This is a genomic window from Mycobacterium sp. E787, from assembly GCF_001668725.1.
In the GTDB taxonomy this organism is placed as follows: Bacteria; Actinomycetota; Actinomycetes; order Mycobacteriales; family Mycobacteriaceae; genus Mycobacterium.
Genome location: NZ_LZKL01000106.1, coordinates 1 through 56589, shown reverse-complemented (window position 1 = coordinate 56589; position 56589 = coordinate 1). Strand labels below are relative to the sequence as shown.

At 67.4% G+C, this 56589-nt stretch carries 54 protein-coding genes, 1 tRNA gene and 3 rRNA genes (1 of these 58 only partly in view); 37 read left to right on the top strand and 21 right to left on the bottom strand.

The genetic code is table 11. From position 1 onward, the window contains the following. The 3 genes in view from A5705_RS21125 to A5705_RS21115 are tightly spaced (each overlapping or abutting the next) and all read right to left on the bottom strand, a layout consistent with a single transcriptional unit that may run on beyond the window. Positions 1 to 1590 carry the 5' portion of an ABC transporter ATP-binding protein gene (locus A5705_RS21125; RefSeq protein WP_068279772.1) on the bottom strand. 249 nt of this gene lie to the left of the window's left edge, so the window shows 1590 of its 1839 coding nt (coding positions 1-1590); the start codon lies at positions 1588 to 1590; its stop codon lies beyond the left edge, outside the window. Beyond that, positions 1587 to 2510, bottom strand: coding sequence for an ABC transporter permease (locus tag A5705_RS21120; RefSeq protein WP_068279768.1), 924 nt, complete (start codon positions 2508 to 2510; stop codon positions 1587 to 1589). Before A5705_RS21120 ends, A5705_RS21125 begins: the two co-directional genes overlap by 4 nt. After that, the gene (locus A5705_RS21115) at positions 2507 to 3481 is read right to left on the bottom strand and encodes an ABC transporter permease (RefSeq protein WP_068279765.1); all 975 of its coding nucleotides are present in this window, start codon (positions 3479 to 3481) and stop codon (positions 2507 to 2509) included. Before A5705_RS21115 ends, A5705_RS21120 begins: the two co-directional genes overlap by 4 nt. A gap of 126 nt (positions 3482 to 3607) precedes the next feature. Between A5705_RS21115 and A5705_RS21110 the strand changes: the two genes are divergently transcribed. Beyond that, positions 3608 to 4099 (top strand): carbonic anhydrase, encoded by a 492-nt coding sequence (locus tag A5705_RS21110; protein ID WP_068279762.1) that lies wholly within the window; start codon positions 3608 to 3610, stop codon positions 4097 to 4099. An 86-nt stretch (positions 4100 to 4185) separates the two neighbouring features. Here the strand turns inward: A5705_RS21110 and A5705_RS21105 are convergent, their stop codons facing one another. Continuing rightward, complete coding sequence (locus A5705_RS21105) at positions 4186 to 4605, bottom strand: PaaI family thioesterase (RefSeq protein WP_068279759.1); 420 nt, start codon at positions 4603 to 4605, stop codon at positions 4186 to 4188. 144 nt (positions 4606 to 4749) lie between these two features. Here A5705_RS21105 and cysD point away from each other — a divergent pair, with 144 nt between their 5' ends. The 3 genes from cysD to A5705_RS21090 are packed head-to-tail and all read left to right on the top strand — an operon-like array spanning position 4750 to position 8035. Beyond that, complete coding sequence (gene cysD, locus A5705_RS21100; protein WP_067882965.1) at positions 4750 to 5679, top strand: sulfate adenylyltransferase subunit CysD; 930 nt, start codon at positions 4750 to 4752, stop codon at positions 5677 to 5679. Further along, a complete protein-coding gene (gene cysC, locus A5705_RS21095; RefSeq protein ID WP_068279756.1) occupies positions 5679 to 7520 on the top strand; it encodes an adenylyl-sulfate kinase in 1842 nt (613 codons plus the stop codon). The genes cysD and cysC overlap by 1 nt, the downstream gene beginning before the upstream one ends. Before the next feature lie 32 nt (positions 7521 to 7552). Then, on the top strand, positions 7553 to 8035 hold the full coding sequence (locus A5705_RS21090; RefSeq protein ID WP_068279753.1) for an RrF2 family transcriptional regulator: 483 nt from the start codon (positions 7553 to 7555) through the stop codon (positions 8033 to 8035). Here the strand turns inward: A5705_RS21090 and A5705_RS21085 are convergent. Next, positions 8032 to 8421 carry a VOC family protein gene (locus A5705_RS21085; RefSeq protein ID WP_067882968.1) on the bottom strand — a complete coding sequence of 130 codons (390 nt, stop codon included), beginning with the start codon at positions 8419 to 8421 and terminating at the stop codon, positions 8032 to 8034. The genes A5705_RS21090 and A5705_RS21085 overlap by 4 nt on opposite strands. Positions 8422 to 8553: 132 nt before the next feature. Beyond that, entirely contained in the window at positions 8554 to 8967 is a 414-nt protein-coding gene (locus A5705_RS21080; protein WP_067883015.1) for a VOC family protein, read from the bottom strand. Positions 8968 to 9006: 39 nt separating this feature from the next. Between A5705_RS21080 and A5705_RS21075 the strand changes: the two genes are divergently transcribed. Further along, positions 9007 to 9897 (top strand): LLM class flavin-dependent oxidoreductase, encoded by an 891-nt coding sequence (locus tag A5705_RS21075; protein ID WP_068279750.1) that lies wholly within the window; start codon positions 9007 to 9009, stop codon positions 9895 to 9897. Here A5705_RS21075 and A5705_RS21070 read toward each other — a convergent pair. Further along, on the bottom strand, positions 9894 to 11609 hold the full coding sequence (locus tag A5705_RS21070) for an NAD-binding protein (protein WP_067882970.1): 1716 nt from the start codon (positions 11607 to 11609) through the stop codon (positions 9894 to 9896). The two genes, A5705_RS21075 and A5705_RS21070, sit on opposite strands and share 4 nt — an antisense overlap. 169 nt (positions 11610 to 11778) lie before the next feature. Between A5705_RS21070 and A5705_RS21065 the strand changes: the two genes are divergently transcribed. Continuing rightward, complete coding sequence (locus A5705_RS21065) at positions 11779 to 12315, top strand: NUDIX hydrolase (RefSeq protein WP_067882971.1); 537 nt, start codon at positions 11779 to 11781, stop codon at positions 12313 to 12315. A gap of 12 nt (positions 12316 to 12327) precedes the next feature. Here A5705_RS21065 and A5705_RS21060 read toward each other — a convergent pair whose 3' ends face one another. Both A5705_RS21060 and A5705_RS21055 read right to left on the bottom strand, forming a co-directional pair. Beyond that, on the bottom strand, positions 12328 to 12867 hold the full coding sequence (locus tag A5705_RS21060; RefSeq protein WP_231982532.1) for a TetR/AcrR family transcriptional regulator: 540 nt from the start codon (positions 12865 to 12867) through the stop codon (positions 12328 to 12330). 12 nt (positions 12868 to 12879) lie between these two features. Next, positions 12880 to 13869, bottom strand: a complete 990-nt coding sequence (locus A5705_RS21055) for an NAD-dependent epimerase/dehydratase family protein (RefSeq protein ID WP_068279745.1) — start codon at positions 13867 to 13869, stop codon at positions 12880 to 12882. An 83-nt stretch (positions 13870 to 13952) separates the two neighbouring features. On the opposite strand from A5705_RS21055, the gene A5705_RS21050 reads away from it, so the two are divergent. Then, on the top strand, positions 13953 to 14765 hold the full coding sequence (locus A5705_RS21050) for an SDR family NAD(P)-dependent oxidoreductase (RefSeq protein WP_067882974.1): 813 nt from the start codon (positions 13953 to 13955) through the stop codon (positions 14763 to 14765). On the opposite strand, the gene A5705_RS21045 is transcribed toward A5705_RS21050, so the two are convergent. Then, the gene (locus tag A5705_RS21045; RefSeq protein ID WP_067883016.1) at positions 14762 to 15550 is read right to left on the bottom strand and encodes an SDR family NAD(P)-dependent oxidoreductase; all 789 of its coding nucleotides are present in this window, start codon (positions 15548 to 15550) and stop codon (positions 14762 to 14764) included. The genes A5705_RS21050 and A5705_RS21045 overlap by 4 nt on opposite strands. Before the next feature lie 45 nt (positions 15551 to 15595). On the opposite strand from A5705_RS21045, the gene A5705_RS21040 reads away from it, so the two are divergent. Both A5705_RS21040 and A5705_RS21035 read left to right on the top strand, forming a co-directional pair. Beyond that, positions 15596 to 16162, top strand: coding sequence for a carboxymuconolactone decarboxylase family protein (locus tag A5705_RS21040; protein ID WP_067882975.1), 567 nt, complete (start codon positions 15596 to 15598; stop codon positions 16160 to 16162). A 4-nt stretch (positions 16163 to 16166) separates the two neighbouring features. After that, on the top strand, positions 16167 to 16667 hold the full coding sequence (locus tag A5705_RS21035; RefSeq protein ID WP_067882976.1) for a nitroreductase family deazaflavin-dependent oxidoreductase: 501 nt from the start codon (positions 16167 to 16169) through the stop codon (positions 16665 to 16667). 254 nt (positions 16668 to 16921) lie between these two features. Here the strand turns inward: A5705_RS21035 and A5705_RS21030 are convergent, their stop codons facing one another. Both A5705_RS21030 and A5705_RS21025 read right to left on the bottom strand, forming a co-directional pair. Beyond that, positions 16922 to 17113, bottom strand: a complete 192-nt coding sequence (locus A5705_RS21030; protein ID WP_067882977.1) for a hypothetical protein — start codon at positions 17111 to 17113, stop codon at positions 16922 to 16924. Between the two features lie 291 nt (positions 17114 to 17404). Further along, complete coding sequence (locus A5705_RS21025; protein WP_067882978.1) at positions 17405 to 17632, bottom strand: hypothetical protein; 228 nt, start codon at positions 17630 to 17632, stop codon at positions 17405 to 17407. Between the two features lie 221 nt (positions 17633 to 17853). Here A5705_RS21025 and A5705_RS21020 point away from each other — a divergent pair, with 221 nt between their 5' ends. After that, positions 17854 to 18159 (top strand): DUF732 domain-containing protein, encoded by a 306-nt coding sequence (locus A5705_RS21020; RefSeq protein WP_068279739.1) that lies wholly within the window; start codon positions 17854 to 17856, stop codon positions 18157 to 18159. 53 nt (positions 18160 to 18212) lie between these two features. Here the strand turns inward: A5705_RS21020 and A5705_RS21015 are convergent. After that, positions 18213 to 18288, bottom strand: a tRNA-Arg gene (locus A5705_RS21015). Positions 18289 to 18392: 104 nt separating this feature from the next. On the opposite strand from A5705_RS21015, the gene argS reads away from it, so the two are divergent. The 22 genes from argS (at position 18393) to A5705_RS20905 (ending at position 41508) form a co-directional block, all read left to right on the top strand. Continuing rightward, on the top strand, positions 18393 to 20045 hold the full coding sequence (gene argS, locus A5705_RS21010) for an arginine--tRNA ligase (RefSeq protein ID WP_067882987.1): 1653 nt from the start codon (positions 18393 to 18395) through the stop codon (positions 20043 to 20045). Beyond that, complete coding sequence (gene lysA, locus A5705_RS21005; protein WP_068279735.1) at positions 20042 to 21460, top strand: diaminopimelate decarboxylase; 1419 nt, start codon at positions 20042 to 20044, stop codon at positions 21458 to 21460. The genes argS and lysA overlap by 4 nt, the downstream gene beginning before the upstream one ends. Positions 21461 to 21463: 3 nt before the next feature. Then, on the top strand, positions 21464 to 22789 hold the full coding sequence (locus tag A5705_RS21000) for a homoserine dehydrogenase (protein ID WP_067882989.1): 1326 nt from the start codon (positions 21464 to 21466) through the stop codon (positions 22787 to 22789). After that, positions 22786 to 23868, top strand: a complete 1083-nt coding sequence (thrC, locus tag A5705_RS20995) for a threonine synthase (RefSeq protein ID WP_068279731.1) — start codon at positions 22786 to 22788, stop codon at positions 23866 to 23868. The genes A5705_RS21000 and thrC overlap by 4 nt, the downstream gene beginning before the upstream one ends. Before the next feature lie 8 nt (positions 23869 to 23876). After that, complete coding sequence (gene thrB / locus A5705_RS20990; protein WP_068279785.1) at positions 23877 to 24812, top strand: homoserine kinase; 936 nt, start codon at positions 23877 to 23879, stop codon at positions 24810 to 24812. A 267-nt stretch (positions 24813 to 25079) separates the two neighbouring features. Next, a complete protein-coding gene (rho, locus tag A5705_RS20985) occupies positions 25080 to 26912 on the top strand; it encodes a transcription termination factor Rho (RefSeq protein WP_067882991.1) in 1833 nt (610 codons plus the stop codon). Between the two features lie 22 nt (positions 26913 to 26934). After that, complete coding sequence (gene fadD1 / locus A5705_RS20980) at positions 26935 to 28509, top strand: fatty-acid--CoA ligase FadD1 (protein ID WP_068279722.1); 1575 nt, start codon at positions 26935 to 26937, stop codon at positions 28507 to 28509. A 214-nt stretch (positions 28510 to 28723) separates the two neighbouring features. Continuing rightward, positions 28724 to 28966, top strand: coding sequence for a 50S ribosomal protein L31 (gene rpmE / locus A5705_RS20975; protein ID WP_066914959.1), 243 nt, complete (start codon positions 28724 to 28726; stop codon positions 28964 to 28966). A 92-nt stretch (positions 28967 to 29058) separates the two neighbouring features. After that, positions 29059 to 30132 (top strand): peptide chain release factor 1, encoded by a 1074-nt coding sequence (prfA, locus tag A5705_RS20970; RefSeq protein WP_067882993.1) that lies wholly within the window; start codon positions 29059 to 29061, stop codon positions 30130 to 30132. After that, the gene (prmC, locus tag A5705_RS20965) at positions 30129 to 30974 is read left to right on the top strand and encodes a peptide chain release factor N(5)-glutamine methyltransferase (protein WP_068279717.1); all 846 of its coding nucleotides are present in this window, start codon (positions 30129 to 30131) and stop codon (positions 30972 to 30974) included. Before prfA ends, prmC begins: the two co-directional genes overlap by 4 nt. Continuing rightward, complete coding sequence (locus A5705_RS20960) at positions 30971 to 31624, top strand: L-threonylcarbamoyladenylate synthase (RefSeq protein ID WP_068279716.1); 654 nt, start codon at positions 30971 to 30973, stop codon at positions 31622 to 31624. The genes prmC and A5705_RS20960 overlap by 4 nt, the downstream gene beginning before the upstream one ends. 38 nt (positions 31625 to 31662) lie before the next feature. Continuing rightward, the gene (locus A5705_RS20955) at positions 31663 to 32868 is read left to right on the top strand and encodes a glycosyltransferase family 4 protein (protein ID WP_068279712.1); all 1206 of its coding nucleotides are present in this window, start codon (positions 31663 to 31665) and stop codon (positions 32866 to 32868) included. A 247-nt stretch (positions 32869 to 33115) separates the two neighbouring features. Next, a complete protein-coding gene (locus A5705_RS20950) occupies positions 33116 to 33583 on the top strand; it encodes an ATP synthase subunit I (protein ID WP_068279706.1) in 468 nt (155 codons plus the stop codon). After that, on the top strand, positions 33576 to 34331 hold the full coding sequence (gene atpB, locus A5705_RS20945) for a F0F1 ATP synthase subunit A (protein ID WP_067882998.1): 756 nt from the start codon (positions 33576 to 33578) through the stop codon (positions 34329 to 34331). Before A5705_RS20950 ends, atpB begins: the two co-directional genes overlap by 8 nt. Before the next feature lie 53 nt (positions 34332 to 34384). Beyond that, complete coding sequence (locus A5705_RS20940; protein ID WP_066928722.1) at positions 34385 to 34630, top strand: F0F1 ATP synthase subunit C; 246 nt, start codon at positions 34385 to 34387, stop codon at positions 34628 to 34630. Positions 34631 to 34639: 9 nt separating this feature from the next. Continuing rightward, complete coding sequence (locus A5705_RS20935) at positions 34640 to 35182, top strand: F0F1 ATP synthase subunit B (RefSeq protein ID WP_067882999.1); 543 nt, start codon at positions 34640 to 34642, stop codon at positions 35180 to 35182. Between the two features lie 7 nt (positions 35183 to 35189). Beyond that, on the top strand, positions 35190 to 36530 hold the full coding sequence (locus A5705_RS20930) for a F0F1 ATP synthase subunit B/delta (RefSeq protein WP_068279703.1): 1341 nt from the start codon (positions 35190 to 35192) through the stop codon (positions 36528 to 36530). Positions 36531 to 36582: 52 nt separating this feature from the next. Then, positions 36583 to 38256, top strand: a complete 1674-nt coding sequence (atpA, locus tag A5705_RS20925; RefSeq protein WP_067883001.1) for a F0F1 ATP synthase subunit alpha — start codon at positions 36583 to 36585, stop codon at positions 38254 to 38256. A 6-nt stretch (positions 38257 to 38262) separates the two neighbouring features. Beyond that, the gene (locus A5705_RS20920; RefSeq protein WP_067883002.1) at positions 38263 to 39180 is read left to right on the top strand and encodes a F0F1 ATP synthase subunit gamma; all 918 of its coding nucleotides are present in this window, start codon (positions 38263 to 38265) and stop codon (positions 39178 to 39180) included. A gap of 20 nt (positions 39181 to 39200) precedes the next feature. Next, positions 39201 to 40667, top strand: coding sequence for a F0F1 ATP synthase subunit beta (gene atpD, locus A5705_RS20915; protein ID WP_067883003.1), 1467 nt, complete (start codon positions 39201 to 39203; stop codon positions 40665 to 40667). 24 nt (positions 40668 to 40691) lie between these two features. Next, a complete protein-coding gene (locus A5705_RS20910) occupies positions 40692 to 41057 on the top strand; it encodes a F0F1 ATP synthase subunit epsilon (RefSeq protein ID WP_067883004.1) in 366 nt (121 codons plus the stop codon). Positions 41058 to 41064: 7 nt separating this feature from the next. Then, on the top strand, positions 41065 to 41508 hold the full coding sequence (locus A5705_RS20905; RefSeq protein WP_067883005.1) for a DUF2550 domain-containing protein: 444 nt from the start codon (positions 41065 to 41067) through the stop codon (positions 41506 to 41508). Here the strand turns inward: A5705_RS20905 and A5705_RS20900 are convergent, their stop codons facing one another. Both A5705_RS20900 and A5705_RS20895 read right to left on the bottom strand, forming a co-directional pair. After that, positions 41509 to 41901: a VOC family protein gene (locus A5705_RS20900; RefSeq protein ID WP_197517044.1), complete on the bottom strand. Its 393-nt coding sequence runs from the start codon at positions 41899 to 41901 to the stop codon at positions 41509 to 41511. A gap of 51 nt (positions 41902 to 41952) precedes the next feature. Beyond that, on the bottom strand, positions 41953 to 42534 hold the full coding sequence (locus A5705_RS20895; RefSeq protein ID WP_067883007.1) for a cob(I)yrinic acid a,c-diamide adenosyltransferase: 582 nt from the start codon (positions 42532 to 42534) through the stop codon (positions 41953 to 41955). A gap of 157 nt (positions 42535 to 42691) precedes the next feature. Here A5705_RS20895 and murA point away from each other — a divergent pair, with 157 nt between their 5' ends. The 4 genes from murA to rrf all read left to right on the top strand — a co-directional run bounded on the left by murA (position 42692) and on the right by rrf (position 49419). Then, the gene (murA, locus tag A5705_RS20890) at positions 42692 to 43945 is read left to right on the top strand and encodes a UDP-N-acetylglucosamine 1-carboxyvinyltransferase (RefSeq protein ID WP_068279700.1); all 1254 of its coding nucleotides are present in this window, start codon (positions 42692 to 42694) and stop codon (positions 43943 to 43945) included. Positions 43946 to 44317: 372 nt separating this feature from the next. After that, positions 44318 to 45837: ribosomal RNA gene (locus A5705_RS20885) — 16S ribosomal RNA — on the top strand. A gap of 279 nt (positions 45838 to 46116) precedes the next feature. Next, positions 46117 to 49215: ribosomal RNA gene (locus tag A5705_RS20880) — 23S ribosomal RNA — on the top strand. Positions 49216 to 49305: 90 nt separating this feature from the next. Continuing rightward, a 5S ribosomal RNA gene (gene rrf / locus A5705_RS20875) occupies positions 49306 to 49419 on the top strand. The 16S, 23S and 5S rRNA genes sit together here, the layout of an rRNA operon. 115 nt (positions 49420 to 49534) lie before the next feature. On the opposite strand, the gene A5705_RS20870 is transcribed toward rrf, so the two are convergent. The 3 genes from A5705_RS20870 to A5705_RS20860 all read right to left on the bottom strand — a co-directional run bounded on the left by A5705_RS20870 (position 49535) and on the right by A5705_RS20860 (position 52471). Beyond that, positions 49535 to 50032 carry a methylated-DNA--[protein]-cysteine S-methyltransferase gene (locus A5705_RS20870; protein ID WP_067883009.1) on the bottom strand — a complete coding sequence of 166 codons (498 nt, stop codon included), beginning with the start codon at positions 50030 to 50032 and terminating at the stop codon, positions 49535 to 49537. Next, positions 50029 to 51516 (bottom strand): DNA-3-methyladenine glycosylase 2 family protein, encoded by a 1488-nt coding sequence (locus A5705_RS20865; RefSeq protein WP_067883010.1) that lies wholly within the window; start codon positions 51514 to 51516, stop codon positions 50029 to 50031. The genes A5705_RS20870 and A5705_RS20865 overlap by 4 nt, the downstream gene beginning before the upstream one ends. Positions 51517 to 51589: 73 nt before the next feature. Continuing rightward, positions 51590 to 52471 carry a LysR family transcriptional regulator gene (locus tag A5705_RS20860; protein WP_067883018.1) on the bottom strand — a complete coding sequence of 294 codons (882 nt, stop codon included), beginning with the start codon at positions 52469 to 52471 and terminating at the stop codon, positions 51590 to 51592. Positions 52472 to 52561: 90 nt separating this feature from the next. Here A5705_RS20860 and A5705_RS20855 point away from each other — a divergent pair, with 90 nt between their 5' ends. Next, positions 52562 to 53797: an MFS transporter gene (locus tag A5705_RS20855; protein WP_068279695.1), complete on the top strand. Its 1236-nt coding sequence runs from the start codon at positions 52562 to 52564 to the stop codon at positions 53795 to 53797. Here A5705_RS20855 and A5705_RS28915 read toward each other — a convergent pair. From A5705_RS28915 to A5705_RS20845, 3 genes are all read right to left on the bottom strand, one after another. Further along, a complete protein-coding gene (locus A5705_RS28915) occupies positions 53746 to 53868 on the bottom strand; it encodes a hypothetical protein (RefSeq protein ID WP_255382671.1) in 123 nt (40 codons plus the stop codon). The two genes, A5705_RS20855 and A5705_RS28915, sit on opposite strands and share 52 nt — an antisense overlap. Then, positions 53865 to 55265 carry an OFA family MFS transporter gene (locus A5705_RS20850; RefSeq protein WP_067883012.1) on the bottom strand — a complete coding sequence of 467 codons (1401 nt, stop codon included), beginning with the start codon at positions 55263 to 55265 and terminating at the stop codon, positions 53865 to 53867. Before A5705_RS20850 ends, A5705_RS28915 begins: the two co-directional genes overlap by 4 nt. A gap of 151 nt (positions 55266 to 55416) precedes the next feature. After that, the coding region (locus tag A5705_RS20845; protein WP_067883019.1) for an adenylate/guanylate cyclase domain-containing protein at positions 55417 to 56589 on the bottom strand (1173 nt) is incomplete at its 5' end.

The window sequence follows — 56589 nt, the reverse complement described above, 5'->3', positions numbered from 1 at the left end:
GAGCGCGGACACCGGCTCGTCGAGGGCCAGGATCTTGGGCTGCAGCGCGAGCGCGCGTGCGATGCCGATGCGCTGCTTTTGCCCGCCGGAGAACTCGGCGGGGTAGCGGGTCGCGTCCGCCCGGCGCAGGCCCACGATGTCGAGCAGCTCGGCGACCCGCGCGTTGGTGGCGCTCTTGTCGAAGCCGTTGGCCCGCAACGGTTCGGCGAGCAGCTCGAAGACCGGCAGCCGCGGGTCCAGGGACGCCACCGGGTCCTGGAAGACGACCTGGATGTCGCGCCGCAGCGCTCGCCGGCTCGCCGCCGTCAATGACGCCACGTCGTTCCCGAGCACCTCGATCGAGCCCGACTGCGGCGCAACCAGTTCCAGGATCTCGTGCAGCGTGGTCGACTTGCCCGAGCCGGATTCGCCGACGATGCCCAGGGTGCGGCCCTGCCGCAGCTCGAAGCTGACGCCGTCGACCGCGCGGACCTCGCCGACCGTGCGGCGCAACACCACGCCCTTGGTCAGCTTGTAGGTCTTGACCAGATCGCGCACCCGCACAACGACGGGCGAGTCGCCAGAAGCCAGCTCCGCGTGCGCGGCGGTGCTGACCCCGTAGATGTCCGCGGCGCTGCGCTCGCCAACCTGGTCGGTGCGGATGCACGCCGCCCGGTGGTCCACGCCGACGGAGATCAATTCCGGTTCCGCGGTGCGGCATTCGTCGATCACCAGCGGGCAGCGCGGCGCGAACGGGCAGCCCGGCTGCAGCCCCACCAACGACGGCGGAGCGCCGGGGATCGGCACCAGGCGGGCGCCCTGCGCGGCGTCCAACCGGGGAACGGACCCCAACAGCCCCACCGTGTAGGGCATCTGGCGGCGGCGGTAAAGCTCGGCCACGCCGGCGAATTCGACGACCCGACCCGCATACATCACCAGCGCCCGGTCGGCGAACTCGGCGACCACGCCGAGGTCGTGGGTGATGATGAGCACCCCGGCGCCGGTCACGTCGCGGGCGGTCCTGAGCACCTCGAGGATCTGCGCCTGCACCGTGACGTCGAGCGCGGTGGTCGGCTCGTCGCAGATCAACAGGTCGGGGTCGTTGGCGATCGCGATCGCGATCACGACCCGCTGCCGCTCGCCGCCGGACAGCTCGTGCGGGAACGCGCGGGCGCGGCGCTGCGGCTGCGAGATGCCGACCAGCTCGAGCAGTTCCACCGCGCGGCGGCGGGCGGCCTTGCGGCCGACGCGCGGCTGGTGCACCTCGATCGCCTCGGCGATCTGGTCGCCGACGGTGTACACCGGTGTCAGCGCCGACATCGGATCCTGGAACACCATGCCGACGGCCTTGCCGCGGAAGCGTGACATCGCCTCGTCGCCCAGTCCCAGCAGCTCGGTGTCGTGCAGCCGAACCGAGCCGCGCACGCGCGCGTATTCGGGCAGCAGGCCCACCACCGCCATCGCCGACACGGACTTGCCCGAGCCCGATTCGCCGACCATGGCCACCACCTCGCCGGGCTCGATGTGGTAGCTGATGCCGCGCACCGCGGTCACCGGTTGGCCGTCGGTGGGAAAGTCGACGGCCAGGTCGGTCACTTCCAGCAGGCTCATCGGGCGCCGCCCCGCCCCATCCCGCTGCCCGGGTCCAGCGCGTCGCGCAGCCCGTCGCCGGTCAGGTTGGCGCACACCAGGATCAGGACCAGCACACCGGCCGGAAACAGGAACACCCAGGGGAAGGTGGTCGCGGACTGGGTGCCGTTGGCGATCAGGGTGCCCAGCGACACGTCGGGCGGCTGGATGCCGAAACCGAGGAAGCTCAGGCCGGTTTCGGCCAGGATGGCCGAGGCGACGTTGAGCGCGGCGTCGATGATCAGGATCGACGCGACGTTGGGCACCACGTGGCCGAGGATGATCCGGCGGCTGGAGACACCCATATACCTTGCGGCGCGGATGAATTCGCGCTCGCGCAGGCTCATGGTCATGCCGCGGACCATGCGTGAGCTGATCATCCAGCCGAACGCGGCCAGCAGCAGCACCAGCAGCAGGACGCTGGACGACTTCTTGACCCGCGGCGTGAGGATGGCGATGAGGATGAAGCTCGGCACCACCAGCAGCAGGTCGACCACCCACATCAGCACCCGGTCGCGCCAGCCGCCGAAATAGCCGGCGATGGACCCGACGGTGGCGGCGATGCCAGTGGAGATCACCGCCACGCAGACGCCGATCAGCATCGACTTCTGCATGCCGCGCAGGATCTGCGCCAGCAGGTCCTGGCCCATCGCGTTGGTGCCCAGCCAGTGCCGGGTGTTCGGCGGCTGCAGCAGCGCGTTGAAGTCGAGGTCGTCGTAGGAATAGGGCAGCAGCGTCGGCAGCGCGTAGCAACCGACGAACAGCAGCACCAACAACGCCAGCGACGCCACCGCGAGCCGGTTGCGGGCGAACCTGCGCAACACCAGGGTGCGCCGCGAGGCGAACTCGACCTCCTCCGGGGCCGAAAGTCCCTGCGCCGCAGTGGTTTCAGCGCGCGTCATGACACCCGAACCCTCGGATCGAGCGCCGCGTAGAAGACGTCGGACAGCAGGCCGGCCAGCAGCACCACCGCGCCGGAGAACAGGGTGATCGCCGCGATGATGTTGGTGTCCTGGGCCGTGATGCCCTGCACTAGCCATTCGCCCATGCCGTGCCAGCCGAAGATCTTCTCGACGAACACCGCGCCGGTGACCAGCCCGGCCACCCCGTAGGCGAACAGCGTCGCCAGCGGTATCAGCGCGGTGCGCAGCCCGTGTTTGAGCAGCGCGCGCCGACGGGTGAGGCCCTTGGCGCGGGCGGTGCGGATGAAATCCTGGCCGAGGACGTCGAGCATCGCGTTGCGCTGATAGCGGCTGTAGCCGGCGGCGGCCATCAGCGAGAGCGTCAGCGTGGGCAGGATCAGATGCCGCAACCGGTCGAGCAACTCGTGCCAGCCGCCCGCCACGCCCGGCGACGTCTCGCCGGTGTAGTCGAACAGCTGGACGCCGAGGGCCCAGTTCACCCGGAGCGCCCCGAGGATCAACAGGTTCGCGATGACGAACGACGGCGTGCTGAGCACGAGCAGCGCCACCATCGTGACGAGGCGGTCGCTGAGCCGGTACTGGCGGATCGCGCCCCACGCGCCCGCCACGATGCCCAGCGCGGTGCCCACCACGGAGCCCACGACCAGCAACCGCAGGGTCACCCCGACGCGGCGCCACAGCGTGGAGCCGACGGGCTGGCCGGTGACGGTGGTGCCGAAGTCGCCGCGGACCACGTGCGACGCCCAGTGCGCGTAGCGGATCGGGATCGGTTGGTCCAGGCCGAGCGCGTGGGCCTTGGCGTCGATGACGGACTGCGGTGGTCGCGGATTGCGCTGCAACAGGCTGTCCAGCGGAGAGAAGGCCAAGGACGTCAGGCAATAGGTCAGAAACGACGCCAGCGCCAGCAGCACGACATAGTTCAGCAGCCGGCGCGCCAGAAACCGGATCATGGCCGCCCGTTCCGCATTGGGACAGGTTAGCGAGCCGGGAGGTGTCTTGTGATCCGGCTGATTTTCATGAGTGAATTACGGGCGGCTGGTTGCTACGTTCGGCCGCGATATCCCGAGGAGGCGCGCGTGACGGTTACCGACGACTACCTGGCCAACAACGCCCGGTACGCGAGCGGCTTCACCGGGCCGCTGCCGATGCCGCCGAGCAAGCACGTCGCGGTGGTCGCGTGCATGGACGCCCGGCTCGACGTCTACCGCCTCCTGGGGCTCAACGAGGGGGAGGCTCACGTCATCCGCAACGCGGGCGGCGTCGTCACCGACGACGTCATCCGCTCGCTCGCGATCAGCCAGCGGCTGCTGGGGACTCGGGAGATCATCCTGATTCACCATTCCGACTGCGGGATGCTCACCTTCACCGACGACGACTTCAAGCGCGCCATTCAGGACGAGACGGGGGTGAAACCGCCCTGGGCGGCCGAGGCTTTCCCCGACCCGGCCGAGGACGTCCGGCAGTCGCTGCGCCGCATCCAGAACAGCCCGTTCGTGACCAAGCACGTGTCGCTGCGCGGCTTCGTCTTCGACGTCGCCACCGGCAGGCTCGAGGAAGTCACACCGTAGCGCTGCCCCCTTCCCCGCGCGAGCAGACGCAAAAGCCCCCAATCGGGACCAAATTTGGGGGCTTTTGCGTCTGCTCGCCGCGAAAACTAGCCCACCTTGTAGGTCGCCAGGGCCTTGGCGATCAGCGTGCCCGCCGGGTCGACGATCTCGGCCTCGCAGTTCACCAGCGACCGGCCCCGCCGCAGCACCCGGCCCACCCCGATGACGTCGGTGGCGCGGGCCGGCGCCAGGAAATCCAGCGCCATCGACACCGTCACCCCGCGCAGCGAAGGGGGCGCCTCCACGCCGCACCACGCCGCCGCCATGACGGTGACGTCGGCCAGCGTCGCGATGGCACCGCCGTGGACCATGTCGCCGATGGTGACGTTGGAGGGATCCCACGGCAGCCGCAGCCGCACCTCGTCGTCGCCCAGCTCATCGGCGACGATTCCCAGTTTCGCGACCAAGGGCGATTGGGGGAGGAATTGCGCAATAACTTCGCGGCCGCTCTGTGTTCCAGTTGTCATGCGCCCATGCTTTCGCACCGGCAAGCCACCGCAAATACCCGGCAGGTCATTGACACCGGCCGGGTGGGCTGGTTGCATAGACGGCAATGACCATAAAGATGGTCAAATCGATCAGCTTTATCAAGTAAACAGTCGAGGTAGCCGATGACCAGCGCTGTGAACGCGGCCCCCGCCGCCGGCCAATACGAGTTGAGCCACCTGCGCTCGCTCGAGGCCGAGGCGATCCACATCATCCGGGAGGTGGCCGCGGAGTTCGAGCGGCCGGTGCTGCTGTTCTCGGGCGGCAAGGACTCGATCGTCATGCTGCACCTGGCGCTCAAGGCGTTCCGCCCCGGGCGACTGCCGTTCCCGGTGATGCACGTCGACACCGGCCACAACTTCGACGAGGTGATCGCCGCCCGCGACGAGCTGGTCGCCGAGTCCGGGGTGCGCCTCGTGGTGGCGTCGGTGCAGGAGGACATCGACGCGGGCCGCGTCGTCGAGACGATCCCGTCGCGCAACCCGATCCAGACCGTGACGCTGCTGCGCGCCATCCGGGAGAACAAGTTCGACGCCGCGTTCGGCGGGGCGCGCCGCGACGAGGAGAAGGCGCGGGCCAAGGAGCGGGTGTTCAGCTTCCGCGACGAGTTCGGCCAGTGGGACCCCAAGGCCCAGCGGCCCGAGCTGTGGAACCTCTACAACGGCCGGCACCACAAGGGCGAGCACATCCGCGTCTTCCCGCTGTCCAACTGGACCGAATTCGACATCTGGTCCTACATCGGCGCCGAGAAGGTCAAGCTGCCGTCGATCTATTTCGCGCACCGCCGCAAGGTGTTTCGCCGCGACGGCATGCTGCTGGCGGTGCACCGGCACATGCAGCCGCGCGCCGACGAGCCGGTGTTCGAGGCGACGGTGCGGTTCCGCACCGTCGGCGACGTCACCTGCACCGGATGCGTGGAGTCGGAGGCCTCCACCGTGTCGGAGGTCATCGCCGAGACGGCGGTGTCCCGGCTGACCGAGCGCGGCGCGACCCGCGCCGACGACCGCATCTCGGAGGCCGGGATGGAAGACCGGAAACGACAGGGCTACTTCTGATGGCAACGTTATTGAGGCTGGCGACCGCGGGCTCCGTCGACGACGGCAAGTCCACCCTGATCGGACGGCTGCTCTACGACTCCAAGGCCGTGATGGAGGACCAGTGGGCGTCGGTGGAGCGGACGTCCAAGGAGCGCGGCCACGACTACACCGACCTGGCGCTGGTCACCGACGGCCTGCGGGCCGAGCGGGAGCAGGGCATCACGATCGACGTCGCCTACCGCTACTTCGCCACGCCCAAGCGAAAATTCATCATCGCCGACACCCCGGGCCACATCCAGTACACCCGCAACATGGTGACCGGCGCGTCGACCGCCCAGCTGGTGATCGTGCTCGTCGACGCCCGCCACGGCCTGCTGGAGCAGTCCCGCCGGCACGCCTTCCTGGCGTCGCTGCTGGGCATCCAGCACATCGTGCTGGCCGTCAACAAGATGGACCTGATCGACTGGGACAAAGAGAGATTCGACTGGATCCGCGACGAGTTCCACGCCTTTGCGGCGCGCCTCGACGTCCAGGACGTGGCCACCATCCCGATCTCCGCCCTCAACGGCGACAACGTGGTGACCAAGTCGGACAACGCGCCGTGGTACGAGGGGCCGGCGCTGCTGTCGCACCTCGAAGAGGTCTACATCGCCGGTGACCGCAACCTGGTCGACGTGCGGTTCCCGGTGCAATACGTCATCCGGCCGCACACCCACGAGCATCAGGACCACCGCAGTTACGCCGGCACCGTGGCCAGTGGGGTGATGCGCCCCGGCGACGAGGTGGTCGTGCTGCCGATCGGCAAGACCACCCGGATCACGGCGATCGAGGGACCGAATGGCCCTGTGGAGGAAGCGTTTCCGCCGATGGCGGTCTCGGTGAGCCTCGCCGACGACATCGACATCTCGCGCGGCGACATGATCGCCCGCACCCACAACCAGCCCAGGGTCGCACAGGATTTCGACGCGACCGTGTGCTGGATGGCCGACAATTCGGCGCTGGAGCCCGGCCGCGACTACCTGATCAAGCACACCACCCGGACCACGCGCGCGCGGGTCACCGCCCTGGACTACCGGCTCGACGTCAACACCCTGCACCGGGACAAGGCCGCAGAGGCGTTGCAGCTCAACGAACTTGGCCGCATCTCGCTGCGCACCCAGGTCCCGCTGCTGCTCGACGAGTACACCCGCAACTCCAGCACCGGCTCGTTCATCCTGATCGACCCGAACACCAACGGCACGGTGGCCGCGGGCATGGTCTTGCGGGACGTCTCGACACAGGCGTCGAGCCCGAACACCGTGCGGCACAAGTCGCTCGTCGGTGCGGGATCCCGGCCGCGGGGCAGGACGATCTGGTTCACCGGCCTGTCGGGCTCGGGCAAATCGAGCGTGGCCATGGAGGTCGAGCGCAAACTGCTCGAAAGCGGTTTTCCCGCTTACGTTCTCGACGGGGACAACCTGCGGCACGGCCTGAATGCCGACCTGGGCTTCTCGATGGCCGACCGCGCGGAGAACCTGCGCCGGCTGGCGCACGTGGCGGCGCTGCTGGCCGACTCCGGTCAGACCGTGCTGGTGCCGGCGATCAGCCCGCTGGCCGAGCATCGCGAACTGGCGCGCAAGGTCCACGGCGAGGCCGGGCTGGACTTTTTCGAGGTCTTCTGCGACACCCCGCTCGACGACTGCGAGAAGCGTGATCCCAAGGGGCTGTACGCCAAAGCGCGGGCGGGCGAGATCGCGAACTTCACCGGGATCGACAGCCCCTATCAGCAACCGGAGCACCCGGATCTGCGGCTCACGCCGGACCGCGACGTCGACGAGCAGGCGCAGCTGGTCGTCGACCTGCTGGAGTTGCGCCCCTAAGCGCCGCGGGCGGCCAATGGCACAATCCTCACATGCGGATGTCGGCCAAGGCGGAGTACGCGGTGCGGGCGATGGTCCAGCTCGCGACGGTCGACACCGGCACGTTGGTGACGACCGACGAATTGGCGCAGGCCCAGGGCATACCGCCGCAATTTCTCGTCGACATCCTCACCAACCTGCGCACCGATCGCCTGGTGCGCAGCCACCGCGGCCGCGAGGGCGGGTACGAACTGGCCCGCCCCGGAAGCGAGATCAGCATCGCCGACGTGCTGCGCTGCATCGACGGCCCGCTGGCCAGCGTCCGCGACATCGGCCTGGGTGACCTCCCGTACTCCGGGCCCACCGCGCCGTTGGCCGACGTCTGGCGTGCGCTGCGGGCCAGCATGCGTTCGGTCCTCGAAGAAACCACCCTGGCCGACGTCGCGGCCGGCGCGCTGCCCAAGCACGTCGCGCAGATGGCCGACGACTACCGGGACCAAGAGCACGCGCGGCACGGCTCACGGCGCGGCGATTAGCCGCCCGAGCCGTAGGGCCGCGTCAGGATCTCCATGGCGTGCCCCGAGGGATCCCGGAAGTAGACCCCGCGGCCGCCGTCCCGGGTGTTGATCTCGCCGGGCCGGTTGGCCCCCGGGTCCGCCCAGTGCTCCAGGCCGCGCGAGGTGATCTTGCCGTAGATGGCGTCGAAGTCCTCCTCGGAGACCAGGAACGCGTAGTGCTGGCGGCGGATCTCCTCGCCCTCGGGCGCGTCGGCGTAATCGAGGGTGGCGCCGTGCTCGAGCGCGACCGCCATGAAGTGGCCGAACGGTTTGGGGTCGGGCAGGCCGAACAATTCGGCGAGGAATTCCGCGGATTCCCGCTTGTCGCGCGCGGCGACGATGGTGTGGTTGAAACTGATCGCCATAGTTCCCTTCTACCCCTCGGCGAGCCCTACCTCTCCCGCGAGCGTTACCCCTCGCCGCGAGGGTGCGTGTTTGTACGGCGACACGCCGTGCGGGCCGTCATTTTGCGCACCCTCGCGGGCAGACGACAGGCCCTACTTCGGCGCCGTCAGCTCCAGCGCGATGTTGTCCGGGTCGCGGAATTCCAGAATGTACGACGGCCCGATGTCTTTGACGGGCTCGTGCCCCACGCCGACCTCGTCGAGATGGGCCGCCGCGGCGTCCAATTCGGCCTTGCTGCCGACCCGGAACGCGATGTGGTCCAGGCCGCAGCGATCCTCGTCGAACCGGTCCGTCGCGACCGGCCGCAGGCCGAGCAGCGTGCCGCCGAGGTCGTAGATGACGCCGCCGAACAGGAAGCCGAACTGGTTGCGGGTGGCCTCGTCGGCGTTCTCGGGAACCTCCAGCAACACCGGCCAGCCGAAGACGCTCTCGTAGAACTGCCGGGACCGCTCGATGTCGGTCACGGTCAGCCGGACGTGCGCGATGGAGGTGCTGGTGAAACCCATCCACCTCATGCTGCCAGAATCGCGTCTGTGCAGATAGCGATGACCATGCCGGTGATGGAGCCGGACCTGGACGCGGCGGTGCTCGAGAACTGGGCCCGCGCGATCGACGACGGACCGTTCTCGTCGCTGTGCTGGGGCGAGCGGATCGCGTTCGACAACCCGGACAACCTGACGCTGCTCGGCGCGCTGGCGGCCTGGACCCGCCGGGTGCGGCTGCTGACGACCGTGATCGTGCCGCAGCTGCACGACCCGGTGATGCTGGCGAAGGCGCTGGCCACCGGCGACATGCTGTGCGGCGGGCGGCTGACGGTGGGCATCGGCGTCGGCGGCCGGCAGGAGGACTATCACGCCGTGGGCGCCGACCCGTCGACGCAGACGATGCGCGGCATGGCCGAGCGGGTGGCGGCGATGCGACGGGTGTGGGCCGGTGAAAAGCTCACCGAGTCCGTCCTGCCCGTCGGGCCGGCCCCGGTCCAGGCCGGTGGTCCGCCGCTGTTCGTCGGCAGCATCGGTCCCAAGACGATCCGCAGCGCCGCGGCCTGGGCCGACGGGCTGGCCGGCACCACGCTGGACCTCGACGTCGCCAAGCAGAACGAGCTGTTCGACGTGGCGCGCGAGGCGTGGGCGCGGGCCGGCAGGCCCAAACCGCATCTGGTGACGTCGTTCTGGTTCGCGTTCGGGACGCCCGAGCAGGCCCGCGCGCAGGTGCATCGCCACCTGCGGCGCTACATGAACTGGATACCGGCCGAGTATGTCGATGCGATGGCGCCCATTACCGGCTGGGCCGGCAGCGAGGACGAGCTGCTGGCGGTGCTACGCAAGTTCGAGGGCATCGGCACCGACGAGGTTCAGCTCATCCCGACGAGTTCGGACCCCGACCAGCTGCGCCGCGCGGCCGACGTGGCGGCCCAGCTCTCGGCACAGCTTTAGGCAGACGCCCGCTCGCCGCCGACCTCGGGCTGCTGGGGAGGCTGCCCCTTGCGCAGCGTCGCCAGCAGCTCGCGGTAGGGGCCGACGAGGTAGACGGTGTCGCCGGCGCACAGCCGCGCGTCGCGGCGCGGGTGCAGCTGGACCGGTGCGTCCTCCCGGGTGATCGCGATGACCCGGGTGTGGGTGGACAACTCGAACATGCGCAGCCCGTCGAGTTCGCTGTGGGCCGCCACGTGCATGCCGCCGACCATGAACGAGCGCTGCCCCACCCAGAACGTCCCGAGCACCTGCAGGCCCATGGCGGCGCCGATGAACCACGGCGCGGCCAGTTCGACGGTCGAGCGGACGTGATCGAAGCCGAACCGCTGCGACACGGCGGTGCCGAGCGCCCGGTCGAAGATGCGCAGCACGATCGGCACATCGGGCCGGACGACTTCGGGGATCACCCTGGGCCCCAGCATTTCTCGCAGCACGATGCCGGTCTCGATGTTGACCATGTCGTCCTGGGTCAGCACCGCGATCGCGCGGGCGTGTTCGGCCCGGGCCGACTCCAGGGTCTGGCGCAGCGTCGCGTCCCCGAAGATCACCGGCACTTCGAGGTCGGCCGCGGTCGAGAGGAAGCGGTTGTTCTCGTCCCGTTCGATGACCGCGACGTCGTATCCGGCCGCGGTCAGATCGGCGACCACGCGGCTGCCGAACGAGCCCAGCCCGACGACGATGATGTGGTTGCGCAGATGGCGCGCCTGCCGGCGGCCGGCGGAGTAGGCGAAGCGCCGCGACAACAGCAGGTCGGCGATGAAAGCGACCAGCAGCGCGGTGGTCATCACCCCGGCGAACATCAACATGATGCTGAACAGCCGCAACCAGGTGGGCTGGTGCAGGAAGCTGAAGTCGCCGTAGCCGACGGTCGCGATCGTCTCGGTGCTGAAGTACAGGGCGTCGAGCCACGTCATCCCCGGATGGGGCCGGTAGGCGAACCGCAACACGATCGTCGACCCGATCAGCAAGCCCAGCGCGGCGGCCAGCGCGCGGTAGAACATCGGGTTGACGTCGTTGCGCAGGGTTCGTAACGCGTCGAACGCGCGCCGGAGCTGGGGCGGGCGGGTGCGCACGCGCGTCGCCCGAGCGATCTTGATGCCCAGGCCGGCCAGCTCGTCGGGCGTCCCGATCATCGCGGTCCAGTCACCGGCATGCACCGGCTGGTCGCGGCCGGGACATGCCACCACCTCGCCGGGGATGGGGGAGTTCGGGCCGTGAATCACCGCCACAGGCGCCAGATCGCCGTAGATCTCGCGCAGGGTTCCGTCGCGCGGAGCCTCGCCGTCGGAGACGACGAACTTGATGCCGGCCGCCTCGAACGGGTGCGTGGTGTGGGCCAGGCACGCCTCGACGACCGACGGGGCCGCGAGGTCGGCGACGTCGAGAATCGCACCGGGGCCGTTGTGGTCGGCCACCGCCTCGCGGAGCACGTCATTGGCCAGACGCGCCACCACGCGCACGCGGGGGTTGGTTTTCCTTGCCAGCAAGGCGATTTCAAGGTTTATCGCATCGTCGTCCCCGGCGCACACGACGGCGACCGCGCGATCGGCTTCGACGTGGACGAGATCGGCGGGGCTGTTGAGCTTGACGACACTGACGCCGGCGTTGTTCAGCTCCTCGATGATCGTCGTGGCGAGTGCGTCGTCGCCGCTGACGATGATGTGCCGTCGCATGCTAGCGCGGTGAATCGCTGTCTTCACGGGTCATTGGTGCATTATTGCCGTCGGCGCGGCAAGACACGAGTTCGCGCCGCTTTGCTTACCTCACCGAAACACCGGCTCGCCCAGCACTCCACGGGAGGGCAGGGCTTCGGACGCCATCGCCGGCCGTGATACTGGCGGGGTGCCTTTCATCGAACGCGTCGCGTCGCGCGAGATCTATCGCAACCGCTGGCTGGTGATCCGGGAGGACGACATCCGCCGCCCCGATGGCAGCCTCGGCATCTACGCCGTGGTGGACAAGCCGACGTACGCGCTGGTGATGCCCTACGACGGGAACCGGTTCAAGCTCGTGGAGCAGTTCCGCTATCCCCTCGGCGCGCGGCGCTGGGAGTTCCCGCAGGGCAGCGCCCCGGATCTGGTCGACGCCGAGCCGTCCCAGCTGGCCGAGCGGGAGCTGCGCGAGGAGACGGGGCTGCGCGCGACGTCGTTCGAGGCGCTGGGCCGCATCGATGTCGCCGCCGGAATGAGCAGCCAGCGCGGCTGGGTGTTTCTGGCCACCGGGATCGTCGAGGGCGAGGCGGATCGCGAGCACGAGGAGCAGGACATGCGCAGCGCGTGGTTCTCCCGCGAGGACGTCGAACAGATGATGCGCACCGGGGTGATCGTCGACGCGCAGTCGATCGCCGCCTATGGCCTGTTTCTGCTGCGCGAGCGGTGACGTGACGAAGCTTCAGCCCGACTGAGCCGCAAGGCCGGCCGCGGCCCGGATCTGCCGGCGCGCCGCGGCGGGATCGGCTTCGGGAAAGATGTAGTGGCTCAACGCCGTTCGCGCGATGGCGCCGGCCAGATCGCGAGGTTCCACCGGCGTGGCGAAGGCGCCCTCGCGGGCACAGCGCTGCAAGACCGTCACCAACCCCTCGGTGAGCATGGGCAGCGCCTGCGCCATCTGTTGGTGCGCGAACGTCGGCTCCAGGTCCAGCAGCCGCCCGGGCGGTTGGGCCTCGACGAAGGTCGCGACGACGTCGACGGCGGCCTGCAGCCGCGCGATCCCGGCGACGCCGGCCATCGCGTCGTCCATCGCGGCGGTGAAGCGCCGGCGCTCCCGTTTCCCCAGCGCGTCGATGAGCTCTTCCTTGGAGGCGAAGTAGCGGTAGATCGTGGGCCGCGACACCCCGGCCCGGGCCGCCACGTCCGACAGTGACAACCTCCGCGCCCCAGCCCGGAAGACCTGCCGCTGGGCCGCGTCGAGGATCCGATCGGCCAGATCCACCACCGTGCCCCCTTACAGTTTGCCGAGCTCGCGCAGCCACGAGATCAGCAGTCGCAGGCCGTCATCGAACGACATGGGCGCATAGCCCAGGCGCCGGGTGGTCAGGTTGTCGGACGCCCGGGGTCTGCGCTCGCTCTTCGCCGCTGCTTCTGCGATGGCCATCAGGGTGGGACCGAATTCGGCGGTCAACGCCTCGGGATCGGTGCGGTAGTCGAGATCCTCGACGCGATGGTCGATTCCGGCGATCTCACACGCGCGGTTGATGCCGCCGGCGGTGCTGAAGGTCTCCTCGGGCCGGCCGACCAACAGGTAGCGCTCACCGGCCACCCCGTTGTCCAGCGCGGCGATCGAGCCCTTCGCGACGTCGGCCCCGGCCACCCACGTCACCGGAAAAGCCAAATAACGCTTGATCTTTCCGCGCATCCCGGCCAGCAGCACCCGGTTGAAGCTGGTGCGGTGCAAGGCGCGCTCGACGACCACCCCGGGCCCGAAGATCGCGCCCGGGTGGCACGTCAGCACGTCGTCGCCCGCCGCGGCGCGCTCGTGCGCGTCGAGGAAGGCGGCGAGCTTGGTGACGGTGTAGGGGTCGCCCGGTGGGTGCCGAAGCACGGGCGCCTCCTCGAAGTCGACGCCGGTGCTCAGGTCGAGGAACGTGGCGGTGCTCAGGGCGACCACCCGACGCATGCCGTGGGCCTTGGCCGCATCCAGGACGTTCGCGGTGCCGACCGTGTTGACGGCCTTGAAGTCGTTCAGGTCCTGGCTCGCGCCGCCCAGCAGCGCCGCGCAGTGGATGGCCGCCTCGGCGCCCCTGGCCGCGCGACGCACGTCGTCGGCGTCCGTGATGTCGCCCCCGACCAGCTCCACGCCGATCCCGGCCAGCGCCGCGGCCCCGTCGGGATCGCGCACCAGCGCCCGCACGCGATCGCCCCGCTCGATCAGCTGTAGGCACACGTTGCCGCCGGTCTGCCCGGTCGCGCCGGTGACGAAGATGGTGCTGGCCATGCCGGCCTCCCAGCTGATTACATATCGAACATGTTCAGTAAAGACTGTAAACCGCGACGTGCCATTGTTCTATATTCGGCTGCATGACACTCGATCCCTCCAGCGTTCTTCTGACCGACCGTGTCGCGGTTGTCACCGGCGGGGGCGCGGGCATCGGCCGCGGCATCGCGGCGGCGTTGAAGGCCTTCGGCGCGCGCGTGGCGATCTGGGAACGCAACGCCGACTCGTGCGCTTCCGCCGCCGCGGAGATCGGCGCGCTGGGCCTGGTGGTCGACGTCCGCGACAGCGCGGCGGTGGACGCCGCGCTGCAGCAGACGACCGCCGAACTCGGCACGGTGACGATCCTGGTCAACAACGCCGGCGGAGTGTTCTGGTCGAGCATCCTCGAGACCAGTGAAAACGGTTGGGACGCACTGTACAAGTCGAATCTGCGCCACGTCTACCTGTGCACGCAGCGGGTGGCGCGGATTCTCGTCGAGCAGAAACTGCCGGGCAGCATCATCAGCGTCACCTCGATCGAGGGCGTGCGTGCCGCGCCCGGTTACGCGACCTATGCGGCGGCCAAGGCCGGTGTCATCAACTACACGAAGACCGCGGCGCTCGAGCTCGCGCCGCACGGCATCCGGGTCAACGCGCTGGCGCCCGACATCACCCTGACCGAGGGCATCAGGCAGATCGCGCCGCCCGGCTCCGAGCGGCGGTTCGGCCTCACGGTGCCGATGGGCCGCGCCGGCCATGTCGACGAAATGGCAGGAGCAGCAGTGTTTCTCGCCTCCGACATGTCCAGCTACATCACCGGCCAGACGATCCACGTCGACGGCGGCACCCATGCCGCCGGCGGCTGGTATCACCACCCGGACACCGGCGCATACGTGCTGGGTCCCGCGAGCGGCTAGTCGCCGGTATCGAGGCCGACGTGCGCCGACATCCCTCCGTCGATCGCAATCATTTGCCCGGTGATGTAGCGCGACTGCTCCGATGCCAGGAACACCACCAGGTCGGCGACGTCTTTCGGGTGCCCGACATAAGGCGTCAACGTCGCGCGACCGAGGTTGGCGATGACGTCCTCGGAGAGGTGCGCGCGCACCGCGTCGGTCAGGATCAGTCCCGGCACGATTGTGTTGGCCCGCACGCCGCCCTTTCCCTCGCTGGTCGCGACGTACATCGTCAGCGCGTGCACCCCGGACTTCGACACGCCGTAGGCCAGCCGGGTCGTATCACCCGACAGTGCCGCCCCCGAGGACATGTTGACGATGGAACCGCCTCCGCCCCTTCGCATTTCGGGAACCGCGTACTTGCACATCAGCAGCTGACTCCCGAGGTTGACGTCCAAGGACCGTCGCCACACATCCAGTGGCATCTCGGCCACCGTGGTGTCGCGCGACAAGAAATCGCTCGCGGTCAGCGCCGCGTTGTTGTGCAGAACGTCGACCCGGCCAAACTCGGCGACGGTGGACCGCACCACGTGGCGCGCCGTGTCCTCCTCGGCGAGGTCGCCGCCGAGTGCGAGTGCCAGCGCCCCGGTTCGCCGGATCTCGTCGGCGACCCCGGCGGCCTTGGTCTCGTCGATGTCGACGACCGCGACGGCGGCGCCTTGACGGGCCAATTCGTGCGCCGTCGCCGCGCCGATTCCGCCCGCGCCCCCGGTGACGATCGCGACCTTTCCGGCAAGTCTGGACATCGAGTTCTCCTTTTGGGCGACGCACAAAAAAGTTAGCCTGATTCGATGCCGCGTATCGCGCCAATCCCGATGGAAGAGCTCAGCGCCCACTCCCGCGAAATCGTCGAGGCCGGTGTCGCCGCCGGTCTGTACGCGACGCCGGTGCCCCTGCAGATCTTCGCGTATCGCAGCGCGCAGCTGGATCAGGTCAACGCGGCCAGGACCACGCTGGGGGCCGGCACCCTGCTGGGTGGCCGGATCCTGGAGTTACTGCGCATCCGCAGCGCCCAGCTCGGCGAATGCGAACCGTGCAGCCAGTCGCGCAAGCACGACTCGATCACCGACGAGGACGTCGCCTGCCTGCTGGCGCCGGGCCACGGCGCGCTCACCCCCCAGGAGCAGATGGCCGTCGAGTTCCTCGACCTGCTCTCCTCTGACCACCACGCCATGGACGACAAGTTCTACAAGCGCCTGGGGGAGCACTTCACCGCCGCGCAGATCATCGAGCTGGGGTTCACCTGCGCCGGGGTGATGGGGCTGCACCGCTTCATCCACACTCTCGACGTCTACGGCGACTCGGCGCCCGTCATCGGGTACGACCAGGACCAGGTCGACAGCACCAAGAAGGCGTGACGCCATGTCCGACCTGTCGTTCGACCACGCCAACGCGTTCCATCGGTTGATGCGCAGCTTCGGGTCCACGACGCTGGGCGCGGCGTTCCTGCGCCCGACCGCGCACCACCTCGACCGGCTGATCACGAAGGTCACCGGGGGCAGGAGCAGCTTCGCCGGACTCGTGACCGGGGTTCCCGCGGTGATACTGACCACCATCGGCGCCAAATCGGGGGAGCCGCGCACCGTCGCGCTGTACGGGATCCCGCACCCCGACGGGGTGGCCCTCATCGCGTCCAACTTCGGCGGTGCGAAGCATCCGGCCTGGTACCACAACCTCAGGGCCCATCCGGAGGCCACGGTGTCGATCGGCCGCGACACGTGGCAGGCGACTGCCCGCCTCGCCAGTCCCGGCGAACGCGGTGAGATCTGGGCCAAGGGCATCACGATGTACCCCGGCTGGCGCAAGTACGAAGTGCGCGCCGGCGACCGACACATCGAGGCGTTCATCCTCAGCCGGAACTGAACTGCGTTGTGGCTAGCCCGGTTTAGGCTTCTTCGCCGACGGATGGCCGCTGAATGCCTCGAGGCCGTCTCGATCGGTGGCGGTGCGGAACCCGATATCGGCCACCCAGCGGGCGCGCAGTGCGCTCACTCGTCGGACGCGCAATTAGGAATCGAGATTGTCATCGCCTTGTGACAAAACTTGTCGTGCGAGCAAATTGGACAATGCCAGTTCTTACAAACTCATGCACGGCGACCCCTTCGCCGGTATTCATATCAGGTCGAGGAGATCAGCCGCTGTATGTAGGGGAGAATCACGCGGCATTCCTCGGCGCTGAGCCGCAGCGTGCCGCGCTCGCCATCGCGGGAGTCGAACGACACCGTTAACGCGCCGTGTTCGACCAGCGGTGCGTCGCCGATGTGGCCTTGGTAGGCCATGAATTTCGGTTCCTCGATCACGACGAGCATGCCTGTGGGATCCCTCTCTTTGTTCGCCCGGCTCTCGCCGATGATGTGCAGTTGTGTCGAGTCCTCAATCGAACCGCTGTGCGTTATGGCTCCATATCGTCGTTGTGCGACGGTCGAGATTTTTTCGGGGCGTCCCGAACAGCTCGCTTCAATGAGCTCAGCAAGCTTGTTTAATAGGTACCAGCATCTCGATGTGCGGCAAAATGTGATGAGGAGTGAATTTCGCCACGCGCGGCACAGAGCCGACAAGGCCTGCAACCCGCGCGCCTACGTGGGGATCACACGTAGAAGTCAGCCCCTCATTCCTCGCTCGCTTCTGACAAGCAGGGCAGGCCCGCCGAGCATGAGCGCCAGTGCGAAGCCGGTGATGTCGGTGCTGGTGGGTTGGTGGGTACTCATGTCGAACACGGTGATCCCGAGGGTGGTGAGCAGGGTGAGCACTAAGGTCATGCCGGTGTAACGGATCGGCCCGAGGGCGAGGAAGACAAGCCCGATTACCGCGATGAACAGCGACAACATCAGGTCAGCGCCTGAGCTTCGCGTCGTACCAACCCGGCCTCCTCGCCCGAACTGCCCTGCCCGCCAGGCATACAGCGTAGCCGCGGGGTGTTCAGACGCTTGCGCAAATGATTGATCTGCTGAATCCAGCTCTTCCGCGATAGATACGAGGGGCCCGGTTCCCAGGCCCAGCCCGGCCCGGTCCGACGCCCGCTGACCGAGCCCGGCTACCATCCAGGGTCATGACGCGCACTGCCGCGCTGCTGGCAGCGGCCCTTTTCCTCATCGTCATTCCGTCCGCTCGCGCGGACGACAACGACGCCGCGTTCCTCAATGCGCTCCACACTCAGGGGATCTCGAGCGCCAAGGGCGATCAGGGCCTGATCAACATGGGGCACAAGATCTGCGCTCTGTTGGGGCAGGGCCACAGCATGGATTCGATCGTGGGTATGGTCCAGTCGCACGAGCGCAACGGTATGACGGATGACGACGTGAGGTTTCTGGTGCGAACTTCCGCCACGTCATACTGCCCCCAATTTGCGCCGTAAGCGGTTACCCGTTCGCGCAGGGGCTCGTGTGCCGCTCTGAACTGCGGAAATGCTGGTGCCCCCGGCAGGATTCGAACCTGCGGCCTTCTGCTCCGGAGGCAGACGCTCTATCCCCTGAGCTACGGGGGCGCTGGTCGCGCAATGGGCCCCGACAGCCTAACGCATCTCGGTGACCGGACGAGCACCGCAATAGATTCGGGGGGAAGGCGCCCCAGCCAATAGGATGGACGCTCGTGACCCCCGACGACCTGGCTGAGCTGCTCAAAGCCACCGCTGCCGCGGTGCTTGCCGAGCGCGGGCTGGACGCCGCCGCGTTGCCGGCGACGGTCACCGTGGAACGACCCCGTAACCCCGATCATGGCGACTACGCCAGCAACCTGGCGCTGCAGCTGGGCAAGAAGGTGGGCGCCAACCCGCGCGAGCTGGCCGGCTGGCTGGCCGAGGCGCTGGCCAACGCCGACGGCATCGCCTCGGCGGAGGTGGCCGGACCGGGCTTCATCAACATGCGCCTCGAGGCGTCGGCGCAGGCCAAGATCGTCGACGACGTCCTGGGCGCCGGCGACGGATTCGGGCACTCCGATGCGCTGGCCGGCCTCAAGATCAACCTCGAGTTCGTCTCGGCCAATCCGACGGGACCCATCCACATCGGCGGTACCCGCTGGGCCGCCGTCGGCGACGCGCTGGGCCGGTTGCTGTCCACCCAGGGCGCCGACGTCGAGCGCGAATACTATTTCAACGACCACGGCGCCCAGATCGACCGGTTTGCCAACTCGTTGATCGCCGCGGCCCGAGGCGAACCGACCCCGGCCGACGGGTACGCGGGGACCTACATCAACGACATCGCCGCGCAGGTGCTGCAGAAGGCGCCCGACGCGCTCAGCCTGCCCGACGCCGACATGCACGAGACGTTTCGCGAAATCGGCGTCGACCTGATGTTCACCCACATCAAGGAGTCGCTGCACGAGTTCGGCACCGACTTCGACGTCTACACCCACGAAGACTCGATGCACACCAGCGGCCGCGTCGACCAGGCCATCGCCAGGCTGCGCGAGACCGGCAACGTCTACGAGAAGGACGGCGCAACGTGGTTGCGCACCAGCGCTTTCGGCGACGACAAGGACCGCGTCGTGATCAAGAGCGACGGCAAGCCGGCCTACATCGCCGCCGACATCGCCTACTACCTGGACAAGCGGCAGCGCGGCTTCGACCTGTGCATCTACATGCTCGGCGCCGACCACCACGGCTACATCGCCCGGCTCAAGGCCGTGGCCGCCGCCTTCGGTGAAGACCCGGCCACGGTCGAGGTGCTCATCGGGCAGCTGGTCAACCTGGTCCGCGACGGCCAGCCGGTCCGGATGAGCAAGCGGGCCGGCACGGTGCTCACCCTCGACGATTTGGTCGAGGCGATCGGCGTCGACGCGGCGCGCTACAGCCTGATCCGCTCGTCGGTGGACACCGCCATCGACATCGACCTGGAGCTGTGGTCGTCGGCGTCCAACGAAAACCCGGTCTATTACGTGCAATACGCGCACGCCCGGCTGTCGGCGCTGGCCCGCAACGCCGCCGAGCTCGGCCTGGTCCCCGACACCGCGCACCTCGAGTTGCTCAGCCACGACAAGGAGGGCGCGTTGTTGCGCTCGATCGGCGAGTTCCCGCGGGTTCTGAACACCGCCGCGTCGCTGCGGGAACCGCACCGGGTGTGCCGCTATTTGGAGGACCTCGCCGGCGACTACCACCGGTTCTACGACTCGTGCCGGGTGCTGCCGCAGGGCGACGAGCAGCCCACCGACCTGCACACCGCGCGCCTGGCGCTCTGCCAGGCCGCCCGCCAGGTGATCGCCAACGGTCTGACGATCCTCGGCGTCAGCGCCCCGGAGCGAATGTGAACGTCCATCCCGCCGGTCCCCGGCACGCCGACGACGCGCGCCACGCCGAGAGCCCGCCGCGCCCGCAATCCCCCGAGGAGCTGTTGCGGCTGGCCCCGAACGTGTGGCCGCGCAGCACAACTCGCGACGAGGACGGCGCGGCGGTCATCGGGGGACTACCGGTGACCCAGCTCGCCCACGAGTACGGGACCCCGCTGTTCGTCATCGACGAGGACGACTTCCGCTCCCGCTGCCGGGACCTGGCGGCGGCCTTCGGCGGCGGGAACAACGTGCACTACGCCGCGAAGGCGTTCCTGTGCACCGAAATCGCCCGCTGGATCAACGAGGAGGGCCTGTCGCTGGACGTGTGCACCGGCGGGGAACTGGCCGTCGCGCTGCACGCCGAGTTCCCGCCGGAGCGGATCACCTTCCACGGCAACAACAAATCGGTCGCCGAACTGACCGCGGCCGTCAAGGCCGGCGTGGGTCACGTCGTGCTGGACTCGATGACCGAGATCGAACGCCTCGACACCATCGCGGGGGAGGCGGGCATCGTCCAGAACGTGCTCGTGCGCCTCACCGTCGGGGTCGAGGCGCACACCCACGAGTTCATCTCCACCGCGCACGAGGACCAGAAGTTCGGGTTGTCGGTCGCCAGCGGCGCGGCGATGGCCGCGGTGCGCCGGGTCTTCGACACGGATCACCTGCGACTGGTCGGGCTGCACAGCCACATCGGGTCGCAGATCTTCGACGTCGCCGGCTTCGAACTCGCAGCGCACCGCGTCATCGGCCTGCTGCACGACATCGTCGCCGAGTTCGGCGTCGACAAGACCGCCCAGCTGTCGACCGTCGATCTCGGTGGTGGCTTCGGCATCTCGTACCTGGCACCCGACGACCCGCCGCCGATGGCCGAACTGGCGAACAAGCTCAGCGCCATCGTGCGCAACGAGTCGGCGGCCGTCGGGCTGCCCACCCCCCGGCTGGTGGTCGAGCCGGGGCGTGCCATCGCCGGGCCGGGCACCATCACGCTCTACGAGGTCGGCACCGTCAAGGACGTCGACGTGAGCACCACCGCGCACCGGCGTTACGTCAGCGTCGACGGCGGCATGAGCGACAACATCCGCACCGCGCTCTACGACGCGCAGTACGACGCCCGGTTGGTCTCGCGCACCAGCGACGCCCCGGCGGAGCTGGCCCGCATCGTCGGAAAGCACTGCGAGACGGGCGATATCGTCGTTCGCGACACCTGGGTTCCCGGTGACCTGCAGCCGGGTGACCTGCTCGGCGTCGCCGCCACCGGCGCGTACTGCTATTCCCTGTCCAGCCGTTACAACATGATCGGCCGGCCCGCCGTGGTGGCCGTGCGCGGGGGGCGCGCACGGCTGATCCTGCGCCGGGAGACGGTCGACGATCTGCTGAGTCTGGAAGTGAGGTGACCCGTGCCCGGTGACGAAAAGGCCGTCGGCGTAGCGGTACTCGGGTTGGGCAACGTCGGCAGCGAGGTCGTCAGGATCATCGAGGACAGCGCCGAGGACCTGGCGGCCCGCATCGGTGCCCCCTTGGTGCTCCGCGGGATCGGGGTGCGCCGCGTCGCGCCCGACCGCGGCGTTCCCGTCGGCCTGCTGACCGACAACATCGAAGAGCTGGTCTGCCGCGAGGACGTCGACATCGTCGTCGAGGTGATGGGACCGGTGGAGCCGGCCCGCAAGGCGATCCTGTCCGCGCTGGAGCACGGCAAGTCCGTCGTCACCGCGAACAAGGCGCTGCTGTCCATCTCCACCGGGGAGCTGGCGCAGGCCGCTGAAAACGCCCACGTCGACCTGTATTTCGAGGCGGCCGTTGCGGGTGCGATCCCAGTCATCCGCCCGCTCACCCAATCCCTGGCCGGCGACACCGTGCTGCGGGTGGCCGGCATCGTCAACGGCACCACCAACTACATCCTGTCCGCGATGGACAGCACCGGCGCCGACTACCAGACCGCCCTGGCCGAGGCGAGCGCGCTGGGCTACGCCGAGGCCGATCCCACCGCCGACGTCGAGGGCTACGACGCCGCGGCCAAGGCGGCGATCCTGGCGTCCATCGCCTTTCACACCCGGGTGCACGCCGACGACGTGTACCGCGAGGGCATCACCAAGATCACCCCGGCCGATTTCGCGTCCGCGCGGGCGCTGGGCTGCACCATCAAGCTGCTGTCCATCTGCGAACGGATCACCGGAGACGATGGCCAGCAACGCGTTTCGGCCCGGGTCTACCCGGCGCTGGTGCCGCTGTCGCATCCGCTCGCCACGGTCAGCGGGGCGTTCAACGCGGTGGTGGTCGAGGCCGCGGCCTCGGGGCGGCTGATGTTCTACGGCCAGGGCGCGGGTGGCGCACCCACCGCCTCGGCGGTCACCGGCGACCTGGTGATGGCCGCCCGGAACAGGGTGCTGGGCAGCCGCGGCCCGAAGGAGTCCCGGTACGCCCAACTGCCTATCGCCCCAATGGGTCTCATCTCCACCCGTTACTACGTCAGCATGAACGTCGCCGACGAGCCGGGCGTATTGTCTTCGGTGGCAGCCGAATTCGCCAAGCGCGAGGTCAGCATCGCCGAGGTCCGCCAGGAGGGCGTGGTGGACGAGGGTGGCCGGCGGGTCGGGGCCCGCGTTGTGGTGGTCACGCACACCGCCACCGACGCCGCGCTGTCCGAAACCGTCCGTGCCCTCGCCGATTTGGATGTCGTGCAGGACGTGACCAGCGTGCTGCGACTGGAAGGAAACGGCCTGTGAGCGCTGCCCGGACGGCCACCCATCAACCCTGGCCCGGAGTGATCGCGGCGTACCGCGACCGATTACCGGTGGGCGACGACTGGACCCCGGTCACCCTGCTCGAAGGCGGCACCCCGCTGATCGCCGCGACGCGGCTCTCGGAACGAACCGGCTGCACGGTCCACCTCAAGGTCGAGGGGCTCAACCCGACCGGCTCCTTCAAGGACCGGGGCATGACGATGGCCGTCACCGACGCCCTGGCCCGCGGCCAGCAGGCCGTGCTGTGCGCATCGACCGGCAACACCTCGGCCTCGGCGGCCGCGTACGCGGCGCGCGCCGGCATCACCTGCGCGGTGCTGATCCCGCAGGGCAAGATCGCGATGGGCAAGCTGGCGCAGGCGGTGATGCACGGCGCCAAGATCATCCAGATCGACGGCAACTTCGACGACTGCCTGGAACTCGCCCGCAAGATGGCCGCCGACTTCCCGACCATCGCGCTGGTGAACTCGGTCAACCCGGTGCGCATCGAGGGCCAGAAGACGGCCGCGTTCGAGATCGTCGACGCGCTGGGCGCCGCGCCGGACGTGCACGCCCTTCCCGTCGGCAACGCCGGCAACATCACCGCGTACTGGAAGGGCTACACCGAGTACCACCACGAGGGCGTGATCGACAAGCTGCCCCGGATGCTGGGCGCCCAGGCCGCCGGCGCGGCGCCGCTGGTGCTCGGCCACCCGGTCAGCCACCCGGAGACCATCGCGACCGCCATCCGCATCGGCGCGCCGGCGTCGTGGACGGCGGCCGTCGCGGCCCAGCAGCAATCGCAGGGCCGGTTCCTGGCCGTCACCGACGAGGAGATCCTGGCGGCATACCACCTGGTGGCCGCGTCCGAAGGCGTGTTCGTCGAGCCGGCGTCCGCGGCCAGCATCGCGGGTCTGCTCAAGGCCGTCGACGACGGCTGGGTGGCGCGCGGATCGACGGTGGTGTGCACGGTGACCGGCAACGGTCTCAAGGACCCCGACACCGCGCTCAAAGACATGCCGACGGTGTCCCCGCTGCCGGTGGATCCGGTGCTCGTCGTCGAACAGCTGGGTTTGGGCTAGTGACCCGGATGCTGCCCGCCGGGCTGGTGGCCAGCGCCGTGGTGTCGGCATCCAGCGCCAATCTGGGCCCCGGCTTCGACAGCCTCGGTCTGGCGTTGAGCCTGTGCGACGAGATTATCGTGGAGACAACGGATTCCGGCCTGGTCGTGGTGGTCGAGGGCGAGGGCGCCGGCCAGGTACCGCTGGACGCCGACCACCTGGTGGTGCGCGCCGTGCGGCGCGGACTGCACGCCGCGGGGGTCAACGCCGCCGGCCTGGAGGTGCGCTGCCGCAACGCCATCCCGCACTCGCGTGGCCTCGGTTCCTCGGCGGCGGCGGTCGCCGGCGGCCTGGCGGCGGTGAATGGGCTTGTCGCGCAAACGGGTTCGACTCCGCTGGGCGTTGATCAGCTCATCCAGCTGTGCGCGGAATTCGAGGGCCATCCCGACAACGCCGCGGCCGCGGTGCTGGGCGGTGCGGTGGTGTCCTGGACGGACCGCACCGGTGCCGAGCCCCGATATTCGGCGGTGTCGCTGCGGCTGCACCCGGACATTCAGCTGTTTTGCGCGATTCCCGAGGACCGCTCGCTGACGGCGGAAACCCGCGTGCTGCTGCCCGGCCTGGTCAGCCACGAAGACGCCAGCTTCAACGTCAGCCGCGCCGCGCTGCTGGTCGTAGCCCTCACCGAACGGCCGGACCTGCTGATGCCGGCCACCGAGGACGTGCTCCACCAACCGCAACGCGGCCCGGTGATGCGCGGATCGGCGGAATATTTGCGGCTGCTGCGGCGTCACAACATCGCAGCGACGCTGTCCGGGGCCGGCCCCTCGCTGATCGCATTCAGCACCGAGCCGGACTTACCTCCGGAAGCGCTGGAGTACGGGGCCGCACACGGATTTAACGTCACGAAGATGACCGCCGGCGAAGGAGTACGCTGGAGCCCGGGCGTCACCGTCGCCGGTTGATCCGCAGCGTGGCCGGAGGGTTTGCTTGCTTCCGACAGGGATGCAGGTTATCCTCGGAGCCGTCCAGCAATCGCAGCATCTGCATCTGCAAACATACTGCCTTGCCGCTAGGACAACACCAATTCTTCTCGTAAACGAGGTTCGCCGTTTTCTCCGCTGATCCCTGGCGATCACCGTCGCAGAGTCGATGATTGGGCGCACTCGGCAATTTGGCTGACTGCAACGACCCCCCGTATGACCTGATCAGCGGGGGAAGAAAGGAAATCCGTGACTGATACGGACCTCTTCACGGCTGGCGAGAGCACCGACAGCAATCAGGTGCCGGACGCCGTGACCACAGACGCTCCCGACGTCAAAACCACCGCCTCGAGCGGCTCCCTGTCCGCCATGGTGCTGCCCGAGCTGCGTGCGCTGGCTAACCAGGTCGGCGTCAAGGGGACCTCGGGGATGCGCAAGAACGAACTGATCGCCGCCATAAAGGAAATCCGGGGACAGGCCAACGGGACGTCGGCCCCGGCCGCCCCCGAGGGCAGCGGCAAATCCGAGAAAACCGAAACCACCGCGGCCGAAGCGCCGGCCGCCGCGCCGGTCGCCGCAGGGGACCAGAACGGGTCCACCGCCGAGGCGCCGCGCCGGGAACGCCGCGGTGCCAACCGCGATGCGGGCTCGTCGGCCCGCACACCCCAGGAGCAGGACGACGCCGGCACCCGCAAGGGCGGCGCCGACGCGGACAAACGCCAAGGGGGCCAACAGGACACCAAGAACGACGAGCGGGGGCAGGACTCCGGCGGCGACCAGGGTTCGGGCGGCCAGCAGTCCCGCGGCTCGAACCAGCAGGACGACGACGGCGAGGGCCGTCAGGGCCGGCGGGGACGCCGGTTCCGCGACCGCGACCGCAGGCGGCGCGGCGAGCGCTCCGGCGATGGCGTCGACTCCGAACTGCGCGAGGACGACGTCGTCCAGCCGGTCGCCGGAATCCTCGACGTTCTGGACAATTACGCGTTCGTGCGCACCTCCGGCTACCTGGCCGGCCCGCACGACGTCTACGTCTCGATGAACATGGTGCGCAAGAACGGCCTGCGCCGCGGCGACGCGGTGACCGGCGCGGTTCGGGTGCCCCGGGACGGCGAGCAGCCCAACCAGCGGCAGAAGTTCAACCCGCTGGTGCGCCTGGACAGCGTCAACGGCGGCTCCGTCGAGGACGCCAAGAAGCGGCCCGATTTCTCCAAGCTGACGCCGTTGTACCCCAACCAGCGGCTGCGCCTGGAAACCACCCCCGACCGGCTGACCACCCGGGTCATCGACCTGATCATGCCGATCGGCAAGGGCCAGCGCGCGCTGATCGTCTCGCCGCCCAAGGCGGGTAAGACGACGATCCTGCAGGACATCGCCAACGCGATCACCAAGAACAACCCGGAGTGCCACCTCATGGTCGTCCTCGTCGACGAGCGGCCCGAGGAGGTCACCGACATGACGCGCTCGGTCAAGGGCGAGGTCATCGCCTCGACCTTCGACCGGCCGCCGTCGGACCACACGTCGGTCGCCGAGCTGGCCATCGAACGCGCCAAGCGGCTCGTCGAGCAGGGCAAGGACGTCGTGGTGTTGCTCGACTCGATCACCCGCCTGGGCCGCGCCTACAACAACGCGTCGCCGGCGTCGGGCCGGATCCTGTCCGGCGGTGTCGACTCCACCGCGCTGTACCCGCCCAAGCGCTTCCTCGGCGCCGCGCGCAACATCGAGGAGGGCGGCTCGCTGACCATCATCGCCACCGCAATGGTCGAGACCGGGTCCACCGGTGACACGGTCATCTTCGAGGAGTTCAAGGGCACCGGCAACGCCGAGCTCAAACTGGACCGCAAGATCTCCGAACGCCGCGTCTTCCCGGCGGTCGACGTGAACCCGTCCGGCACCCGCAAGGACGAGCTGCTGCTGTCGCCCGACGAATTCGGCATCGTGCACAAGCTGCGCCGCGTTCTGTCGGGCCTGGACCCCCACCAGGCCATCGACCTGCTGATGTCGCAGCTGCGCAAGACGAAGACCAACTACGAGTTCCTGGTGCAGGTGTCCAAGACGACCCCCGGGTCGATGGACAACGACTAGTCAGCGACTAGCGTCGCAAGCTGTGGCGGAGACGCTGCAGCAGCTCCTCCGCGAGCGTGCCGACCGGGACACGCCGGCGCTGAAGTACGGCGACCGGGTCTGGACGTGGCGTGAGCACCTGGCCGACGCCGCCGCCACCGCGGCCGCGGTCATCGGGGCCGCCGACCCGGACCGCCCGCTGCACGTGGGCACGCTGCTGGGCAACACCCCCGAGATGCTGACCGCCATGGCGTCCGCCGCGCTCGGCGGCTACGTGCTCTGCGGCGTCAACGACACCCGCCGCGGTGCCGCGCTGGCCCGCGACATCCTGCACGCCCACTGCCAGATCCTGCTGACCGATCCGGCGCACAGGGAGTTGCTCGACGGCCTCGAGCTGCCCGGCGTGCGGGTGTTCGACGTGTCCGGCGAGTCCTGGGCGGCGCTGCTGGAGCGCGCCGGGCCGCCGACCCCGCACCGGGAGGTGGCGGCCACCGACACCTTCATGATGATGTTCACCTCCGGCACGAGCGGCGAGCCGAAGGCCGTGCAGGTCACCCACCTGACCGTGCTCTTCGCCGGTGCCACGCTGATCGCGCGGTTCGGGCTCGACGCGACCGACGTCTGCTACCTGTCGATGCCGCTGTTTCACGCCAACTCGCTGTTCGCGGGGTGGAGCGTCGCGGTGAGCACCGGCGCGGCGATGGTGCCCGCGACGTTTTCGGCCTCCGGTCTGCTCCCGGATCTGCGCCGCTACTGCGTCACCTTCATGAACTACGTCGGCAAACCGCTGGCCTTCGTGCTGGCCACGCCCGAGCGACCCGACGACCGCGACAACCCGTTGCGGCTCGCGGTCGGCAACGAGGCGAGCGACCGCGACATCGCCGAGTTCAGCAGGCGTTTCGACTGCACGGTGTGGGACGGCTTCGGGTCCACCGAGGGCGCGATCATCATCACCCGCGAGGACGGCTGCCCGCCGGGGTCGCTGGGCCGCGGCTTCCCCGGGGTCGCCGTCTACAACCCGGGCACGCTGGCCGAATGCCCACCCGCCGCGTTCGACGGGGACGGGGCCCTGACCAACGCCGACGAGGCGATAGGTGAGCTGGTCAACACCACCGGCGCGGGCCTGTTCGCCGGGTACTACAACGACCGCGAGGCCACCGACGCGCGCCTTCGGCACGGCATGTTCTGGTCCGGCGACCTCGCCTACCGGGACGCCGACGGGTGGATCTACTTCGCCGGGCGCAGCGGCGACTGGTTGCGAGTCGACGGCGAAAACATGACCACGGCGCCCATCGAGCGCATCCTGCAACGGTTGGCCCCGGTCAGCCACGTCGCGGTGTACGCGGTGCCCGACGAGCACGTCGGCGACCAGGTGATGGCGGCGATGGTGTTGGCCGACGGCGCGGATCTGACGCCCGGGGAGTTCGGCCGGTTCCTCGCCGCCCAGCCGGACCTGTCGCCCAAGGCGTGGCCCCGCTACGTCTGGCTGACCGACCGGCTGCCGACCACGGCCACCAACAAGATCCTCAAGCGCGAGCTGACCGCGCTCGGCGCGGCCCCCGGCGCCGGCGTGGTCTGGACCCGCGACGGGAAAAGCCGCGTCTACCGCGACACCTGAACCACGCACCCGACACGCCGCCGGTGGAGGTCGCAACGGCTTATGTCTCGACGCATCATGTGCCGCCCCGCACCCCGGGAATGCGCGGGCGCAGCTCCGCGTTTGGGGGGATGTAGGTTGACCTGGCATAATCGAGGGTCGACTAGCCCAGGACCAGATCAGGTTCATGGAGTGCGCGCCCGGTCCGGGCGGCAAACGATCGGATGAGGACACGATGAAAGCTGACATTCACCCCGCCTACGGTGAAACCACCGTGCACTGCGGGTGCGGCAACACCTTCACCACCCGCAGCACCAAGCCCGGCGGCAACATCGTCGTCGAGGTCTGCTCGCAGTGCCACCCCTTCTACACCGGCAAGCAGAAGATCCTCGACAGCGGCGGCCGCGTGGCCCGGTTCGAGAAGCGCTACGGCAAGCGCAAGGCCGCAGCCGACAACGGCGAGTCGACCGACAAATAGCTGGCTTACCGACGCCCGAACTGTGCCCAACGGCGCACAGGCCGGGCGTCGGTTCGCGTTCGGGGCGATCACAAGCGGGCAGGAGGTGAGACATGACGCAGCCGGTGCAGACCATTGACGTGCTGCTGGCCGAACACGCCGACCTCGAGAAGCGGCTGGCAGACCCAGAACTGCACAGCAATCCCGACGAGGCGCGCAAGGCCGGTCGCCGGTTCGCCCGCTTGGCCCCGATCGTCGGCACCTACCGCAAGCTGGCCGCCGCGCGCGGCGACCTCGAGACCGCCCGCGAGCTGGCCGCCGACGACGAGTCGTTCGCCGACGAGGTGACCGAGCTCGAAACGCGGGTGACCGAACTGGACACCCAACTCACCGACATGCTCGCGCCGCGCGATCCCCACGACGCCGACGACATCGTCCTCGAGGTCAAATCCGGTGAGGGCGGCGAGGAATCGGCGTTGTTCGCCGCCGATCTGGCCCGGATGTACATCCGTTACGCGGAGCGGCACGGCTGGACGGTCACGGTGCTGGACGAAACCACCTCGGATCTGGGCGGTTACAAGGACGCCACGCTGGCCATCGCCAGCAAGGGGGACACCGCCGACGGGGTGTGGTCGCGGATGAAGTTCGAGGGCGGCGTCCATCGGGTGCAACGCGTTCCGGTGACGGAATCCCAAGGGCGCGTTCATACTTCGGCGGCAGGCGTGCTGGTCTACCCGGAGCCCGAGGAAGTCGGCGAGGTGCAGATCGACGAGTCGGACCTGCGCATCGACGTGTACCGGTCGTCCGGCAAGGGCGGGCAGGGCGTCAACACCACCGACTCCGCGGTGCGCATCACCCACCTGCCCACCGGGATCGTGGTCACCTGCCAGAACGAACGGTCCCAGCTGCAGAACAAGGCCCGGGCGATGCAGGTGCTGGCCGCCCGGCTGCAGGCCCTCGCGGAGGAGAAGGCGCTGGCCGACGCGTCGGCCGACCGCGCCAGCCAGGTCCGGACCGTGGACCGCAGCGAACGGATCCGCACCTACAACTTCCCGGAGAACCGGATCACCGACCACCGGATCGGTTTCAAGGCGCACAACCTCGATCAGGTGCTCGACGGCGACCTCGACGCGTTGTTCGACGCGCTCAGCTCCGCCGACAAGCAAGCGCGGCTGCAGCAGGCATGACCCTCCTGCGGCGCGCGATCGAGTCGGCCGCGGCGCGGCTCGCCCGGGCCGGGATCGACTCCGCCCGTTACGACGCCGAGGAGTTGGCCGCGCACCTGGTGGGCACCGAGCGCGGCCGCCTGACGCTGCTCGAGGCGCCCGGCGACGAATTCTTCGGGCGTTATGGCGACATGATTGCCGCGCGCTCCCAACGGGTTCCGTTGCAGCATCTCACCGGGACGGCGGCGTTCGGGCCGGTGACGCTGCGCGTCGGCCCCGGTGTGTTCATCCCGCGCCCGGAGACCGAGGCGATGCTGGAGTGGGCCACCGCGCAGCCGCTCCCCGCCCGGCCCGTGATCGTCGACTTGTGCACCGGCTCGGGCGCTTTGGCCCTGGCCCTGGCCCGGCACCGGCCCGCGGCGCGGGTCATCGGCATCGACGACTCGGACACCGCCCTGGGCTACGCGCGCCGCAACACCGAGGACACCCTCGTGGAGTTGGTGCGCGCCGACGTCACCGACCCGGCCCTTTTTCCCGAGCTGGACGGGCGGGTGGACCTCGTCGTCGCCAACCCGCCCTATGTTCCCGACGACAGCGCCGTGGAAGCCGAAGTGGCCCAACATGATCCGCCGCACGCGGTGTTCGGCGGAGTGGACGGGATGGCGGTGATCGCCGGGGTCATCCGGCTCGCCGGGCGCTGGCTGCGCCCCGGCGGCCTCTTCGCCGTCGAGCACGACGACACCACGTCGGCGCAGACCGTCGAAGCACTGAGCGGCACAGGGCTTTTCGAGGACATCGAGGGCCGTCGGGATCTGGCGGGACGGCCGAGGTTCGTGACGGCCCGGCGGAAGGGTCGCGCATGAGCTCCGTGTTCGACTGCGCCGACCCCGACCAGCGCTCACTCGGAATCACCTCGGCCGCAGGCGCCCTCAAGAGCGGCCGGCTGGTCGTGCTGCCCACCGACACCGTGTACGGCATCGGCGCCGACGCCTTCGACAGCACCGCGGTGGCCGCGCTGCTCGCGGCGAAGGGGCGGGGCCGTGACATGCCGGTGGGCGTGTTGGTCGGCTCCTGGCACACCATCGAGGGGCTGGTCTACACGATGCCCGCGGGGGCGCGCGACCTGATCCGTGCCTTCTGGCCGGGCGCGCTGAGCCTGGTGGTGACGCAGGCGCCGTCATTGCAATGGGACCTCGGGGATGCCCGGGGCACCGTCATGCTGCGGATGCCGCTGCACCCGGTCGCCATCGAGCTGCTTCGCGAGGTCGGCCCCATGGCGGTATCCAGCGCCAACGTCTCCGGCCGGCCGCCCGCGGTCGACGCCGCCGAGGCGCGCAGTCAGCTCGGTGAGCTGGTCGACGTCTACCTCGACGCGGGCCCGTCCCAGCAGCAGGCCGCCTCCACGATCGTCGACCTGACCGGAGACGCCCCGCGCATCCTGCGTGCGGGCCCGGTGAGCGCCGAGCGGATCGCCGAAGTGCTTGGCGTGGACGCCGGAAGCCTGATCGCCTAGGCGACGGCTCGCTGTCAGGTTGGTGCAGTACGGTCTCGGTGGTGTCCAGCGGCCCGGTCAGCGACGTAGCCAGCCTCGCCGGCGGCGTCCTCGCCCTGTCGGATCGGGGCACCGGAGTCCCCCTGCGCGAGCTCGCGCTGGTCGGGCTGACCGCGGCGATCATCACCTACTTCGCGACCGGCCCGGTGCGGGTACTGGCCATGCGCCTGGGGGCCGTCGCCTATCCGCGGGAACGCGACGTGCACGTCACGCCCACCCCGCGCATGGGTGGGCTCGCGATGTTCATCGGTGTGGTCGCGGCCGTTTTCCTGGCCTGGCAACTGCCGGCGCTCACCCGCGGGTTCGTCTACTCGACCGGCATGCCGGCCGTCCTGGTGGCAGCCGCGGTGATCGTCGGCATCGGCCTGATCGACGACCGCTGGGGGCTGGACGCCCTGACCAAGTTCGCCGGCCAGATCACCGCGGCCAGCGTGCTGGTCACGATGGGCGTCGCGTGGAGCGTCCTGTACATCCCCATCGGCGGCGTCGGCACCATCGTGCTGGACCAAGCCTCGTCGATCCTGCTCACCCTGGCGCTGACGGTGTCGATGGTCAACGCGATGAACTTCGTCGACGGCCTCGACGGGCTGGCCGCCGGGCTGGGACTCATCATGGCGCTGGCGATCTGCATGTTCTCGGTGGGCCTGCTGCGCGACCATGGCGGGGACGTCTTGTTCTATCCGCCCGCCGTCATCTCGGTGGTACTGGCGGGGGCCTGCCTGGGCTTCTTGCCGCACAACTTCCACCGCGCGCGGATCTTCATGGGCGATTCCGGCTCGATGCTGATCGGCCTGATGGTCGCCGCGGCCGCCACCACCGCCGCAGGCCCCGTTTCGCAGAACGCCTACGGCGCCCGCGACGTGTTTGCTCTGCTGGCGCCGTTCCTGCTGGTGGTGGCCGTCATGTTCGTGCCGATGCTCGACCTTTTGCTGGCGATCGTGCGCCGCACCCGCGCCGGCCGCAGCGCATTCAGCCCCGACAAAATGCACCTGCATCACCGGTTGCTGCAGATCGGTCATTCGCATCGCCGGGTGGTGCTGCTGATCTATCTGTGGGTGGGCATTGTCGCGTTCGGCGCCGCGAGCACCATATTTTTCAATCCCCGCCATACCGCCGCGGTAATGCTGGCCGCGATCGTGGTCGCCGGTGTGGCCACGGCGATCCCGCTCCTCCGCCGCCGCGACGACGACTACGACGTGGACTGAACGAGCCTACGACACCCGGTAGTAGCGGTGCCGATCGTATGGTACGGTGCAGGTAGAACCCCAAAAAGAGACCTTGAGGGTTGCCGGCCAGCCGGCCCGTCGGACGCCCGTCCGAGCGCGCCGGTTCACGACCGACGTAGGGAGCTACCCCTTGGGTGAATCCCCTGTGACGTGCGATACGCTCGGCGGGCCACCGATCGGTCGGTCGGGGGTCTCCCGCTTCACTACCTGGGATTGAGGTGCTGCAGTGACGACACCAGCGCAGGACGCGCCGTTGGTGTTTCCCTCTGTTGCTTTCCGTCCGCTTCGGCTGTTTGTGATCAGCGTGGGCATCACCGCGCTGGCGATTCTCGGCGCCGGATTGTCCGGCCGCCTCATGCTCGGCGTGTTCTTCGGTGTCGGGTTGCTCTTGGGTTTGCTCAACGCGCTCCTCGTCCGGCGCTCGGTCGCGTCGATCACCGCGAAAGAGCATCCCCTGAAAAGCTCGATGGCGGTCAATTCGGCGACGAGGTTGGCGATCATCACCGTCGTCGCGCTCGTCGTTGCCTATGTTTTCCGGCCGAACGGCCTGGGCGCGATGTTCGGTCTGGCGCTCTTCCAGGTGCTCTTGGTCGCGTCGACCGCTCTGCCGGTCTGGAAGAAGCTGCGGACGGGCGAGCCGGCTCCATCCCTGAGCCCTGAGGGCAACGACGGAGGCAACACGAGCGATGATTGAGACGATCCTGGCCGGTTCCCAGATCGAGGTCGGCGAGCACACCACGGCGAGGTGGCTCGGCATGACCGTCAACACCGACACCATCCTGTCGACGGCGATCGCCGCGGTAATCGTCATCGCCCTGGCGTTCGTCCTGCGCGCCAACATCACGTCGAGCGGTGTGCCCAGCGGAATCCAGCTGTTCTGGGAGGCGCTCACCATTCAGATGCGCAACCAGATCGAAAGCGCCATCGGGATGCGGATCGCGCCGTTCGTGCTGCCGCTGGCCGTCACCATCTTCATCTTCATCCTGATCTCCAACTGGCTGTCGGTGCTGCCGCTGCAGTACACCGATAAATCCGGTCACACCACCGAGTTGCTGAAGTCGGCCGCGGCGGACATCAATTACGTTCTGGCGCTGGCCCTTTTCGTGTTCGTCTGCTACCACGTGGCCGGCATCTGGCGCCGCGGCATCGTCGGCCACCCGCTCAAGGTGCTCAAGGGGCACGTGGCGTTCCTGGCGCCGATCAACCTGGTCGAGGAATTGGCCAAGCCGATCTCGTTGTCGCTCCGACTTTTCGGCAACATCTTCGCCGGCGGCATCCTGGTGGCGCTGATCGCGCTCTTCCCCGCCTACATCATGTGGTTGCCCAACGCCATCTGGAAATCGTTCGACCTGTTCGTCGGTGCGATCCAGGCCTTCATCTTCTCGATCCTGACCATCTTGTACTTCAGCCAGGCCATGGAGCTGGAGGACGACCATGACTAGCCCACTCACGACCAGATAAGCCAACAAGATAAAGCTGGACAAAGGAGGAAAGAATGGACCCCACTATCGCTGCCGGTGCACTCATCGGCGGTGGAATCATCATGGGCGGCGGCGCAATCGGAGCCGGCATCGGTGACGGTATTGCCGGTAACGCGCTGGTTTCGGGCATCGCCCGGCAGCCCGAGGCGCAGGGCCGGTTGTTCACGCCGTTCTTCATCACGGTCGGTCTGGTCGAGGCGGCCTACTTCATCAACCTGGCGTTCATGGCGTTGTTCGTCTTCGCCACCCCCGTCACGTAATTCGCTGTGATGGGTGACCCGAACCCCATGGTGCTCGCCGCCGGCCAGGCGGTAGCAGAGGGAGGCAAGGGGGGCAGCAACTTTCTCGTCCCCAACGGCACATTCTTCTTCGTGCTGGCCATCTTCCTCATCGTTCTCGCCATCATCGGCACCTTCGTGGTGCCGCCGATCCTGAAGGTGCTGCGCGAACGCGACGCCATGGTCGCCAAGACCGCCGCCGACAACAAGAAGTCGGCCGAGCAGTTCGAAGCGGCCCGGGCCGATTACGAAGAGGCCATGAAGGAAGCGCGCGTGCAGGCGTCATCCTTCCGCGACAACGCCCGCGCCGAAGGCCGCAAGGTTATCGAGGACGCGCGCGCCAGTGCCGAGCAGGACGTGATGGCGACGGTGCAGCTGGCCGCCGAGCAATTGAAACGGGAAAGGGACGCCGTGGAGCTGGATCTGCGCGCCAACGTGGGGACCATGTCGGCGACCCTGGCCAGCCGGATCCTCGGCGTAGACGTCGCACCCACCGCCGCGGCCACGGCCGCCACCGAGTCGTCCGGGCGGTAAGCAGCACATGTGGACTTTTGTCGGACAGTTGTTCGGGTTCGTGGTCATCGTGGCGCTGGTGTGGCGGTACGCCGTCCCGCCGGTGCGCAAGATGATGACCGCCCGGCAAGAGCTGGTGCGCCAGCAGTTGGCCGATTCGGCGGCGGCCGCCGAGCGGCTGACCGAGTCGACCACGGCCCACAGCAAGGCCGTGGAGGCCGCCAAGGAAGAGGCGGAACAAGTCGTCGAAGAGGCCAAGTCGGACGCCGAACGCATCACCGAGCAGCTGCAGGCCCAGGCCGGCGTGGAGGCCGACCGCATCAAGGCGCAGGGCGCGCGCCAGGCCGAGCTGCTGCGGGCGCAGCTGACCCGGCAACTCCGCCTGGAGCTCGGGCACGAATCCGTGCGCCAGGCAGGGGAATTGGTGCGTAGCTACGTCGCGGACCCCGAACAGCGGTCGGCCACCGTCGATCGGTTCCTCGACGATCTGGAAGCCATGGCGCCGGCACCCGCCGAGGTCGCCTACCCGTTGCTGGCGAAGATGCGGTCGGCCAGCCGGCAGGCGCTGGGCGCCCTGTCGGATCGGTTCGGGACCATCGCCAAGAACCTCGACAACAAAGCGCTTTCCACCGTCTCCGCCGAGTTGGTGGCGGTGGCGAAAATGCTGGACCGCGAAATCGTCGTCACCCGCTACCTCACCGTGCCCGCCGAGGACGCGGCACCACGGGTTCGGCTGATCGAGCGACTGGTGTCCGGCAAGGTCGGCGACGCCACGCTCGACGTGTTGCGCGCGGCGGTCTCCGAACGCTGGTCGGCCAACACGGATTTGGTCGACGCCATCGAGCACATCTCGCGGCAGGCGTTGCTGGAGGTCGCCCAACGCGAAGATCAGGTCGACGAGGTCGAAGACCAATTGTTCCGGTTCTCGCGCGTTCTCGACGCGCAGCCGCGACTTGCCATCCTGTTGGGCGACTACGGTTCCCCCGCCGAAGGCCGGATCGGCCTGCTGCGCAAGGTGCTTGAGAGCGCAAGCGGGCGGGTAAACCCCGTCGCTACGGCACTGCTGACCCAGACGGTCGAACTGCTCAGGGGCGAGCCGGCCGAGGTGGCCGTGAAGTTCCTGGCGGAAGTCGCGGTGGCGCGCCGCGGCGAAATCGTCGCCCAGGTCACTGCGGCGGCGGAGCTCAGCGATGCCCAGCGCACCCGCCTCACCGAAGTTCTCAGCCGCATCTACTCCCACCCGGTCACGGTGCAGCTGCAGATCGAACCCGACTTGCTGGGCGGGCTGCTGATCGCCGTGGCCGACGAGGTGATCGACGGGACGCTCTCCTCTCGCCTGGCCGCGGCCCAGGCCCAGTTGCCCGACTGAACCCATCACAAGAACCCACGCGAACGAAGATCAAGTAGGAAGACGAAAAGCCATGGCAGAGTTGACAATCTCGGCTGACGACATCCAGGGCGCCATCGAGGAGTACGTAGGCTCCTTCACCGCCGACACCTCCCGCGAGGAAGTCGGCACCGTTGTCGACGCCGGGGACGGCATCGCCCACGTCGAGGGCCTGCCGTCGGTCATGACCCAGGAGTTGCTCGAGTTCCCCGGCGGCGTCCTCGGCGTCGCCCTGAACCTGGACGAGCACAGCGTCGGCGCGGTCATCCTGGGTGACTTCGAGAAAATCGAAGAAGGCCAACAGGTCAAGCGCACCGGCGAGGTGTTGTCGGTGCCCGTCGGCGACGCGTTCTTGGGCCGGGTCGTCGACCCGCTGGGCCACCCGATCGACGGGCGCGGGGACATCGAGACCGACGTGCGGCGCGCGCTGGAGCTGCAGGCGCCGTCGGTGGTCCAGCGTCAGGGCGTCAAGGAGCCACTGCAGACCGGGATCAAGGCCATCGACGCCATGACCCCGATCGGTCGCGGTCAGCGGCAGCTGATCATCGGCGACCGCAAGACCGGCAAGACGGCGGTCTGCATCGACACCATCCTCAACCAGCGGCAGAACTGGGAGTCGGGCGACGAGCGCAAGCAGGTGCGCTGCGTGTACGTGGCCATCGGCCAGAAGGGCACGACGATCGCGGCCGTCCGGCGCGCGCTGGAAGAGGGCGGCGCGATGGACTACACCACCATCGTCGCGGCGCCCGCCTCCGACGCCGCCGGCTTCAAATGGCTTGCGCCGTACACCGGTTCGGCGATCGCCCAGCACTGGATGTACGACGGCAAGCACGTGCTGATCGTGTTCGACGACCTGAGCAAGCAGGCCGAGGCCTACCGCGCGATCTCGCTGCTGTTGCGTCGCCCGCCGGGCCGCGAGGCCTACCCGGGCGACGTGTTCTACCTGCACTCGCGGCTGTTGGAGCGCTGCGCCAAGCTGTCCGACGAACTCGGTGGCGGCTCGCTGACCGGTCTGCCGATCATCGAGACCAAGGCCAACGACATCTCGGCGTACATCCCGACCAACGTCATCTCGATCACCGACGGCCAGTGCTTCCTGGAGTCCGACCTGTTCAACCAGGGCGTCCGGCCCGCCATCAACGTGGGTGTCTCGGTTTCCCGCGTCGGCGGCGCGGCGCAGATCAAGGCGATGAAGGAAGTGGCGGGCTCGTTGCGGCTGGACCTGTCGCAGTACCGCGAGCTGGAATCGTTCGCGGCCTTCGCTTCCGATTTGGACGCCACGTCCAAGGCGCAGCTGGAGCGCGGCGAACGGCTGGTCGAGTTGCTCAAGCAACGGCAGTACCAGCCGATGCCGGTCGAGGAGCAGGTGGTCTCGATCTTCCTGGGCACCGGCGGCCACCTGGACTCGGTGCCCGTCGAGGACGTGCGGCGGTTCGAAACCGAACTGCTGGACCACATGCGCGCCTCCGAGGAGAAGTTCCTGGCCGGGATCCGCGACAGCCAGAAGCTCTCCGAAGAGGGCGAGAACCAGCTCACCGAGATCATCAAGAAGTTCAAGAAGGGCTTCGCGGCCTCCGACGGCGGATCTGTGGTGCCCGACGAGCACGTCGAGCCGATGGACGAGGAAGACCTGGCAAAGGAGTCGGTCCAGGTCAAAAAGGAGAAGCCGAAGCAGGAACCCAAGGACACCAAGAAGGACAAGAAGTAGCTAACGATGGCGGCCACACTTCGCGAATTGCGCGGCCGAATCCGTTCGGCAGGGTCGATCAAGAAGATCACCAAGGCCCAGGAGATGATCGCGACCTCGCGCATCGGTAAGGCCCAGGCCCGGCTGGAATCCGCACGGCCCTACGCGTTTCAGATCACCTCGACGCTGACGACCCTGTCCGCCGAGGCCGCTCTGGACCACCCCTTGCTGGTCGAGCGGGAAGAACCGAAGCGGGCCGGCGTGCTGGTGGTGTCCTCCGACCGGGGTTTGTGCGGCGCGTACAACTCCAGCGTCTTCCGCCGCTCCGAGGAGCTGTTCTCCCTGCTGCGGGAGGAAGGAAAGACGCCGGTTCTGTACACGGTGGGCCGTAAGGCGCAGAACTACTTCAAATTCCGCAACTGGGACATCACCGATTCCTGGATGGGCTTCTCCGAGCAGCCCACGGTCGAAAATGCCACGGAGATCGCCGAAACCCTGGTCGACGCCTTCATGCAGGGCACCAACGAGGAAGCGGGGCAGCAGTCCGAGGACGTCGAGGGTGTTGACGAACTGCACATCGTCTACTCGGAGTTCAAGTCGATGATGTCGCAAACGGCGGTGGCCCACCGCATCGCCCCGCTGGTGGTGGAGTACGTCGAGGAAGAACCCGAGCTGCACACGCTTTACTCGTTCGAGCCGGATGCGACAACGCTTTTCGACGCGCTGCTGCCGAGATACCTGACGACCCGGGTGTACGCGGCGCTGTTGGAAGCGGCGGCATCGGAGCTGGCCTCACGCCAGCGGGCGATGAAGTCGGCCACCGACAACGCGGACGACCTCATCAAAGATCTGACGCTGATGGCGAACCGCGAGCGGCAGGCCCAGATCACCCAGGAGATCAGCGAAATCGTCGGTGGCGCAAACGCGCTCGCCGACGCTAAGTAGCACCACGAGGAAGAAGAAACATGACTGCTACTGACCAGAAGACCAAGGACTCCGGCAAGTCCGGGGACACCGACACCAGCGGACGCGTTGTGCGGGTCACCGGGCCCGTCGTCGACGTCGAGTTCCCGCGCGGCTCGGTTCCCGAGCTGTTCAACGCGCTGCACGCCGACATCACCTACGAGGCGATGGCCAAGAAGCTCACGCTCGAGGTCGCGCAGCACCTGGGCGACAACCTGGTTCGGACCATTTCGTTGCAGCCCACCGACGGCCTGGTGCGCGGCGTCGAGGTCACCGACACCGGCAACTCGATCTCGGTGCCGGTGGGCGAGGACGTCAAGGGCCACGTCTTCAACGCCCTGGGCGACTGCCTGGACAAGCCGGGGTACGGGGAGGACTTCGACCACTGGTCGATTCACCGCAAGCCGCCGTCCTTCGAGGAACTCGAGCCGCGCACCGAGATGCTCGAAACCGGCCTCAAGGTCGTGGACCTGCTGACCCCGTACGTGCGTGGCGGCAAGATCGCCCTCTTCGGTGGTGCCGGCGTGGGCAAGACGGTGCTCATCCAGGAGATGATCAACCGCATCGCCCGAAACTTCGGTGGCACTTCGGTGTTCGCCGGCGTGGGCGAGCGCACCCGTGAGGGCAACGACCTGTGGGTGGAGCTCAAGGAAGCCGACGTGCTCAAGGACACCGCGCTGGTGTTCGGTCAGATGGACGAGCCGCCCGGCACCCGTATGCGGGTTGCGCTGTCCGCGCTGACCATGGCCGAGTGGTTCCGTGACGAGGCGGGCCAGGACGTGCTGCTGTTCATCGACAACATCTTCCGGTTCACCCAGGCCGGCTCCGAGGTGTCGACCCTGCTGGGTCGCATGCCCTCGGCGGTGGGCTACCAGCCCACACTCGCCGATGAGATGGGCGAGCTGCAGGAGCGCATCACCTCGACCCGCGGGCGGTCGATCACGTCGATGCAGGCGGTTTACGTGCCGGCGGACGACTACACCGACCCGGCGCCCGCGACGACGTTCGCGCACCTGGACGCCACCACGGAGCTGTCGCGTTCGGTGTTCTCCAAGGGCATCTTCCCCGCTGTGGACCCGCTGGCGTCGAGCTCGACGATCCTGGACCCCGGCGTCGTCGGTGACGAGCACTACCGTGTGGCGCAGGAGGTCATCCGAATCCTGCAGCGCTACAAGGACCTCCAGGACATCATCGCCATCCTGGGCATCGACGAGCTGTCCGAGGAGGACAAGCAGCTCGTCCAGCGCGCCCGCCGCATCGAGCGCTTCCTGTCGCAGAACATGATGGCGGCCGAACAGTTCACCGGCCAGCCCGGTTCGACGGTGCCGGTGAAGGAGACCATCGAGGCGTTCGACAAGCTGACGAAGGGCGACTTCGACCACATCCCCGAGCAGGCCTTCTTCCTGATCGGCGGCCTGGACGACCTGGCCAAGAAAGCCGAAAGCTTCGGCGCCAAGCTCGATTCCTGAGGTTGACTCGAAAGGTATTCTGGCATGGCCGAATTGAACGTTGAGATCGTCGCCGTCGACCGCAAGATCTGGTCGGGTGAGGCAACGTTCCTGTTCACCCGCACCACCGTCGGCGAGATCGGCATCCTGCCCCGCCACATCCCGCTGGTGGCGCAGTTGGTGGACGACGCCATGGTGCGCGTCGAGCGCGAAGGCGAGGACGACCTGCGGATCGCGGTGGACGGCGGGTTTTTGTCGGTGACCGAGGAACAGGTCAGCATCCTGGCCGAATCGGCTGAGTTCGAGTCGGAGATCGACGAGAGCGCCGCCCGCGAGGCCGCCGAGTCCGACGATCCGCGCGTCGCCGCGAGGGGACGAGCCAGATTGCGCGCCGTCGGCGCGATCGACTAACGCCCCGATGAGCGCGCCCATGGTCGGCATGGTCGTGCTCGTCGTCATGCTGGGGGCCGCCGTCCTGGCCCTCAGTTATCGGCTGTGGAAGCTGCGCCAGGGCGGCACGGCCGGGATCATGCGAGACATTCCCGCCGTCGGCGGTCACGGCTGGCGACACGGGGTGATCCGCTACCGTGGCGGCGAGGCCGCCTTCTACCGGCTGTCCAGCCTGCGTTTGTGGCCGGACCGTCGGCTCAGCCGGCGGGGGGTGGAGATCGTGGCCCGGCGCGCACCGCGCGGCGACGAGTTCGACATCATGACCGACGAGATCGTCGTACTCGAATTGCGCGACACGACGCAGGACCGCAGGTCCGGTTACGAGCTCGCTTTGGACAAGGGCGCCTTGACCGCGTTCCTGTCGTGGCTGGAATCCCGTCCCTCGCCGCGCGCACGCCGTCGCAGCGTGTGATCACCACGGGCTGATTGTCTCGCATCCGTATTCTTCGGGCGCGACGTCGCGCACGGTTTCGCTGAACTGCCAGCGGTGCCCCGCGAGATCTTCGACGGTGCATTCCCGTTCGCCGTACTCGCGGTCGACGGGCGGCTCCAGCACCTTGGCGCCGGCCGCCCGGGCGCGGTCGAACTGGCCGTCCACGTCGGCGACCCGCACCTTTATCTCGTGCGTGACGACGCCGGCCGTCGGCGGGTGCCGGTCACGGGCCGTGTCGGCGACGATCACGGCCCCGTCGGTGCCGATGCTCAGCTGCGCGCGGTGGCTGTCACCGATTCGCGTGCGCTCGACGAAGCCGAAGGCGGTGGCGAGCCAGTCCACCGCCGCGCGCACGTCCGGGTAGACAAGCACGGGGATCACGCTGACCGGTGGGACCGATCGATTGTTTTTCATTGCCACGGTTCAGCTTTCGGCCATCCCGCCACCCGGCTGCCAAAGCACGTCGCCACCGGGGTTGGCCGCCCGCGCCAGGATGAACAGCAGGTCCGACAGCCGGTTCAGGTACCTCGCCGGCAGCACGCTGACCCCGTCGGGCTGCGAATCCACCGCGGCCCACGCCGAGCGTTCGGCCCGCCGCACCACGGTCCGGGCGACGTGCAACAACGCCGAGAGTGGCGAACCGCCAGGCAGCACAAAGGAATTCAGCGCCGGCAGGGGTTCGTTGTATTTGTCGCACCACGCTTCGAGCCGGTCGATGTAGGCCTGGGGGACTCGCAGCGGAGGATATTTGGGATCTTCCACCACCGGCGTCGACAGATCCGCGCCGGCGTCGAACAAGTCGTTCTGGATCTGCCGCAGCACGCCCGCGGTTTCTTCATCGGGCCGGCCGAGGGCGATCGCGACGCCGATCGCGGAGTTGGCCTCGTCGCAATCCGCGTAGGCCACCAGCCGGGGATCGTTCTTGGAGACTCGTGAGAAATCGCTCAATCCCGTCGTCCCGTCGTCGCCGGTTCGCGTATATATGCGGGTCAGGTGGATCGCCATGAGAAAACGGTACTCGGCTGGCCGACTCGCTCGATTGCCTGACTCTCCCCCTCGCCCCGCGGCTGGGGGCACCCCCACCTCGCTTCGGTGCGCGGAGCGCATCGTCGTCAAGCGAGGCTGACTGACAAGCCGATACCGCTTCACTAAACTGACCCGGGTGACGGAGCGATTCGTGGTGACCGGCGGCAACCGGTTGTCCGGCGAAGTCGCTGTCGGGGGCGCCAAGAACAGCGTGCTCAAGCTGATGGCCGCGACCCTGCTGGCCGAGGGCACCAGCACCATCACGAACTGCCCGGACATCCTCGACGTGCCGCTGATGGCCGAGGTCCTGCGTGGCCTGGGTGCCACCGTCGAGCTCGACGGCGACGTCGCCCGCATCACCTCGCCCGACGAGCCGAAGTACGACGCCGACTTCGCGGCGGTGCGGCAGTTCCGCGCCTCGGTCTGCGTGTTGGGTCCGCTGGTCGGCCGCTGCAAGCGCGCCAGGGTGGCGCTCCCCGGTGGCGACGCCATCGGATCGCGCCCGCTGGACATGCATCAGGCGGGCCTGCGCCAGCTGGGCGCGCAATGCAACATCGAGCACGGCTGCGTGGTCGCCCAGGCGGATACCTTGCGAGGCGCGGAGATTCAGCTGGAGTTCCCCTCCGTGGGGGCCACCGAGAACATCCTGATGGCCGCCGTCGTGGCCGAAGGCGTCACCACGATCCACAACGCCGCGCGCGAACCCGACGTGGTCGATCTGTGCACGATGCTCAACCAGATGGGCGCGCAGATCGAGGGCGCGGGTTCGCCGACCATGACGATCACCGGCGTCCCGCGGCTGCACCCCACCGAACACCGCGTGATCGGCGACCGCATCGTGGCCGCCACCTGGGGCATCGCCGCCGCGATGACCCGCGGCGACATCTCGGTGAGCGGCGTGGACCCGGCCCACCTGCAGGTGGTGCTGCACAAGCTGCACGACGCGGGCGCCACGGTCACCCAGACCGACAGCAGCTTCCGGGTGACCCAGTACGAGCGCCCCAAGGCCGTCAACGTCGCGACCCTGCCTTTCCCCGGGTTCCCGACCGACCTGCAGCCGATGGCGATCGCGTTGGCCTCGATCGCCGACGGGACGTCGATGATCACGGAGAACGTGTTCGAGGCCCGCTTCCGGTTCGTCGAGGAGATGATCCGACTCGGCGCGGACGCCCGCACCGACGGGCACCACGCCGTGGTGCGGGGCCTGCCGCAACTGTCCAGCGCCCCGGTGTGGTGTTCGGACATCCGCGCCGGCGCCGGCCTGGTGCTGGCCGGGCTGGTCGCCGACGGGGACACCGAGGTCCACGACGTCTTCCACATCGACCGCGGCTACCCGTTGTTCGTGGAAAACCTGGCGATTTTGGGAGCGGAGATCGAGCGGGTAGAGTAGTCAAAGTCAGTGCCCCACAAGGGCGGTCACCCTTCGAAGGTGGCCGAAACCGGGGCCTTGACTCCCTCGCCGGATCGGTACTAGCCTGGCACGGCTGGCCTCGCAGCGGTCACCACACAAGATGACCAAAACTGGGGCTTGACGCCTCCGCCGGACTGGTATTAAGCTGGCAGGGTTGCCCGGAAGCGGGCGAAAACAAGCATGAGTGTTGTTTGAGAACTCAATAGTGTGTTTGGTCTTTATTATTTGTTGTTGTTTTTTGGCCATACTCTGCACTCCCCGTGTGTGGGTATGGCTGTTTTTTGATGCCAGTTATTGGCGTCTTGTCAGGTATCTCTGATTGTAAATTCACCTCGTTCAGCGAGGAGATTTTGTTTGGAGAGTTTGATCCTGGCTCAGGACGAACGCTGGCGGCGTGCTTAACACATGCAAGTCGAACGGAAAGGCCCCTTCGGGGGTACTCGAGTGGCGAACGGGTGAGTAACACGTGGGTAATCTGCCCTGCACTTCGGGATAAGCCTGGGAAACTGGGTCTAATACCGGATAGGACCTCGAGGCGCATGCCTTGTGGTGGAAAGCTTTTGCGGTGTGGGATGGGCCCGCGGCCTATCAGCTTGTTGGTGGGGTGACGGCCTACCAAGGCGACGACGGGTAGCCGGCCTGAGAGGGTGTCCGGCCACACTGGGACTGAGATACGGCCCAGACTCCTACGGGAGGCAGCAGTGGGGAATATTGCACAATGGGCGCAAGCCTGATGCAGCGACGCCGCGTGGGGGATGACGGCCTTCGGGTTGTAAACCTCTTTCAGCAGGGACGAAGCGCAAGTGACGGTACCTGCAGAAGAAGCACCGGCCAACTACGTGCCAGCAGCCGCGGTAATACGTAGGGTGCGAGCGTTGTCCGGAATTACTGGGCGTAAAGAGCTCGTAGGTGGTTTGTCGCGTTGTTCGTGAAATCTCACGGCTTAACTGTGAGCGTGCGGGCGATACGGGCAGACTGGAGTACTGCAGGGGAGACTGGAATTCCTGGTGTAGCGGTGGAATGCGCAGATATCAGGAGGAACACCGGTGGCGAAGGCGGGTCTCTGGGCAGTAACTGACGCTGAGGAGCGAAAGCGTGGGGAGCGAACAGGATTAGATACCCTGGTAGTCCACGCCGTAAACGGTGGGTACTAGGTGTGGGTTTCCTTCCTTGGGATCCGTGCCGTAGCTAACGCATTAAGTACCCCGCCTGGGGAGTACGGCCGCAAGGCTAAAACTCAAAGGAATTGACGGGGGCCCGCACAAGCGGCGGAGCATGTGGATTAATTCGATGCAACGCGAAGAACCTTACCTGGGTTTGACATGCACAGGACGCCGGCAGAGATGTCGGTTCCCTTGTGGCCTGTGTGCAGGTGGTGCATGGCTGTCGTCAGCTCGTGTCGTGAGATGTTGGGTTAAGTCCCGCAACGAGCGCAACCCTTGTCTCATGTTGCCAGCGCGTAATGGCGGGGACTCGTGAGAGACTGCCGGGGTCAACTCGGAGGAAGGTGGGGATGACGTCAAGTCATCATGCCCCTTATGTCCAGGGCTTCACACATGCTACAATGGCCGGTACAAAGGGCTGCGATGCCGCAAGGTTAAGCGAATCCTTTTAAAGCCGGTCTCAGTTCGGATCGGGGTCTGCAACTCGACCCCGTGAAGTCGGAGTCGCTAGTAATCGCAGATCAGCAACGCTGCGGTGAATACGTTCCCGGGCCTTGTACACACCGCCCGTCACGTCATGAAAGTCGGTAACACCCGAAGCCAGTGGCCTAACCCTTTGGGAGGGAGCTGTCGAAGGTGGGATCGGCGATTGGGACGAAGTCGTAACAAGGTAGCCGTACCGGAAGGTGCGGCTGGATCACCTCCTTTCTAAGGAGCACCACGAAAAGCACCCCAACTGGTGGGGTGCGAGCCGTGAGGGGTTCCCGCCTGTAGTGGGCGGGGGCCGGGTGCGCAACAACAAAGTGAAGCCAGACACACTATTGGGTCCTGAGGCAGCACTCGGGTTGTTTCGAGTGGTGTCCCCCCATCTTGGTGGTGGGGTGTGGTGTTTGAGAACTGGATAGTGGTTGCGAGCATCTAAATGGATGCGCTGCCCTCGTGGTGGTGTGTCCATATAAATGTGTAATTTTTCTTTGGTTTTTGTGTTTGTAAGTGCTTAAGGGCGCATGGTGGATGCCTTGGCATCGAGAGCCGATGAAGGACGTGGGAGGCTGCGATATGCCTCGGGGAGCTGTCAACCGAGCGTTGATCCGAGGATTTCCGAATGGGGAAACCCAGCACGAGTGATGTCGTGTTACCCGCACCTGAATATATAGGGTGCGGGAGGGAACGCGGGGAAGTGAAACATCTCAGTACCCGTAGGAGAAGAAAACAATTGTGATTCCGTCAGTAGTGGCGAGCGAACGCGGAACATGGCTAAACCGCACGCATGTGTAACCGGGTAGGGGTTGTGTGTGCGGGGTTGTGGGATTGATATATCTCAGCTCTACCTGGCTGAGGGGTAGTCAGAAAGTGTCGTGGTTAGCGGAAGTGGCCTGGGACGGTCCGCCGCAGACGGTGAGAGCCCGGTACGCGAAAACCCGGCACCTACCTTGTATCAACTCCCGAGTAGCAGCGGGCCCGTGGAATCTGCTGTGAATCTGCCGGGACCACCCGGTAAGCCTAAATACTTCTCGATGACCGATAGCGGATTAGTACCGTGAGGGAATGGTGAAAAGTACCCCGGGAGGGGAGTGAAAGAGTACCTGAAACCGTGTGCCTACAATCCGTCAGAGCCTCCTCGTGGGGTGATGGCGTGCCTTTTGAAGAATGAGCCTGCGAGTCAGGGACATGTCGCGAGGTTAACCCGTGTGGGGTAGCCGCAGCGAAAGCGAGTCTGAATAGGGCGCATCCCCTTTGGGGTGTAGTGGCATGTTCTGGACCCGAAGCGGAGTGATCTACCCATGGCCAGGGTGAAGCGCGGGTAAGACCGCGTGGAGGCCCGAACCCACTTAGGTTGAAGACTGAGGGGATGAGTTGTGGGTAGGGGTGAAAGGCCAATCAAACTCCGTGATAGCTGGTTCTCCCCGAAATGCATTTAGGTGCAGCGTTGCGTGTTTCACCACGGAGGTAGAGCTACTGGATGGCCGATGGGCCCTACTAGGTTACTGACGTCAGCCAAACTCCGAATGCCGTGGTGTATAGCGTGGCAGTGAGACGGCGGGGGATAAGCTCCGTACGTCGAAAGGGAAACAGCCCAGATCGCCGGCTAAGGCCCCAAAGCGTGTGCTAAGTGGGAAAGGATGTGCAGTCGCAGAGACAACCAGGAGGTTGGCTTAGAAGCAGCCACCCTTGAAAGAGTGCGTAATAGCTCACTGGTCAAGTGATTGTGCGCCGATAATGTAGCGGGGCTCAAGCACACCGCCGAAGCCGCGACAACCGCAAGGTTGGGTAGGGGAGCGTCCCCCATTCAGCGAAGCCGCCGGGTGACCGGTGGTGGAGGGTGGGGGAGTGAGAATGCAGGCATGAGTAGCGATAAGGCAAGTGAGAACCTTGCCCGCCGTAAGACCAAGGGTTCCTGGGCCAGGCCAGTCCGCCCAGGGTGAGTCGGGACCTAAGGCGAGGCCGACAGGCGTAGTCGATGGACAACGGGTTGATATTCCCGTACCCGTGTGTGCGCGTCCCTGATGAATCAGCGGTACTAACCACCCAAAAGGTGGTCTATCAATCCCTTCGGGGTGCGAGGATCGCCGGCTGCGTGGGACCTCCGTTGGTAGTAGTCAAGCGATGGGGTGACGCAGGAAGGTAGCCGTACCAGTCAGTGGTAATACTGGGGCAAACCTGTAGGGAGAGCGATAGGCAAATCCGTCGCTCATGTTCCTGAGAGGTGATGCATAGCCGGTTGAGGTGAATTCGGTGATCCTCTGCTGCCAAGAAAAGCCTCTAGCGAGCACACACACGGCCCGTACCCCAAACCGACACAGGTGGTCAGGTAGAGCATACCGAGGCGTACGAGATAACTATGGTTAAGGAACTCGGCAAAATACCCCCGTAACTTCGGGAGAAGGGGGGCCGGAACACCGTGAACAGCCTTGCGCTGGGAGCGGGATCCGGTCGCAGAAACCAGCGAGAAGCGACTGTTTACTAAAAACACAGGTCCGTGCGAAGTCGCAAGACGATGTATACGGACTGACGCCTGCCCGGTGCTGGAAGGTTAAGAGGACCCGTTAACCGCAAGGTGAAGCGGAGAATTTAAGCCCCAGTAAACGGCGGTGGTAACTATAACCATCCTAAGGTAGCGAAATTCCTTGTCGGGTAAGTTCCGACCTGCACGAATGGCGTAACGACTTCTCGACTGTCTCAACCATAGACTCGGCGAAATTGCACTACGAGTAAAGATGCTCGTTACGCGCGGCAGGACGAAAAGACCCCGGGACCTTCACTACAACTTGGTATTGGTGTTCGGTACGGTTTGTGTAGGATAGGTGGGAGACTGTGAAACCCCAACGCCAGTTGGGGCGGAGTCGTTGTTGAAATACCACTCTGATCGTATTGGACACCTAACGTCGAACCGTATATCCGGTTCACGGACAGTGCCTGGCGGGTAGTTTAACTGGGGCGGTTGCCTCCTAAAATGTAACGGAGGCGCCCAAAGGTTCCCTCAACCTGGACGGCAATCAGGTGTTGAGTGTAAATGCACAAGGGAGCTTGACTGCGAGACCTACACGTCAAGCAGGGACGAAAGTCGGGATTAGTGATCCGGCACCCCCGAGTGGAAGGGGTGTCGCTCAACGGATAAAAGGTACCCCGGGGATAACAGGCTGATCTTCCCCAAGAGTCCATATCGACGGGATGGTTTGGCACCTCGATGTCGGCTCGTCGCATCCTGGGGCTGGAGCAGGTCCCAAGGGTTGGGCTGTTCGCCCATTAAAGCGGCACGCGAGCTGGGTTTAGAACGTCGTGAGACAGTTCGGTCTCTATCCGCCGCGCGCGTCAGAAACTTGAGGAAACCTGTCCCTAGTACGAGAGGACCGGGACGGACGAACCTCTGGTCCACCAGTTGTCCCACCAGGGGCACCGCTGGATAGCCACGTTCGGACAGGATAACCGCTGAAAGCATCTAAGCGGGAAACCTTCTCCAAGATCAGGTTTCTCACCCTTTTAGAGGGATAAGGCCCCCCACAGAACATGGGTTCGATAGGCCAGACCTAGAAGCTCAGCAATGAGTGCAGGGAACTGGCACTAACCGGCCGAAAACTTACCAACACAAATCGCAACCACTATTCGTCTCCACGACCTTTGTCGTGCGACACCACACCCCCCCACCAGAACACTTGAATGAAAAATAAATAGAGTTACGGCGGCCACAGCGACAGGGAAACGCCCGGTCCCATCCCGAACCCGGAAGCTAAGCCTGTCAGCGCCGATGATACTGCCCAATTGGGGTGGAAAAGTAGGACACCGCCGAACATATACAAAAACACCCCCGGCAACGGGGGTGTTTTTGCATTTTCTGTGCCGCCCAACGTCGAGTTGTTGCGGCGATCTTCGCGAAATCCCGACAACAACGCCACGTTCGGCCGGCCTAGTCGAACAACGTCAGCTCCGCCGGCGCCCGCCTTTTCTCCAACCCGAGCAGGGCCCGCTTTCGGTCGAGCCCTCCGCCAAAACCGGTGAGGCTCCCATTGGCGCCGATGACACGGTGGCAGGGGACGACGATTGCGATGGGATTGTGGCCGTTGGCCCAGCCAACCGCGCGCGCCGAGCCCGGGGCGCCGATCTGCTCGGCGATCTGGCCGTAGGACCGCGTCGCCCCGTAGGGAATCGTCAACAGCGCCCGCCACACACGTCGCTGAAATTCGGTGCCCCGCAGCTCGAGCTCGATGTCGAACTCGGTCAGCTCGCCGGCGAAATAGGCGTCGATTTGCTCGACGGCGCCCTCGAAGGCCCCTGGGTCGGGCGACCAGTCGGCGCGGTTCGGCTCGTAGGTCTGGTCGACCATCCGCAGGTTCGTCAGGACCGAGCCGCACCCGGCCAGGGTCAAGAGCCCGATCGGGCTGTCGATGGTGCGGTAACGGATCACGCCGCCTCCTTCGGTGGCCAATGGTTTACCGGATGCTCGAGTGTGGTCCACAGATGCTGGGTGGCATAGGAGCGCCACGGCCGCCAACGGGCGCTGCGCTCGATGAGTTTCCGCTGTTCCGTGGGCAACCCGAGTTGCTTTGCGGCGAGCCGAAGCCCGAGGTCGCCGGCGGGAAACGCATCCGGGTCGCCCAGGGCGCGCATCGCGATCACCTCCGCGGTCCAGGGGCCGACGCCGGGCAGCGCCAGCAACCGCGCGCGGGCGCTTTCCCAATCGCATCCGGCGTCCAGGACGACGCTGCCGTCGGCGAGACCGCCGATCAGCGCCGTGAGGGTCCGTTGTCGAGCCTTGGGCACCGCCAGATGGACGGGATCGATCTCGGCGAGCTGTTCGATCGAGGGGAAGGCATGGGTCAAGGCGCCCTCGGGGTCGTGCACCGGCCGCCCGTAGGCAGCGACCAGCCTGGCCGCGTGCGTGCTGGCGGCCTTCGTCGACACCTGCTGGCCCAGGACCGCGCGCACGGCCAGCTCGGCCTCGTCGACCGTGCGCGGAATGCGTTGTCCCGGGGCTTTTTCCACCACCGCGGCCAGCTCGCGGTCCGCGGCCAGCGCGTCGACCACGGCCTCGGGATCCGCGTCGAGGTCCAGCAGTCGCCGGCAGCGGGCGATCGCGGTGGTGAGGTCGCGGAAGTCGTCGAGCACCAGGCGGCACCGGACGTGATCGACAGCCGGCGCCAGCGTCACGACCGCACCTCCGCGCGGAAGCCGCAGGCTGCGCCGGTAGGCGCCTTCGCGCACCTCCTCGCAGCCGGGCACGATGCCGGCCGCGAGGTGGCCGAAGACGCCCTCATAGGCGAACGGCGTGCGCACCGGCAGCCGAAGGCACACCGCGCCAGGGGAATTGGTCTCCGACGTCGACCGGACTGCCGCGCGCGTGCGCAGCGCCGTCGGTGTGTTTTCGAAGACCAGGCGCACGGTGTCGTTGAACTGCCGAATGCTGGCGAAGCCGGCGGCGAACGCGATGTCGCCGAAAGGCAGGTTCGTGGTCTCGATGAGCACCCGTGCGGTCTGGGCCCGCTGCGCCCGCGCCAGGGCGAGCGGACCCGCACCGACCTCGGCCTGCAGCAGCCGCTCCAGTTGGCGCGTGGTGTAGCCGAGGTGAGCCGCCAGGCCACCGACGCCTTCCCGGTCCACCGTGCCGTCGGCGATGAGCCGCATCGCCCGCGCGACGACGTCCCCCCGCACATTCCATTCCGGGGACCCCGGCGAGGCGTCCGGACGGCAGCGTTTGCAGGCCCGGAACCCGGCGCGCTGCGCCGCGGCCGCCGTCGGATAGAAGCGGACATTGCGCGCGAACGGCGGCCGCACCGGACAGCTCGGCCGGCAGTAGATCCGCGTCGTCAGGACCGCGGTGACGAACCAGCCGTCGAAGCGGGCGTCCTTGGACTGGACCGCCCGGTAGCAACGTTCGAAGTCGTCGTGCACGCTTCCACAGTTACACCGGCCCACCGACAAAACTGGCGGAAAAACGACATTGTGGTGGGCGGCATAACCGCAGTCAAGAGCTCTGATGGTGCGCGGCCGCGGCGGACCCGATGAAATTCCTGGCCGGGCGGGACAACGGTCGCCCGGAATTCCAGATCATCCCGACATCGCGATAGGCGTCCGCGTCGGCCAGCGGCAGCACCCTGAGCCCGGGCGCATATTCGCTGCCGTCGATGGGCATCAGGCTGATCCCCAGGCCCGCGGCCACCAGGCCGGCGGACGTGGTGAGGTTGGCGGATTCCAGGACGATCCGCGGCCGGAATTGCGCTGCCGCACAAAGCTCGTCAAGCAGTCGCCGCATGCCGAAGCCGGGCCGCATGGCCACGAAGGGCTCGTCGGCCAGCTCGGTCATCGATACCGCCGCGGCGTCCACGAGCCCGTGGTCGCACGGAATGGCGACACCGAGCCGTTGACGAAACAAGCTGCGCCAGGCCAGATTCCGCTTGGGTCGAGGTGACACTACGCCGACATCGAGGGCGCCGGACTGCACGAGGTCGCCGATCGATTCGGCGGCGCCCTCCTGCAGCGTGAACGTCACTCGCGGTGACGTCTCCTTGAAGGCGGCGATCAGGCGCGGCACCACCGTCGACCCGAACGAACCCAGGAAGCCGAGCCGGATCTCGCTGACGGCCGGATTGGTCAGGTCCTCGATCGCGCGCCGGGCCGAATCGAGTTCCGATTGGGCCCGCCGCGCGTGCTCGTAGAAGATCCGTCCATAGGTGTTGAGCGCCAGCCGCCGGCCGCCGCGGTCGAACAGGGCGACCCCGAGTCGCCGTTCCAGGCGCGCCAGCATCCTCGTGAGAGTCGGCTGCGCGATGTGCAGCTGGTCGGCCGCCGCGGTGACGTGTTGCAGCTCCGCGAGTGTGACGAACCACTCGTAGTCGCCTTCAGGCATGCCCTCCACCTTTGCTTATGCGAAAAATGCATCATAATTGAATTAATAATTCATTTCCTTTCCCATGCGCCGGCGCCGAACATCGTTGCTATGCCTACCGCCCACCAAGCCGGAAGCCGCGGGTACCGGCGGGTGACCGCCGCGCTGTACGGCGCCGGCGTGGCCAGTTTCGCCGCGATGTACTGCACGCAGGCGCTACTACCCGCGCTGTCGGAGTACTACCGGATCACCCCGGCGATCGCGGCGCTCACCGTCTCGCTGACGACGGGAATGCTCGCGCTGTCCATCATTCCCGCGAGCGCGCTGTCCGAGCGCTACGGACGCGTCACGGTGATGCTGGCGTCCGGCGTCGCGTCGAGCGTCATCGGTTTGTTGTTGCCGTTCAGCCCCTCGCTCGGTGTTCTGCTCGTCGGCCGGGCACTGCACGGTGTCGCGCTCGCCGGGATCCCCGCCGTCGCGATGGCCTTTCTCGCCGAGGAGATCCACGCCTCGTCGCTCGGTTCGGCGATGGGACGCTACATCGCCGGCACCACGCTGGGCGGCCTGGTGGGGCGAATCGTCCCGTCCCTTGTCGTCGACGTCAGCAATTGGCGGGTAGCGCTGTTGGTGTGTTCGGCGGCGACGCTGGCCGGCACGGTCGTCTTCGCCGTCCTGGTTCCCCGGTCGCAATTCTTCACGCCGAAGGCGGCGACGATGCGGGCGACGGTGCGCAACCTGGCCGCTCATCTGCGAAACCCCGTTCTGCTCAAGCTCTTTGCGTTGGGCTTCGCTCTGATGGGCGGATTCGTCACGGTGTACAACTACCTGGGCTATCGGCTGACCGCCCAGCCGTTCGGACTGGCCTCCTCGATCGTCGGGCTGTTGTTCGTGCTGTACCTGGCGGGGACCTGGACCTCCGTCGTGGCAGGGCGGTTGGCCGACCGCAGGGGACGTGCGCTCGTGCTGGGCGGTGCCCTGCCGATCACGGCGGCCGGCCTGCTGCTGACCGTCCCGCACGCGCTGGCCGCGATCGTCGTCGGCGTCGGCGTGTTCACCGGAGGATTCTTCGCCGCGCACACGGTGGCCAGCGGATGGGTGGGCGCCGTGGCGCACCGGGATCGCGCCGAAGCGTCCGCCCTGTACCTGTTCAGCTACTACCTGGGCGGCTCGGTGGCCGGCGCGGTCGGCGGCCTCGTCTACGCCCTCGGCGGTTGGCCGGCGACGGCCTGGTTCGTGGGAGCGCTGCTGCTGGCCGCCGGCCTGTTGACCGCGCTGCTGGTGAGCGGAGCCCGGCGTCAGGTGCCGAACAGCTGGGTCACCTTGGAAACGAGTTGCCAGACGCCGTAGGCGAAGGGCAGGGCCACCCACAGCCAGGCCAGCGCGATGGGAGCGGGGCCGACCGCCGTCGTGTCCGTCATGGTTGCCTCTCCGGTTGTCGGTGGGGAACCGCCTCGGGCGCCGGCGCGGCGTCGTCGGGCAGTGCGGGCTCGTGGAATTTGGCGGACACCGGCCCGATCAGCTCGTTGCAGACCAACCCGACGGCCAGCAGCGCGATCATCACCTCGAACGAGAGCAGGTAGAGGTCGGGGCCGTGCTTGCCGGCCGACTTCTGCGAGTCGGCGATGGCGTTCACGATCAGCGGGCCCAGCACGCCCGCCACCGACCACGCCGTCAGCAACCGGCCGTGGATCGCACCGACCTCGTAGGTGCCGAACAGGTCCCGCAGATACGCCGGAAGGGTGGAAAAGCCGGCGCCGTAGAACGACAGGATCAACAGGGTGCACAACAGGAAGGTGACCTTGCTGGAGTTGGTCGTCAGCGCCAGCGTGAGATACAGCAGCGCGCCGCCGCCCAGGTAGAGCCGGTACATGTTCTTGCGGCCCAGCGCATCCGACAGCCACGACCATCCGATCCGGCCCAGCATGTTGGCAAGGGACAGCAGGGCGACGAAGCCGGCGGCCGCCGAGGCCAGCACCGCCGCGCGGGGTGCCCTCGGGAAGAAGTCCTGATAGATCGGCGAGGCCTTCTCCAGGATGCCGATCCCGGCGGTGACGTTGAAGCAGAGCACCACCCACAGCAGCCAGAACTGGGGCGTCTTGACCGCGCCGGCCGCCGAGACGCCGGCGGTGCTGACCAGCGATCCGGCCTTGTGCGGCTTGGGTTTCCAGCCGGCCGGTGCCCAGCCCGGCGCCGGCACCCGGATCAGCAGGCAGCCCATGCTCATGAACACCGCGTAGGTGCAGCCCATCACCAGGAAGGTCCGGGCGACGCCGGCGGTGCTGGCGCGGCCGAACGCGTCGAGCAGGCTGTTGCTCCACGGCGACGCGATCAGCGCTCCGCCGCCGAAGCCCATGATCGCCAGGCCGGTCGCCATTCCCGGGCGGTCGGGAAACCACTTGATCAGCGTGGACACCGGCGAGATGTAGCCGATACCGAGGCCGACCCCTCCGACGACCCCGTAACCCAGTACGACGAGCCAGTATTGGCGGACCGAAACCCCGAAACCCGCGATCAGCAGCCCACTGCAGAAGCACGCGGTGGCAACGACCATGGCCCAGCGCGGCCCGTAGTGGTCGACGCGCGTGCCGAACGCCGCGGCCGAAAGGCCCAGCGCCACAATGGCGACGGTGAACGGCATCGCGCTCGCGGTCCCGGAGACATGCAGCGACTTCTCCAGCGGGATCTTGAAGACGCTCCACGCGTAGGCCGAGCCGATCGCGAGGTGAATCGACAACGCGGCCGGCGGCACCAGCCAGCGGCTCCATCCCGGCCGGGCAACGATTCTCGAACGGTCCAGCAAGCCAACGCTTGTCACGATGCACCCTTCTCCCGCGGGCGGAGCTCCGTCCCGCCGCCACTATTGGTGGGGTGCAATCCGGGCGTCAAGGCACATTTTCTATTGTGCGATAACGGATTTCTATCGACGACGCTCAGCCGTGTTGACCACGGGCGTTGTCAGCGCGAAATTACCGATCCGACCGGGCGGCCTCGATCGGCGATGCCAGCCGAGTGGCGCGCTCGTGGCCGCGCAGGGTCACGGTGTCGCCCAAAGACCAACGCGCCCTTTCGTCTTCGCCGGCGCCTTCGAGCGTCTCGGCGGTCGCCAGCAGCTTGCCCGGCCGCGATTTGGCCAGCTCGCACAGTCGGGCGGCCTCGTTGACCGGCTCGCCGATGACGGTGTATTCGAACCGTTCCTTGGCGCCGACGTTGCCGGCGACGACCTGGCCGGCGGCCACGCCGATGCCGGCGTCGAGCTCACACATTTCGCCGGCCAGCCGCTCGGCGATGCAGCGCGCCGCGGCGAGCGCCTGGCCTTCGGGTGAGTCGAGATGATTCGGAGCACCGAAGATCGCCAGCGACGCGTCGCCTTCGAACTTGTTGACCAGCCCGCAATGGCGGTCCACTTCCTCGACGACGATCGAGAAGAACCGGTTGAGGACTTCGACGACTTCGGTGGGGCGTTGACTGGTCACCAATTGGGTGGAGCCGACGATGTCGATGAAGACGACCGCGACGTGCCGCTCCTCGCCGCCCAGTTTCGGCCGCTCGCGTTCGGCGGCCAGCGCGACCTCGCGGCCGACGTGGCGGCCGAAAAGGTCGCGCACGCGTTCGCGTTCACGCAGCCCGTCGACCATCGCGTTGAACCCGCGCTGCAGCTCGCCCAGCTCCGTCCCGTCGAACACCACCAGGTCGCCCCGCAGGTTGCCCTCCTCGACGCGCCGCAGCGCCGCACGCACCACCCGCACGGGTGTGGCCGTGAGCCAGGCCAGGATCCACATCAGCAGGCAGCCGAAGATCAGGGTGGCGAACGCCACGATCAGCACGCCGACGGCGAATTGCGTCTCGGTCAGGTTCCGCATCAGGATCTGGAACATCGCCAGGAGGCCGATGCCGATGACGGGCACGCCGGACCCCAGGAACCAGACCACCATGGTTCGGCCCATGATGCCCGCCGACAACCGCCGCGGTGGGGGCCCCGCCTCGAGCGCCTGGGCGGCCACCGGCCGCAGCGCGAACTCGGCGAGCAGATAGCTACCGGTGGCCACGAGAATGCCACCGAAACCCACCGCGACGATGAACCGCGGGATGAACATCGTGTTGATCAGGCCGTAGAGGGTCGTCAGCACGATCGTCCCGAC

Bases quoted from the DNA above. Each gene is read 5' to 3' on its own strand.
- A5705_RS21120 (WP_068279768.1), bottom strand. From the start codon at position 2,510: ATGACGCGCGCTGAAACCACTGCGGCGCAGGGACTTTCGGCCCCGGAG.
- A5705_RS21115 (WP_068279765.1), bottom strand. From the start codon at position 3,481: ATGATCCGGTTTCTGGCGCGCCGGCTGCTGAACTATGTCGTGCTGCTG.
- A5705_RS21105 (WP_068279759.1), bottom strand. From the start codon at position 4,605: ATGACAACTGGAACACAGAGCGGCCGCGAAGTTATTGCGCAATTCCTC.
- cysD (WP_067882965.1), top strand. From the start codon at position 4,750: ATGACCAGCGCTGTGAACGCGGCCCCCGCCGCCGGCCAATACGAGTTG.
- cysC (WP_068279756.1), top strand. From the start codon at position 5,679: ATGGCAACGTTATTGAGGCTGGCGACCGCGGGCTCCGTCGACGACGGC.
- A5705_RS21090 (WP_068279753.1), top strand. From the start codon at position 7,553: ATGCGGATGTCGGCCAAGGCGGAGTACGCGGTGCGGGCGATGGTCCAG.
- A5705_RS21085 (WP_067882968.1), bottom strand. From the start codon at position 8,421: ATGGCGATCAGTTTCAACCACACCATCGTCGCCGCGCGCGACAAGCGG.
- A5705_RS21080 (WP_067883015.1), bottom strand. From the start codon at position 8,967: ATGGGTTTCACCAGCACCTCCATCGCGCACGTCCGGCTGACCGTGACC.
- A5705_RS21075 (WP_068279750.1), top strand. From the start codon at position 9,007: ATGACCATGCCGGTGATGGAGCCGGACCTGGACGCGGCGGTGCTCGAG.
- A5705_RS21070 (WP_067882970.1), bottom strand. From the start codon at position 11,609: ATGCGACGGCACATCATCGTCAGCGGCGACGACGCACTCGCCACGACG.
- A5705_RS21055 (WP_068279745.1), bottom strand. From the start codon at position 13,869: ATGGCCAGCACCATCTTCGTCACCGGCGCGACCGGGCAGACCGGCGGC.
- A5705_RS21050 (WP_067882974.1), top strand. From the start codon at position 13,953: ATGACACTCGATCCCTCCAGCGTTCTTCTGACCGACCGTGTCGCGGTT.
- A5705_RS21045 (WP_067883016.1), bottom strand. From the start codon at position 15,550: ATGTCCAGACTTGCCGGAAAGGTCGCGATCGTCACCGGGGGCGCGGGC.
- A5705_RS21040 (WP_067882975.1), top strand. From the start codon at position 15,596: ATGCCGCGTATCGCGCCAATCCCGATGGAAGAGCTCAGCGCCCACTCC.
- A5705_RS21035 (WP_067882976.1), top strand. From the start codon at position 16,167: ATGTCCGACCTGTCGTTCGACCACGCCAACGCGTTCCATCGGTTGATG.
- A5705_RS21030 (WP_067882977.1), bottom strand. From the start codon at position 17,113: ATGCTCGTCGTGATCGAGGAACCGAAATTCATGGCCTACCAAGGCCAC.
- A5705_RS21025 (WP_067882978.1), bottom strand. From the start codon at position 17,632: ATGTTGTCGCTGTTCATCGCGGTAATCGGGCTTGTCTTCCTCGCCCTC.
- A5705_RS21020 (WP_068279739.1), top strand. From the start codon at position 17,854: ATGACGCGCACTGCCGCGCTGCTGGCAGCGGCCCTTTTCCTCATCGTC.
- thrB (WP_068279785.1), top strand. From the start codon at position 23,877: ATGCTGCCCGCCGGGCTGGTGGCCAGCGCCGTGGTGTCGGCATCCAGC.
- rpmE (WP_066914959.1), top strand. From the start codon at position 28,724: ATGAAAGCTGACATTCACCCCGCCTACGGTGAAACCACCGTGCACTGC.
- prfA (WP_067882993.1), top strand. From the start codon at position 29,059: ATGACGCAGCCGGTGCAGACCATTGACGTGCTGCTGGCCGAACACGCC.
- prmC (WP_068279717.1), top strand. From the start codon at position 30,129: ATGACCCTCCTGCGGCGCGCGATCGAGTCGGCCGCGGCGCGGCTCGCC.
- A5705_RS20960 (WP_068279716.1), top strand. From the start codon at position 30,971: ATGAGCTCCGTGTTCGACTGCGCCGACCCCGACCAGCGCTCACTCGGA.
- atpB (WP_067882998.1), top strand. From the start codon at position 33,576: ATGATTGAGACGATCCTGGCCGGTTCCCAGATCGAGGTCGGCGAGCAC.
- A5705_RS20940 (WP_066928722.1), top strand. From the start codon at position 34,385: ATGGACCCCACTATCGCTGCCGGTGCACTCATCGGCGGTGGAATCATC.
- A5705_RS20935 (WP_067882999.1), top strand. From the start codon at position 34,640: ATGGGTGACCCGAACCCCATGGTGCTCGCCGCCGGCCAGGCGGTAGCA.
- A5705_RS20930 (WP_068279703.1), top strand. From the start codon at position 35,190: ATGTGGACTTTTGTCGGACAGTTGTTCGGGTTCGTGGTCATCGTGGCG.
- atpA (WP_067883001.1), top strand. From the start codon at position 36,583: ATGGCAGAGTTGACAATCTCGGCTGACGACATCCAGGGCGCCATCGAG.
- A5705_RS20920 (WP_067883002.1), top strand. From the start codon at position 38,263: ATGGCGGCCACACTTCGCGAATTGCGCGGCCGAATCCGTTCGGCAGGG.
- atpD (WP_067883003.1), top strand. From the start codon at position 39,201: ATGACTGCTACTGACCAGAAGACCAAGGACTCCGGCAAGTCCGGGGAC.
- A5705_RS20910 (WP_067883004.1), top strand. From the start codon at position 40,692: ATGGCCGAATTGAACGTTGAGATCGTCGCCGTCGACCGCAAGATCTGG.
- A5705_RS20905 (WP_067883005.1), top strand. From the start codon at position 41,065: ATGAGCGCGCCCATGGTCGGCATGGTCGTGCTCGTCGTCATGCTGGGG.
- A5705_RS20895 (WP_067883007.1), bottom strand. From the start codon at position 42,534: ATGGCGATCCACCTGACCCGCATATATACGCGAACCGGCGACGACGGG.
- A5705_RS20860 (WP_067883018.1), bottom strand. From the start codon at position 52,471: ATGCCTGAAGGCGACTACGAGTGGTTCGTCACACTCGCGGAGCTGCAA.
- A5705_RS20855 (WP_068279695.1), top strand. From the start codon at position 52,562: ATGCCTACCGCCCACCAAGCCGGAAGCCGCGGGTACCGGCGGGTGACC.
- A5705_RS28915 (WP_255382671.1), bottom strand. From the start codon at position 53,868: ATGACGGACACGACGGCGGTCGGCCCCGCTCCCATCGCGCTGGCCTGG.